Origin of the sequence: Trichocoleus sp. DQ-A2 (assembly GCF_039961915.1) — a bacterium.
Taxonomy (GTDB): Bacteria; Cyanobacteriota; Cyanobacteriia; order Cyanobacteriales; family FACHB-T130; genus FACHB-T130.
Genome location: NZ_JAMPKD010000012.1, coordinates 172,415 through 224,202, shown reverse-complemented (window position 1 = coordinate 224,202; position 51,788 = coordinate 172,415). Strand labels below are relative to the sequence as shown.

Genomic DNA, 51,788 nt, shown 5'->3' with positions numbered 1-51,788 from the left:
AATCGGTAAATCAGGCTGTCGCTGTTGAGTTTCTTGAATAATCTGCTGCCATTTCTTGACCGGATAGATTTTATCAATCCCTTTCGCCTGAGCCAAGGCGCTAGAACCGCCATGAATCAGAATGTAGCCAGTTTGCTGAACACCCAGTTGTTTTTGTTCTTTTTCTGCCCACTCAATATCTGGTTTAGGTACATTGACCGCCAGCGGTGGACAAGGAGAATTTATTCCTAAACCTTGCAGCAAATCGTGATACATATCAGCGGCATACTGCTCGGTTTTTAGCGGAACTGGGTTGGTGAGAAACCAGTTTCCTGGCCCGTTATAGCTAATTCGAGTGGGAATGCCGGTCAGCCACAGCAGCAGCCCTACACTCCACCTGCGCCCCAGAGATAGGGCGATATCATACTCGCGATCGCGGATTATACCCAGTAAATTTCCCCAGTCTGCTGGTCCGGTACGGTCTTTGAAGTCATAGGTGAGGATTTCATTAACCGACTTGCAAACCCGGTAGGCACCCTTTGCCCTGGGTTCTACAATGACATCAATCTGAGCTTCCGGGTAATACCGCTTCAGGTCATCCAGGGTAGGGAAGAACAGAATTTGGTCGCCAATCCCGCCGGGGACAAGGGCAAGTATTCGCATTACTGTTGATTGAGGTTACTTATCAGCTTCATTTTAGGGGAAGATATACTTAGCGCAACAAGGATTAACAAAGCGGTCAGCAAAAGAGGAAGCGTGTGCATTTATTGATTCCAGCAGCAGGGATGGGGCGTCGGATGGGGAGCGAGCGAAATAAACTCCTTTTGACGTTGCTCGGTAAACCCTTGATTCACTGGACTCTCCAGGCGGTTGAAGCTTCCCGTCACATCAGTTGGATCGGTTTAATTGCTCATCCAGATGACTTTTCTGACTTCAAGGAGATTCTCGCTGACCTCTCCCTCACTAAGCCCGTGCAATTGATCGTTGGTGGGTCAACCCGTCAAGAGTCGGTCTACAACGGCTTGCAGGCGCTCCCATCCGCCCACCACGTCTTAATTCATGATGGCGCTCGGTGTCTGGCGACGCCCCAATTACTGGATCGGTGTGCTGAGGAACTGATGAATTGTCCCGGCTTAATTGCAGCGGTGCCGGTGAAAGATACGATTAAAGTCGTGGATGCGGCTGGGTTCATTGAAAGTACACCCGATCGACAGCATCTATGGGCGGCTCAAACGCCCCAAGGTTTTAAAGTTGATTTGTTGCAACAGTGTCATACGGAAGCCCGACGCCAAAATTGGGAAGTTACCGACGATGCGGCTTTATTTGAAAAGTGCAATTTGAAAGTCCGGATTGTCCAGGGAGAAGAGACGAATCTGAAGGTGACTACGCCGGTGGATTTGAGCGTAGCAGAGTTTATCCTGCGCGATCGCTTACCAACAGGATGATATTAATAACGGCGTGACTCTGGTGCGCGATCGCTGTGAGCGCTCTCTTGCGGATCGGAGTTCAATTGGCTGCTGGGTTCATATTTCTTTTGAACTTCTTCCAGCTGCTTAGTAATTTGATTAATTCTTTGCTTAACCGTCTGAAAGTCAATATTGCGCCAATGAATAATCGTATTTTTTACTTTTTTCTGTTCTCTGTCAGCCACAGCTTGCATTCGCCCCCCTTCACAAATTTTTTTTAACCGGTCTTGTAAATTAATGTAACTTGTGATACAGAACAGTCCACTCCGTCTTGCGGAGGAAGCCAAAGTAAATATCTCCGTATCTTGTACCATTTTTAAGTCGGCGGTTTCAACCACGTCTAAAACTCTGAAACCCTTGCACAATCGGAGGTCGGGTAGAACGTAAACGTAGGTGCGTTCGTGCCGTAAGGCTTTAGCTTTCAAGGAAGAGTAACAGGGTAAACTGCCCTAGTGCTGGGTAACGCGCAACTCAAGCGCCACGCACCCCGCGCCCGGAGGTGGCTCCCCAGCCTACACATCCGCGATTTGGATTAGTTTTTCACGAGAGCTTAAGATCGTTGTTGTTTCTTGTTTGCAATCGATGGACTTCTTAACCCCCCAATAAATTGGGGGGTTGGGGGAATCAATAATGTAGCGCCTCACAACCCAAATGGTATTCGTTTGCGTAGTCGCGACTTTAGTTGTCAGGCGTTTTTATTGAACCCAAAAAGTGAATTGGATTGACGAGAAAACATCTATTAAGCCTTTTTATAGATGCGGATATAGTCAACATCCAAGTAAGTCGGAAATGGGGTGGTGGTGAGAGGACATCCCGCAAAGCTGTTGCAGCTACCCACGAGATTGCCCACCGCCAGAACCATTGGAAAAGCATCAAACTTTTGCGTGGTGGTAAACTTTTGCACGCCATCGACGAGCCATGTCAAGCGTCCGGGTTCCCAAATTACAGTGTATTCATGAAAGTCGTCGGTGTAGTTAGTTTCGTACAGCTTGGAAACTTCTGACTTCTTTTTACCATCCAGCAAATAGTGCTGCGTAAAAATATTTTCGTTAGGGATGTTTCCCCTAAGTTCAGCAAAGTCGATTTCCGGAGGCCATTTAAAGTCCTGTCGCCACAGCGAAATGTAACCTTGGGTACCTTCTCCCTTTTGAAAACGCGCCCGAACTACCCAACGCCCGTAAGTTTGAGCCGTAAGTTGGGTAAACCCGCCTGCGGTATAAGGAAACGTGACTCCATCCTTAGTTATGGTTTCCTTGGCAATCTTGAGGCGCAAGAGTCCGTTTTGTACAATCAATGCTGAGTTTCCATTCCACCAGGAAACTGCTCCTGCTGTACTCGGTTTACCCCAGTATCGAACGTAATTCGCTTTATCGAGAGAAGTTGAGTTGAACTCATCGGCGAAGGTAAGAGTCCAACCCGGAATATTTGGAGCGCTTCCGGTCGTGGCAGTGATTGCAGAACCTGTTTGGCTCAGGCTCAATATTGGCACGAGCGGTAGCACAAACAGGAACAAAAACACAAGAATTCTTTTCATTTCGATCGTAACGAATTGTTCATGGCTGTTCCTTGCAGGGGATCAGCCTATTTACTCTTCTGACTTGTTGCGATCGCACCGGACACTATCAGGAACCGCCTGCTTGTCTGGGTAATGCTAACTGTCAAGGAATATATTGTTGTTTACGAGTAGTAACTAGATTTCACTCTCAGGAAGCTTCCGTAAATACTTGATAGAAATGTAGTAATATTTCAAAAAATTAAGTAGAAATACTTCGATTAATCGCTCAATAATTTGTTGATTGAAGCAGCCCCAGAGAGCAGATGGAGTATCTAGCTAAGAAAATCAGCAAGATAAAGATCCAAATTAAATTTCATAGCTGCTAAATTTCAGTGGAAATGACGTTCTTTTTAATAGCAACGCAGCCATGTTGATAATTAAACTCAACTCAGAAGCGGTTATACAGCACCCTGCTTTGGCGTTCGCAGGCTTGCTATGGTGATTTCAGGTAAATATGAATTCCCACCCTATGACACAGCCCTTTCTGCCCAGGGTTTCCGTAATTGTCCCTATCTACAATGGTGAGGGGGACTTGCCAGACTTAATCGACTGCTTGCGATCGCAAACTTACCCCGCTGAGTCTGTCGAATATTTGCTGGTCGATAATAATAGTAGCGATCGCACTGCCACCCTTCTCCAGTCAGCCGCCTCCTCAGCCGCCGCTGACGGCTTAACCATTCGCCCGATTGCGGAAAACCAAATCCAAAGCTCTTACGCGGCTCGAAACGCCGGAATTCGGGCATCAACGGCTGAAATTTTTGCCTTTACCGACGCCGATTGTCGTCCTCAACCGCACTGGTTGGCAGACCTGATTGAGCCGTTTGCCAATCCAACGATTGGCATCGTCGTCGGTGAAATTATGGCATTGCCAGGGAACACCCTGTTAGAACAGTACGCTGACCGAGAAAATGTTTTGTCTCAAAAGCATTCTTTAGCAAATCCGTTCTGTCCTTATGGTCAAACGGCTAACTTGGCAATTCGGCGGAAAGCTTTGGAACAGGTAGGTTTGTTTCGCCCTTATCTAACCACTGGCGGCGATGCTGACATCTGTTGGCGTATCCAACGCGAAAGTGACTGGCAATTGCATTTTGCGCCAACTGCTATTGTCCGCCACCGTCACCGCTCCACGTTCCAGGAACTTCAAAGTCAATTGCGTCGGTATGGTCGCTCAAATCGATACTTGCACGAACTGCATGGTGTCAAGCTGACAGCAAACTTGAGTGCAAAGGAATATCTATATCGATTCAGCCGGTGGTTGGTCAAGGAAGTGCCGGTGACAGGTGTGAAAGCGATCGCGGGGAAAGCCGCGCTTGTAGACTTGTTAAGGACCCCGATTAATTTGATCAATGTCCGCGCGAGAGCCGCAGGGCAAAATGAAGCTAGGCTTCCAGAAGCAGCCAAAGTAATTGAGTGGCTGGAAAAACCCCAGGATGTGGAAGTAAATCCATGAAAATCCACCAACGTCACGCATGGCCTGATACCGCTGAGGAAGCGATCGCTATTCAGCAACAACTGAGCAAAGAAGTGATTACTTCAGACCAGTTGGAATCGGTGCAGTATGTCGCCGGGGTCGATATGGGTTTTGAGGAGTCAGGTACCATTAGCAGAGCAGCCGTTGCTGTTCTGAGTTTTCCAGATTTACAGTTACAAGAGCAAGCGATCGCCTTCCGTCCCACTACGTTTCCCTACATTCCCGGATTCCTCTCCTTCCGAGAAATTCCAGCCGTGCTAGACGCCTTAGAAAAAGTCAGCATCACGCCTGACTTAATCCTCTGTGATGGTCAGGGGATCGCCCATCCCCGCCGATTTGGCATCGCCTCCCATCTCGGAGTTCTAATCGACCTTCCCACAATTGGCGTTGCCAAATCTTTGCTCGTTGGTAAGCATGATGAGTTGCCAGTTGAAAAAGGCGCATGGCAACCGTTGCGGTATCGCCGCGAAATCATTGGTGCAGTATTGCGGACGCGCACGGGTGTAAAACCCGTTTATGTTTCTAGCGGACATCGGGTAAGTCTAGAAACGGCGATTGATTATGTGATGCGTTGCACTACGAAATATCGCTTACCAGAGACAACTCGCATTGCTGATAAATTGGCGTCAAATCGATAATGCAAGCTTGAGAGGGATGCGATCGCCGTACAGATTGGTTGCCAAGGGCGATCGCTTCATAGAGCGTCTCAATATAAGCCTTGAATTCAATTCCTAACTTAAACCAATTCTTCTTTTACTTTGATGCCATTCTTCTTCACAATATAAGCGGGAACGCCGACGACCACACAGTTATCAGGAACATTTTTAACGACAACTGCGTTAGCTCCAACCGTAACATTGTTCCCTATCGTTACTCCGCCAATTACTTTAGCACCGGCAGTAATGCGGACATTATCCCCGATTTTTGGACGACTGGTTTTATCTCTATAACCAATTGTCACCTGTTGATTAATCCAGCAATTTTCGCCCATGTCTGCCATAATGATTGTGCTGAAGCCATGCTGGATAAACAGTCCAGGACCAAAATTAGAAGATGTATCTATGAAAAGGTAAGGACAAGATTTATAAAAATAACTGAATAAATACATAAATATCCTGGCGGATAAGTTCCCTTTAAATAATCGATGATAATACAAGTTCCTAAATTCTTTTTGACGATCCAGCAAAGAGAGTAAATTTCCCAAACGTGATTCACCTTTCCAGCCAAATACGTTCACCCAACGCTTTACATCTGCATCAATAATTCCTTTTTCACTGGTTAAAAAGAAAGGAATTAACAAAGGAGAAACCAAAATTATTCCTAGGTTATATAAAGCTTTTCTAAAAAAATCTTTCATGGTTGTTAGAGAGGAAATCTTAGTTAGCGTAAATCATAGCAAAGGTTTTTACGACATACCATAGTTTATTAAGAGGTGTTTCCAATCCGGGGATAATGCTGACTCCAACTAGAATGCAGTCATATTATCAACAATGCAACTACTTTTTTTAGGTTTAATCTAGGCGGTGAGGAGTCAGAAATCATCAACAGGGCAGGAGTTGCCGTTTTCAGTTTCCCAACCTTGCAACTAAAAGAGCAAGCGATCGCTAATTGGTATCAACGCCAGCTATAATTTTATATTTTGCTTCCGTTGACAAAATTATTAAACTGTGCAAGCGAGGTGGTTGGTGCCACCATGAATGCCCAAAGTTAAACAAATTATACGAGAACGACATCGGGAACATAGACAAAGTTTGCCCATAAGTAACGCCTTCTCCTGAAGTAAAGTTGAGCAAAGATAGCGGCTCATCGTCATTTCCCGTAGATTTTCGTTTTTTTAAACTTCCTACACAATTTCAGATTTTTCTTCCAGGTCATGTTAGAAATCAGGACATTAAGACTTGAAGCAGTTTATAGAAAGAAACAATATATAAAGGCTAAGCAATATGAATGAATTAACTTTAGAGTGGCAAGAAGCCGGTCGGGGACAAACCCAAACAATTCACGATCGACAAATCGCTAAACATCCCGGTACTATCCGGATCGGTCGTGACCCAGCTCGATGCGATATCGTTTTGACAGATCCCACGGTATCTGGGCTGCACGTCGAAATATTTTTTAACCCACAGCAGCAAAGCTTTTACTTGCGGAACCTGCGAGAAAGTAATCCGCCGCTAGTGGATGGTCACACCCTCATCCAAGGCGAAGTGCCTCTGAGTCAGGGTAGCACGATCTGTTTAGGACAGATAGAAATCCAGGTGACAAAGGTTTCCTTGGCAGTGGTGAGCGTTCCTCCGACGGTTTTGTTGTCACCGCTGTCACCCGCAGCAGGCAAACCCGCCCCCACCGCCCCTAACCCAGCGGCTGTAACCTATGGTTTGGAATGTTCCAGTTGCCATCGCGTCTCACCGTATAACTTAATGAATTTGGGGTGTCCGTGGTGTGGCACATCCCTAGCAGCAGCATTGAGCGTTTTAGTCACTCCTAGCAGCAACTAATCAACCATGAATCCAGCACCCATGCGCCTTCGCCTCAGCTGGGACGATCCAGGAACGGGAGAACGGAAAGAACCGACGCTGGCAGTTCCAATCGCACTGGGACGGGAATTTAATCAGATGCCAGGGGAAATGAAGGGGCATCGCGTCTCCCGATTAACCCTCAATAGTCTTGAGGTTTCCCGCTTCCACGCCCTGATTGATATGGACGCTGGCGGGTTGGTGGTTATTGACCAAAACAGCAGCAACGGCACCTTGATTAATGGACAACGTCAGACGCGCAGTGTTCTGGGGAATGGCGACTCGCTGCAAATTGGCCCTTATTACATCAGCGTTACCTTCGCTGCCAATCCACCTGCGTCGCCCCCCTCTGGCAATTCTCAGATTTTCTTTCACCCAGACACGGATCTCCCTGACCCCAGGATTAGTCATCCGGCACCCCTGCCTCCGCTTGCTTCCCCCGCGCAACCAGGGGGAACGGCAGCGTTTCCTCCACCGGCTTTTCAGGCGCAGCAAGTCGTCGTACAAGACCTCCATGCCACCGGGTTGCGAGTCGATGAAGTGGACTATGCCGCCGTTGGGGGCGGTTTGGGCAGCTTTGTCTGGGTAGATTTATTAAGAATTTACGGGGTGAAAAGCAGCCAGATTGCAGCTTTGGGAATGGAACCCCAACCGTATGCCCGTTACAAGCGGTTGTGCATGAATTCGCAAATACCTCTGCACGAACGCTTGCGGTCAAATTCAGATTCTTGTCCCGATAATATTTGGGGTTGGCCTAGTTATGCCCTGCGGGAAGCTGGGCATGATTTGCTCAAGGGAAGCATAGGAACAGCATTCGGGTATTTGTGGCAGGTATTTGCCGAACCGGCTTTTGCCCAAACTTATACCCCTCGCGCCGGTAATGTCTTTGACGCCCTTGATAGGGAAGCAAAACGGATTGGTTGGGAACAGATATTTCGCTACGCCAGCGTCCGTTCGATTCGGAAAACTGAGGATGGACGATATGCGATCGCTTATTCTCGCACCAGTGCCAACCAGCGCGACCATGCGTTCTTAATCGCCCGCAATGTCCAACTCGCTACCGGCTACCCGGCGATTCAGTTTCTCCCGGATTTGCAAGCTTACCGGGAAAAAACCAATGATTTTAAGTCCGTCGTTAATGCCTACGAAGAACATAACCACGTCTACGAGCATTTAGAGAAATTTGGCGGTACTGTGATGATTCGGGGACGGGGGATTGTCGCTTCGCGGATCGTACAGCGAATTTATGAAGCCAGGGCAAAAAACCCCAATATCTCGCTGCTACACTTGATGCGATCGCCCAAACCCCAAGGTAACAAATTTGGGCGATCGCAACGGTCTGTTGAAAATCACTACGAATTTCAACCCTTTAACTGGCCTAAAGCTACTTGGGGTGGTGAATTGCGGATAATGCTTGAAAAAGCAGCACCCGAACAGCGAAAGCGCCTACTCGCAGATTGGGGCGGCACCACCACAGCTGACCGTCAGGATTGGCGACGTATGGTTGAAGAAGGCATCCGTCAAGGCTGGTATCAAATTACCTTTGGGGAAGTGGAACGAGTCGAACGCAACCCTCACTCGTCAGGAATTGAGCGCACCGTTACCTATATTCAAGAAAAGGGATTAAAAGGACAAATTCGCCTCGAAGCTGACTTTATCATTGACGCCACCGGACTCGATGCCAAAGTCAAAGCGAATCCTCTCCTGAACGACCTTGTCACCCATTACAAACTCCCCCTCCATGAAAATGGGCGGATAGCTGTTGCCAACAATTTTGAACTTGTCGAAATGCGATCGCCGCAGGGTCGGATGTATGCTGCTGGTGCCATGACCCTCGGTGGGCCTTACGCCGCTGTTGATAGCTTCTTAGGGTTGCAATATGCAGCACTTTGTGCAGTTGATAGTCTGTCGGCAGCTCGTGCCCCCGGAATCCATCGATTGAACTTTTTGAGTTCTTTTGGGCAATGGATAAAATGGGTCGCGAACCAAGCACCGTAAATTTACTAAACTTGCTCTGGGCACTCAACGGATTGTCAGAGTAGATTTCAGCAATATTGCTGATTCATCTAGAAGCGGGCAAGCAGAAAATATAGATAGATACTGAAAGAAAGTTGACTCCATCAATAACTGCTGTCATCGCCCTGAGCGAGCCAAAAATATGCGAGTCCATTGCACTTATCGGAATGGAGGCCATAAAGTGCGAAAACTCAAAATTTTTAACGAAGTTTTACCTGAAGTCAGGCTGTTCAAGTGTAAAGAAGCCGAGATGAGCAGCAGCTACCTTCTAGAAGATTTAACGATGAAGGAAATCGCTGACTACATGGGTTTTGGCTGTATTTCCGACCCCGAAGAAGCAAATGTCATGTCTGAAACGACAGGGTTGCCAATTGTTGGAAATTCTGTGTGGGTGAAATGCCCATCTAAGCTAGAAGTCGGAACAGTCTATGAAGGTCATTTACGCAAGAAAGAAACGTCCGGACTGCCCGAACTGAAGCTTGAAAACTGATGCGGTAAGTGGATTAAAAATTTACCATGACTCCGACACTCTTTGGTCGTTGGCAAACCCGATTATTTCTACTAGCAACAGTGGGCGCGTTGGTAACGTTGCCCTTTGCTTTGGGCGTTATTAGTCCCGGTGCCAACTTGCTTTTTTTCTGGATACTAGGGTATGTTGCGGTCTTTGGACTCGGCTGGGATCTCCTATATGACTATATCCAGAAATTCCGTTGGGATCGAGATTGGCCTGGAGCTTTACAGTTGCTTGCCGGTATTTGGGAAGCAGTATTTATCGGGTTGCTGGTGAAAATATTTAGCTTACCAGGTGTAGGACGGGATCTGCCGTTGCAATGGTTTGTGCTGCACTACAGTCTCGTGTGGCTGAGCGTCTATCTGGCGTCGCATACCATCATGCGAATTTTATTTCCGCGTTGGCGTTTCCACGGGGGTCAGTTAATCTGACGAACGTTGCAGCGGATCGAATCCGGTTTATTAAAAAATCTAAAAATTAGCAGGGTTTATTCGGCGTTACACGCTCAAAGAATCATAATGATTCGTAGGGCGGACAACACCACCCTACAAAAAGCCCATGACTCAAGCGATATCGGGGGGCAGATTTCTGGGATTAGAGTTGAAGGAAGGCCAGTGTTGTTGCCGGTGTTCTTTAATCCGGTTCAGCAAATTTTCCCGAAAAATTTCAGCCCCGGTGGTACGATTACCGGGAGTTTCAAAGAAAATCGTGCTATTAACAATATCTCTGCCAACCATTTCAAACAAAATGTGAGTTACAGGTTCGGGCAAGGCAATAATTTCCGGATCTGGCACGGAAGAGAAAAGGTTGGCGTCTTCTAAAGTTGAAAAGGCGTGTATCACATTTTTTTCGAGATTGACTTGAGCGCGATTGCTAAGGGTCGTCAACAGCCAACCATCTTCCTGACTTTGGAGAATGTAATACTCGGAATGTTGCAGCTCAGTCGCATAGTCTACGAGAACGGGTGCAATTTCCGTAATCCACTTAGGTGGGATGCGATAGAGGGACGCTTTGTCAATCAGAGCTTGAATTTGTTGGTCTAAGTTCATAAGGACTATATGGGGTCTTCTGCCGTTAACGTGTCGTAGTTGGGTATGCTAGGGTCTTGACAACAATCAGCCATTGTGGGGAAATCTACCAGAGAGTGGTGGATGCAATCTTTCAACTACTATTTAACGAACTCCGACAGTCATCCAAGGCGTCGGAGCAGAACTGTCGTGAGGTTGCGGCGCGCATCTCTAGCGAAGTCGCCCGGATTTGCACTGAGAGTAAGCGCATCCAGGACTCAGGAGACATCGAAACCTGGGCAACAACACTGGCTCGTCTTCGCCTGAAACAATGTCTTCATTATTACCAAATGGGGGCACACCGGGGACGAGTAGAATTACACAGCACCCTCAGTGCGATTATCTATCGCTACATTACACCGTCGCAGGTGCCTACGAGCTACCAGGCGCGGCTGACTCTGATAGAAGATTTCTTACAGGGATTTTATGCTGAGTCCTTAAATGCATTTCGACGAGAAAGCGGAATGGGTCCGGCGTATCGTCCTCATACTTTGTTAGAACTGGCAGAGTATATGGCTTTTGCTGAGCGCTACGGCAAGCGGCGCATTCCTTTGCCCGGTCATCGCACTCAGCAATTAATCATCCTGCGGGCGCAAACTTTTTCGCAACAACAACCCCCGGAAACTTCCGTAGATATGGAGCAAGCGGCAGAGGGATCTGCCACTGATTCCGACTCGGTTTGGAATGAAGCGACGGTGCAGCAGGTGCGGGAGGCGATGGTCGCTCACGAATCCGAACCCCTGGAAAAAAGCCTGCGCCAGACGGTGATTAAGGAGTTGCTGGCTTATCTGAAAGAGCGCCAGCAAACTGAATGCGCCGATTATTTTACTTTGCGTCTGAAAGATTTATCCGCCGGGGAAATTGAAGCAATTTTAGGTTTGACGCCGCGCCAAAGGGATTATTTGCAGCAACGCTTCAAATATCATTTGATTCGATTTGCTCTTTCCCAGCGCTGGGAACTGGTGCATCAGTGGTTGGAAGCAGATTTAGAACGGAATTTGGGTTTGACGCCGCAACAGTGGCAAACATTTCAGGGAATGCTGAGCCAAGAGCAGGCGGAATTACTACGATTAAAGCAACAGGGATTCCCAAATGCAGCGATCGCTCAAACTTTGGGTTGCACAGTCTCCCAGGTCGAGAAACGGTGGTTCAAGCTGCTAGAGATTGCCTGGGAAATTCGCAATCGTTCAGTATCCGGAGCAAGTGCATCTCAAGATGAATAGTGACCTAGACAACAATTCCGAAGCGATAGACAACCGCTTTCTGGCGAGGCTGCTAGAGGATTGCGATCCTTTAGCAGCGCCACCACCCCAAGAGTCGCCTGCTCCTACAGACGACTTGGTGGCGGCAGAGCTGGAATTGGATGCGTTAGACCCACTGGATTCAGAAGACTTGAGCGTAGTGACCGACCACTTCGGTGAAGCGACCCAAGGCTGTCAACCACTCAACTTGGGAGGAGAAATACCGACTGTGCAAAATCGTTTCCATGCGCTTTTGAAGCGCAAACTCCAAACAGAAATTGAACGTAATCCACCCCTGTTTCCCTGGGAGACGGAGATTCGTAATTATGAACCTGACTATTGTGACAGCGAAGTAAATAGCTGGGTTCCCCTATGGGCACCGCAGCTCTCTAACTTTAGTCTGCCAGTCACCTTACCCGAAACGGTTTTAACACAACTGCTAAACTCTTGCCAGGAGGCCATGCAGTCGCAGCTGCAACAGGGAGCAAAAATGGTGCGTGCCGCCAGTGCTTTATTTCCAGGGCAACCCCAAGCACTGAACCAGTTAGCAGGATTGGTGCTGCTCTATCCGACCCGTTCTCCTCAAGAGCAGCAACTGTTTACAAATCGTTATGAAGAGGCGACGGACAGCCAACAAATGGCGCTGTCCTTATTGGCCGCTAGAGAGATCATCAACGCGCTGACGCTGCCTGTATCGCCGGATCGGCAGCCGGTGGAGCGGCAGTGGCAGACGACAGTTGGACTGATGACTCTCAGAGCGGAATATCAGGTAGAGGGGCGGGTTCCCAGATGCCGAATTGAGACGCGCTTGCCTCGCGGCGGCAGGTTAACCTTACGAACCCCGCAAGGCTTGGCAACGGCACAGCGCACTTATCCTGGCTATCTGAGTGTAGAATCCTTTGATTTGGAACCCAACCAGACTTATCCTCTGGAAATTCAGTTTCAGGAACTGGATCGGCAACCGCTGATTTTTGCGATCGCGGTCGGCAATTAAATGGCTAATGGCTAATGGCTAACTGTGATAGAACAATTAGCAATGAGCAATTAGCGATTGACTAATCACCAGTATGCGGCGTCTACCAGTTTTTAATCAGTTTAGGCAGCGGCTAGCAGCAATGCCGATGCCCGAAACGGAAGAATCAATTCTGTTACGGGTGCTGGTGCAGGCGCTCGTAGTGGTAGGAATCATTGCGACGGATGTAGCAGCCGAGACGCAGATTAGCTTGTGGGCTGTGCCGCTCAGCATTGCCGGTGCGACGTGGAGTTGGTATCGACGACGCGATCGCAATGTGCCAGTGAAGTTCTTACTGGCGATTGGAATGTTGGTGGCACTGGCAGTTTTCTTGAGAAATCTGTTCGGTCAATTGAACGATACCCGGCTGGTGCTGGCAGAGTTGTTAATTCATCTGCAAGTGCTGCACAGCTTCGATCTACCTCGTCGCAAGGACTTGGGGTATTCGATGGTGATCGGGCTGATTTTGTTGGGTGTTGCTGGGACGGTGAGCCAGACGTTTGCTTTTGCACCCATATTGCTGTTGTTCTTAGGCATCGGGCTGCCGGTATTGGTGCTAGATTACCGTTCGCGGCTCGGTTTGGAACACTTAAAAATGAAAAATGAAAAATTAAAAAAGGGGAATTCCCCAATTTTTAATTGGAAATTTTTCAGTATAAATTTTTTAGCGATTGTAGGACTGGGGCTGACCATTTTTGCCCTGATGCCTCGGTTTCCTAGCTATCAGCTACAGACATTTCCCGTCAGTGCCCCCAGCAATCTCGCCCAAAAGGATTTTCCCGACAATAACCGTGGCATTGTTAACCCTGGTAAACAGGGCAAGGAAGGTTCTGGTGGTGGGTCAAACCAAGACACTGGCCCTGGCAAAGTAGATGATACCTTTTACTACGGCTTTAACAGCAAGATTAACCAGAACCTACGGGGAGGGATGAAGCCCAAGGTGTTAATGCGGGTACGCTCCCAGTCAGAGGGATTTTGGCGGGTGCTGGGGTTCGACCGCTACACGGGTCAAGGGTGGGAGATTTCCCGCGACAATCAAACGCAGACGGTAGAGCGTCCACCTTGGTCATACCGATTTTTTATCCCCAGACAGTTCATTACTGGGAAAACCAGGGAGGTGATTCAGACCTATACAGTGGTGTCTGAGATGGCGAATCTGCTGCCAGCCCTGGCGTTTCCCAAGGAACTCTACTACCCCACGCCGAGAGTGGCACTGGATACAGAAGGCAGCGTGCGATCGCCTGCACTGTTGCAGGAGGGACTCACCTACACGGTAGTTTCAGAAGTCCCTTACCGCGATCGCACTCGCTTGGGGCAGGCGTCAACAGACTATTCCAAACCCATCCGAAATTACTATCTGCAAGTTCCTCCGCAAATTGCTGACAAAGTGCGGCAGCTAACGGAAGAAATCTTAGCGAAGTCGAGAAAACCCATCACCTCGCCTTACGAAAAAGCCCTCTACTTGGCTCAATATCTCAAACAAAACTACACAATTCCACCAGATCCCCATAGCTTGCCATTTTTGGATGAAAACGAAGACTTAGTAGAAACGTTTCTTTTCAAGTACAAAGGCGGCTATCCAGACCACTTTTCCAGCGTCCTCACGATCATGCTGCGTTCGATTGGTATCCCAGCGCGACTGGTGGGGGGCTTTTCCCCTGGCGAGTTCAACCCTTTCACTGGCTTATACATCGTCCGCAACACCGATGCCTATATGATGACGGAGGTGTATTTTCCGAGTAACGGTTGGTTTGCTTTCGATCCGATTCCCACGCATCCACTCATTCCCCCTTCAATTGAAGAAGATCAAACTTTTAGCGTGTTGCGCCAATTCTGGAAGTGGGTTGCTGGTTGGTTGCCTTCGCCACTCACCAGTTGGCTGAATAACGTGTTCGGTGCGATCGCTACCTGGCTAATTGGGGGAATCATCTGGCTGTGGGCGCTATTATCCAGGGGGTGGGTGGGCTTGTTCGCCGGTCTCATCTTAGCGATTTGCCTGGGTTTCTTGGGCTGGCTAGCTTGGAATGGGGTGCGTGTATGGCTGTACCGTCGCTGGTTAGCGAAGCTGCCTCCGATGGAAAGTCTTTACCAGGAAATGTTGGCAAATTTACGCACTCAGGGATATGCCAAACATCCAGCCCAGACGCCCTCGGAGTACGCTTATCTGGCGTATAAACACCAGCCACCGGAATCTGCTAAGGCAATTGACGAGATTACCCAAGCTTATGTCAGTTGGCGCTATGGTAAACAGAATCCCAATGTGAATCAGTTGCGGCTGAGGCTGCGAGAGTTGAAAAAATCTCAGTTGAAGAAGCGTTGGCAGCAGCGCCAAGATTTAAAGCTGAAGGCTCAATAATATTTTTCGGGTTGAGATCGCGCTTTGGGTGTTGGGTGGAGAAATCGCGATGGCTTCGCCTCGGACTCTGTCCTACGCAACCCACTCAAAACAAAACCGAGGCTAAAAGCCTCGGTTAGTTACGGAGTTATCGATCGTCACTCATGCGGATGAAAGGACTTGAACCTTCACTTCTTGCGAAACTAGAACCTAAATCTAGCTGCAAAAAGCCTGAAACCCTTGATTTGCAAGGATAGTCAATAATAGTCAATCTAATATATAGTCATTTCATAGTCAAACGGGTCATTAAGCTAAAATCCGGAGGTGTTGGTGGACAAGCTCCGTCGTAAATCACAGCAGCTTTTCCTTGGCTACGTGCTGAATTGACAGCTTTTCGTGCTTCATTCCAATTGGGGTATGTACTATAAATCCATTCACCAGGTTTATCAGTAGCGATCGCTATTACAGTTTCCTGTAGCTTCCAGTCTTGCGCTTGATTCATTTTAATAAGTAAAACTACCTACCTCTTATTTGCGCCTCTAAAGCACTAAAACAACTTTTTCTTTCCCAGTGTACCTAATAAGCTTATATCGTGCCTTACAGACGATTCTAGAGGAAGTACAGATAGCTCTAACAGAACTATGGCTTATCTGTATCTATACTCCTGATCATCAGTTCTTGAGTGCTAATCATATATAAATCCAATAGCTCTATAACTACAAACACATAATTGCTGTATACACATAGCAGATGTAATTTTACAATTTCTGCTATAGAAAGACACATACAACTGATGTAAACAACAGAAATTCAAGCTTCTAACACAATATTATTGGGATTAAATACACACACAGTATCTACAATTAGCTTACAAAAGTAGAACATACTGTTATACATGAATATGTAATATATTAATGAATAATCACAATATGCCTATAAATTGTGTAATTATAGGGATACATTAACAATAAAAGAATCAGTAATATTATTTTCAAAGTTTTTATTAAACTATAATGATTTTTACTATTTCAATAATTGCTAGGAAATAAATAAGTTTGACTATAGTATTCTCATTGTTAAAACACTATTCACTAAGAGCCTTTAAAGCATACTCAATCTTTAGATTGTCTTTCTATATTTTAAATATTGACATACTGACATCGATTTAACTCCGTTAATTTTCAGTATGTACATTGAAAAATAGAGAGTTAATTAAAAGTAAAGTATCCCTCTAGATTGGTAGAATTTAGCTTTATTTGCGTGTTCTAGATGTCAGATGTGAAGTCTATAAAGATTGCTTTCTTCAACTCTGTATCAGCTAGACTACCCTCCAGATACTTAGATTGAGATCCAGAGTCTGTAATAAAGCCTCTAAGCACCTCTATTGCCTGTTCATCTTGCCCGAAGCAACTCTCTATAAGTTCTAAGCTTACGCCAGCTCGGTAGGCAATGATCAAAGCACCGTAGAAGTCCGATAAATTGAGCGGTTCGGCTTTTGGTAGTTGAAACTTTGGTCGTTGAAACTGAGTAAACAGGATAAAAGTTAACAGCGAATAAATCGGCGTATCCTCGTCGTTTACTGCCTGCGCTAGCCGTTTAAACGAATAGATTTTCTCCCTAGTTTCAGAATAAAACGATTGAGTAAACGTCAGCCAATCATTGACTATGTCCTCAATATGATTGACATCTTTAGGCTGTGGTTCTGAATAGAAAAAATGGGAATCTTCAAAGAACTGAATAGAGAAAGCTGTTTTTGGTCGCTGCTTTCCACCATATAACGCTTCTACTATAAAGCATAATTGTGGGCGGTCTTTGACTCTATTTTTAAATACAGTTTCAACCTTTGTGTTAAGTTGGTAAACTGTCGGACGTTTTTCGTGGGTGACGTGGGATAGAAAAAATACTGAGTTACCTGTAACCGTGAATGACTTGCGGAAAGGTTTAATCTTTTTTTTGTTATCATCAGTAACTTCTGCTATTCCTGTAGATTCTGGTACAACTTCAGTAACTTCTGCTATTCCTGTAGATTCTGGTACAACTCTTGATACTTTTCTTAGTATAGTGTGTGTAGTATCTTCTCTGATACCAAACGTTAATACAATAATTTCCAATAACTTGCTAATAACTTGAGATTTCAAAATATCTAAATTGTCACTGTTTATCCATTCTCTCAAGCTACTACTATTAGCTTCTTCTTTACACTTATAAATGCTGTAGTGAATCAATGCTGTGAGAAAATCAGAAGCGAATGTTTTATACAAAAAATTAATAACATTTTTTATTTTAGTAGATATTTTTTTAAAATTTTCTTCATTTTTACAATTATTCCTGCAATATTTTTCAATAGCTGCGATATTTGTAATGTTTTTGTTATTTAATAGTTTGACTTTTTTAACTTTATCAACTTGTTTTTCAAAATTGAGATTGCGCTTTTTTATAATATTCCAAAAAGCATCTTTAAATTTTTCTATACTTTGTCCTCTAAATATATTGTCGTTTCTTAAATAAGTTTGACATAGAGAGCTTTCTTCTCTTGGACAAGACTCTGGAAGATTAGGAAAATGTGCAAAATGTGCTGTAGCAGCATCTCTAAAATAAACAGGCAGATAACATTCTGGACAAATTAAGCCTAACTTTATATATTGTTCATATTCATCTTTCGTAATATCTTTTGCTTTAATAATATCTTCTTCAAAAGTTTCTCCCAAGATTGATATTGCCTTATCCATCGTTTATAATTCCCAAGTCTAGTACGTCTTTTAGCAGTATTCCCAAATTTAAAGTTACAGTTACTATTCGCTCTTGTGATTAATATCACAAATATTGATGATTGATATCATTTACTTTGTGTATATCGCCTTTTTATTTCTGGTTTATATAGAAATTGATGAAGCTTAAGTTTGTCAAACATATACATATACATAAACTTTAAAACTGAATTTAATCAGACAGGCATAGATAAAAATTAGTGTTTAAATACTCCTCAAAGTCTTACTTTGGCTACTCATAAAATCTATTAATCTATGTTTTTGCAAGATTTATTTTAACAAGCTGGATATAAAAAAGTGTATAGGATTGGTGAAAACATTAACTATATTTTTATATAAATGCTTATTCTAGAATAGAGCAAAGTGTATATTTGACAATTGAAAAACATTGTTGATGACGAACAGCAGAAATCAAAAATGTTTTCTATAAGGACTTACAGAATCTATAAATTCACAGTCTCCTAAAATATTAGCTGTGATTAAAATGGTTATTTACAAGCTATTTTTTATAGCTTTTTAATTTACTACTAATTACAGCATAATTAGCTTGATAAGTAATACGCTTCTCTTTAGCTATAGATTCTACAAATGTTCCTTGAGGAATAAGACTTAATAAATTAATTGACTGTTTCAACTTTGATTGAGCTTTTAACCATATTTCTATAGAATAAGGTTTTTGAACAATCACAGCAGCTTCATATGCTAACTCTTGAGCAGTTTTTAAGTTATCTGCTGCTTTCTGTTCGATTAAAATTCTTTGACTAATAATAGAATGATTTTGTTGATAAGCAGTAAGTTTATCTTTTACTTTAATATAGATAGGTGAATTTGGAGGAATTACTTCTAATAAATCGATCGCTTCCTGCCATTTAGATTCTACCTGTTGCCAAACCTCCAGTGAATGAGGTGGATTTTGAGCAATAATAGAAGCTTCCATAGCTTTCTTTTGTGCAGCTTCTAGTTTTAGGTTGTCAGAAAGTAATTCATCATTTACATTAGGATTTTCTGAAATTTTATTAGTAGTCTCTATATTAGATACTACCTGTTTTTGATTATCAAAACTTTGGGATAATATATTTGTATTTTCAATTGCTTCACTTTCATTGTTATTAGTGTCTATATTTTTAGTAGCAACTATTGGTTGATATTGAATTCGCCTTAATTCTGAAACAATAGCATTTAAACTTATAAAACTTGCAAATGTTAAAAGTATTATTAACGTTAAGTTTTTCTTCAAAAACTCTTTTCTTAGTTGTTTTTTCTCTAACTGCTTCCTTAACTTAGGGTTCTTGAGGCACTCTTCTGCTAAACTTTTTACCTTGCTATTTTCAGATATTAGTAGGTTGATTGTCTTAATAAGAAACAGTAGCACCGAAAGTTCTAAGCTTTTTTTACTTTCTTTTTTACTTTTATCGAATAAAGCATTTACCATGTTATCAACACCATCTCCAAGTAAGTTTTGACCTATTTCTGAGGCAACATTTGATATAACAGGGATTGGCATAGTAACTACTTTTAGTTTAAATCCTAATGCAAATTTACCAAGTCCAGTAGCAAATTTTCCAGTACGATCAACAGTATTACTAACATTGTCAACTACATTTACAACTACATTCTCAACTATATTTCTAGATTCAAGTTTTTTAATTTCAGCAATTACCTTATAGTTTATGTGCATCAACTGATTTTCAATATCAATTAGTTTATTAGCCTGTTCTTTCATCAACTCAACACTACCAAAAATTAACTTAGGACTCTCCTGTAGGTAAGTTCTATCAATTTGTAATCTTTCTATTATCTGATTTAAAATTAATTGTTTATCTTGAGAAAGTTCCAATAAGTTCTGTGGTTTAACGTCAGACATTTTAAAACTCTAAGTTAATAGTGGTAATAAAATACAACAGATAAAGAAATTAAAAAATTGTAAATTCTACTGAAAATTATTCTTTAGTATTTATGAAACACGTATTTTTACGGTTCACACTGTCTTTAAAAGCATAACCATTGATCCTAAGTAAAAGTACCTAGCCTCTATAAGCACTTTTAAGTGGCATGAAATTTGCTTTAGGTCATCTAGTACCTAAAATGTTTTTAATGTGGTTTTATGGCTTTCTGTTAGAATAGCCTGAAAGCTTTATTTTGTGAGGGTTTCAGCCGTTCAGTGGTTTAATCAATTAAATATTCAGCCTTCTACCTGAATAGGCGATCGCCCCAAAACCCTTGATTTTTCGTAAATCAGCTTTGCTTTTACCACTGCTATACCCAAATAAGGCTAAACCCGCTACATAATGAGTATTTATGCTTAGTGGGGATAAGTATTTATCCTTAAAAATTATTTTGAAAATTTTTGATCAAATTTTTTAGTAATTTTATTTGTTTGTGATGCATAGAATCTATTAGTCAAAATAAATTACTATAACCAAAGTATACAAGTAGAAAAATTCCTAAGTCATATTTATGTAGATAAAAATACAACTTGAGTTTTTTAATGATTAATACATACCCAGTCAAACTCAATTTATCTTATTGAGTTTATAACATTTCTCACATCTATGAAATATACTATGATTCGAGCCTATCAATTATAAAAATCAGCATAAAACCCTATTCAGTTGAATATCGACAGAAATCATTGAAGTTCAGGAAAAGGAAAGGTCAGTATAGAGATACGTATAGGTGATGTAAATTTAGGTTTAGACAAAGTTCACTTATAATTCTGTACTGATAAGCTTGATGACCCAAAATCACCTCTAGATGAAACTCAGGAGATGATTCAAAAGAATGAGTCATGGTGTTTGTGAATTTAGCTTTTATAAAATCGCTAGGAGAGAGCAGGATGAAACGCAATCCACCTTGGCAACGTGATGAATTAATTCTGGCTTTAGACTTTTATTTTCGTTATCCTCCATACAGCATTAGTCAAACACATCCTGAGCTAATTACATTAAGCGACATTCTTAATAGATTACCAATACATACTGAACGTCCCGATCAAGAAAGGTTTAGGAACCCTAATGGTGTCTACATGAAATTATGTAACTTTCTAAGACTTGATCCTAATTATCAAGGTAAAGGACTAAGTGCAGGAGGGAAGCTTGAAGAGATTATATGGGAAGAGTTCTCATCTGATAAAACCCAATTAAGGCAAATAGCTAAGTTAATTACTGAATCAGTTTTAGAGAATAAAGCTGAAATACATGATACATATAGGGTATTTACCGATGAAGATGAAGAAGAATTTCCTGAAGGTAAAGTATTATACCGTATACACAGAACAAGAGAAAGAAGTCAGAGCTTAGTAAAGAAAGCAAAAGAGAAACGCAAGAAAGAAGTAGGTACACTTAGATGTGATGTCTGTAACTTTGATTTCTCTTGTACCTATGGAGAATTAGGACAAGATTATATTGAGTGTCATCATATAAAGCCAGTATCAGAGCTTGAAGATAAGCATAAAGCTAGGATTGAAGATTTAGCTCTTGTTTGTTCTAACTGTCATAGGATGTTGCATAGGAAACGACCTTGGCTCTCTATTGAAGAGTTAAAAATACTTTGCCAAAACAGTAGCAGTCTTTATAAGACTTCCTAGAAGAGCTGAAGTATATACATATTTCTGTTTCATGGTGTAACTGATGTAACTGCGATGTAACTAGATAGTATTTTCTATAATCTAGTCCTAATAATAGTTTCAATCATTTATGTAACTGTAACTGGTGTAACTAATATTTTACTAACTTTATTTATTGAAAAAAGGTTCCATTTTTCAGTTACATGGTTACATAGTTACAAAAAAGCTGAAACCCTTTAATCATAGGAGTTCCAGCTTGTAACTGACTTGTAACTAAACAATTAGCTAGTTACACAAGAGCTAAGTTGCTAGGATGCCAATATTTCCCAGATTTACCATTGACTCTCGTAGCTTTATCAGGTTTGTCTAATCCTATAGATTCCAATATAGATGTAACACGAGTCTCATCGGAACGTTTCCAGCTTCTAGGTTCTTTACCGATAGCTTGAACTAAAATATCAGATAATGTAAATGGCTCTTTTTGTTGCGATATCCAATTAATTACTAAGTCCTTCCACATATCGGATTCTTGATGATTCATGTTCATAGCATTACTAATCTGCTGTTCAGTCTCATTTAGATAGACAGGATAATTATGGTTATATGCTTTAACTGCTGCTGCCCAAATTAAATCTCTATTTAGTTTAATCCAATCAATATCAATCTTTTGATTAATGTCAATAACCCAAAATCTTCTATTTCCTGTTGGATCTACTAAAAACTGATCTTTATTAGTAGTACCTACAAGAATAAATGAACGTTTTGCTGTAATAACATTTCTATCGTAAGGTTTTCTAAATGTATCTTCTTGTGTAGTAATGAAGTATTTTAATTTACTCATTAAATGAGGTTTAAGAGTTTCATCACATTCTCCTAATTCGATCATCCATTTGCTGTGACAAGTCATTAATTCATCTTTATTATAATTCTGAAGATTGGTAGAAGTAAACCATTCTTGACTAGCAAGTTCTCTGAAAAAAGATGTTTTGTAAAAACCTTGACCACCTTTAAGTATAAGCACAGTATCAAATTGACATCCTGGCTTAAATACTCTTTTAACTGCACCTACTACAGTTTTAAATAAATATTTTGCTTCGATTGAAGATGGATCTATATGTAATCCTTTTTCACTTAATTCATCAAAAACTTGCTGATGATTTACATCTAGATACTTTTGAATACAACTATCCAAATAATCTTTTAAAGGATTAAAAAGATTATTCTTTGCAGCTAAATAAGCATTTTCATAAATATACGTATCTTTGTCTAGAACGATGTTGTGATTTTTATATACTTCCGCTCTAAATTCAGCAATGTCAAAAATTTTATTGTCCAAATAAATATCTTTAGTTACGCTATGATATTTTAATCTAGAAGAGAAATGAGTGTCTATAACTTGTTTAGTTAGAATATATTCCTTGCTCATGATATAATTTGAATGTAATAATTAGTAATAAAAATATAAATTTTTATAAACGCCAGCAATATTAGTTGTCTGGCTTTTTTGAACTATGAAATTAGGATTTTTATAAAACTTGTTTTTCTAAGTATTGATCTAAAGCAGCACGAATAACAATTGATCTAGTTACTTTAAGTTTATCCGCTGTTTCATCTAATTTTTCGATAGTTTCAAATGGAATAGCTGCTGTAATTGGTTTCCAGTCAGTTAATAACCTTCTTTTCATATTTTTTGTTTTTAATAGGTTTTCTTATATTTTCATTATAATTATTTTTTCTAATATTTTCTACTTTATTAGTTAAGGATTTATATCTAAAAGTAAAGCCATTTATTTAGATGCAAATAGTTTTTATAGGAGAATCTATATAAAGATAATTAGATGTAGATTTCTTTTAAAAGGAAGCAATTAAATTGACTAAATAGAAGACATAGAAAAAGGAGAGTAGTTTTTTCTACGCTCCTCTATAGGTTATAGTTAGTGAATTTTAGAACTCTGGTACTTGCATCTGTAGAGTTGTACCTGCGTAATGCTTCATGATGATCTCAGGGGTATTTCCTACCCATTTAGCTACTTGTACTGGTGTAACCCCAGCTTCTAAGCAAAGTGTAATGAATGTATGACGAGTAGTATATTGAGTTCGGTAGCGGCTGATCTTCCCGTCTTGAGCAAGTTGCATTACGATTCCAACTCCTCTATCTCCGCGACCCTTCCAAGCACTATCAATAAAATGACCTGAACGTATTTCACCCCCGCGTTTGCTAGGAAATACTAATGATTCTGGATCGCAGTTCTCAGACTTAATACTCAGCAACAATGCTTGTAAAGACGGATTGCAAGGAAATTTACGTGTTTTGTGAGTTTTGCAATCTTTTCGGATTTTTAGCTGACTGCTAACGGATTCGCAGAATGTAATCAGTTTGCAGTCTTGACTAATATGCTTCCACTTTATACCAACGGCTTCACCAGTACGACATCCAGTCATAAACAGGAATTTGACAAATGCTGCGTAAAAGCAATAGTAAGGATGTTGTTCAAAAGCAGCAATAATTGTGTCGCGCTCTTCAGCAGTAAATGGGTCAATAGTATCTACTTCGTCCTTTACTACCTTTATTTTCTTAGCCATTCCGTGAAACGGATTATTGGTGATAAGAAAAGAGTCGCAAGCCCATTCACAACAGGCTGAAATCTGTGTTAGGGTACGTCGTGCAGCATCATTCGAGAGATTGGCAACTAAGAAATCTCGAATCTTAATCGAATCATTTAAATCTTTAGTAGGCAGTTTGGCAATGTGATTACGTACAGCAGCATACTGAATTCGTAGTGTTGTCTCAGCAATCAAAGGCTTTCTGTACTCTGTGTACTTATTCCACAAATCAGATAACGTTATTGCTTGCTTGGGTTTAATCGTTTCTATAAGAGTTAGATATGTCTGTGGTTTGTATTTAGCTAAGGTTGGGTCAAAGTTTCCGGAAATGATGTCTAGTTCAATCTGGCGTGCTTTGATTTCTGCTGACTTACGATTTTCTGAGGTATCTGATAGACCAAGTGTTAAGTATTTTTGCTTACCTCCAAAAAGCTGACGTGGGAGACGCAAGCGTAAGCGCTCTTGAAATGATTCGATACCTACAGACCCTTTAGAAGCTTTCTGTGTTGTGTTCATTTTTTGACTATGAATTCTAGTACCATTGACGCCAATCATAGTCACGCCATAGTCAAAAGTCAAGTAAAAATCGTCAATTCAGTACCAAAGTAAAAAGGGTTCCAGCCCTATTAACAAGCTGAAACCCTTATACTGTATGTAATGCGGATGAAAGGACTTGAACCTTCACTTCTTGCGAAACTAGAACCTAAATCTAGCGCGTCTGCCAATTCCGCCACATCCGCTCATGGCGTTTACTATCATAGCAGAAACTCCCGCCATTATCAGCATTTTAAGAAATTTGTTCTTGCCCACCTTCTCAAAAGGGGTTGGGTGTTTTAGCCAGCAAGTAAGGATTCGGCACCATCAATCCACATTTCCGTCCCACTAATGAGGCTAGAGGCGTCTGAGGCTAAAAATAGCACCAGCTCGGCAACTTGCTCAGAGGAGCCAGGTTTACCATCCGTTAGCGGGATTTTTCCTGCCGGATACTCCACGGGTTCACGAGCTTGTTCCAAGCTCCGTCGTTCGGTGCTTTGGTCAATATTGGTTTCTATGGCACCCGGACAAATCACATTGACGCGGATGCGGTGTTTGGCTAGTTCTAGCGCCACCATTTTGGTGAATGCAACTTGAGCCGCTTTGGTGCAAGAATAGGCTGTCGCACCGCTGTTGCTGAACATCCGCGTACCATTGACGGAGGAGGTGATGATCACAGAACCGCCTTGTTTCTTGAGATGAGGCACGGCGTATTTAACAGTGAGGAAGGTGCCTCTCAGATTGACTTTAATCGTTTTGTCCCACTCTTCAGGCTCTAGCTCTTCTATTGGTGCCCAAACGCCGTTAATTCCAGCATTCGCAAATACAATGTCGAGGCGTCCCCATTGATTTATGACTTGTTGCACCGCTTGTTGCATCTCCTCTGTTTCGGAGATGTCAGCGAGTACCGGGATGGCTTCTCCACCGGCTTGTTGGATTTGGGCAACGACTTCGTTGAGTTCGTCTTCAGTCCGTCCTAGGGCTGCGATTTTTGCACCTTCCTTCGCCAATAGCACTGCTGCTGCTTTGCCGATGCCCGAACCCGCACCTGTAATCAGTGCTACTTTGTCACCAAGTTGCATTGCCCCTCCTCTACTTTGACCTGTTTCCTATTGATGGTTGAACAAAGGAAGGGACACTACATCCGTCTTCTGGAAGACGTAGTTTGGAATCGTGCAAGGTGATAGGTAATTCCTTCCAGGCTTGGGGGCACGGCATTGCCGTGCCTCCACTGGCTTATGCTTCGACTTTGACGCCTTTCCAGAAGGCAATGTACCCTTCAATGTTCTTGGCGGCGTCCTTGGCTTGGGGATAGTACCAAGCTGCATCTTTGTTGACTTGCCCATCGACTTCGATGGAGTAATAGCTGGCTTTGCCCTTCCAAGGACAGCTGGTGTGAGTGTCGCTATCTTTGAAATATTGCTGGTTGATAGCATCAGCGGGGAAGTAGTGGTTGCCTTCCACGACTTCGGTGCGATCGCTTTGGGCTAAAACCGTACCATTCCAGATTGCTTTCGGCATGGGTTAATTTACTAATAGACTTTCCAAGTATCATTATGATTCGTAAAGCAGGCTCTCGTTAGCGCAACCAATTTCGGGCAGCAGTTTTGGATGCCCACAGCACTCTGAAACTCCCTTGCGGAGAATTCGGAATTTCTTCATTCATCCTTTTGATCCTGCGCGGATGCGCCGCTTTGCTAACATCCTTCATCCTTCGGAAGATGCCCCAGTTTCATTCTCTCGAACAGGCACTCAAACATTTCTTTGGTTACGACAGCTTTCGCCTAGGGCAACGTCAGATTATTGAAGAAGCGCTACAAAACCAGGATTTGCTGGTTGTGATGCCTACAGGCGGAGGAAAATCTTTGTGCTTTCAGCTACCTGCACTACTGAAATCTGGTTTAACCGTAGTAGTGTCGCCGTTGATTGCCTTGATGCAAGATCAAGTGGAAGCGTTGCGGGATAACGGCATTGGCGCGACGTTTCTCAATAGTAGTCTCAGTTGGGGACAAGTGCGATCGCGCGAACAAGATATCCTCAATCGCCGCATCAAACTACTCTACGTTGCCCCAGAAAGACTTTTGGGAGAAAAATTTTTGCCCTTTTTAGATTTGGTGCAACACCAAATTGGAATTCACTCGATTGCCATTGATGAAGCGCACTGCGTTTCTGAGTGGGGACATGATTTTCGCCCGGAATATCGGCAATTGCGACAATTACGCCAACGCTATCCGAATGTGCCCTTTTTAGCACTCACCGCCACTGCTACCGATCGCGTCCGTCAAGATATTATCCAACAGCTGGCGCTCAGGCAACCCAGTATTCACATTGCTAGTTTTAATCGCCCCAATCTTTACTACGAAGTTCAGCCAAAAGAAAAACAAGCTTACTCCCAACTCTTAAAGCAAATTCGCACAACTGAAGGTTCCGGGATTATTTATTGCCTCAGTCGTCGCCGTGTAGATGAAATTGCTTTTCGATTACAAAAAGATGGCATTTCAGCGCTACCTTATCATGCGGGGCTAGATGACGAAGAACGGACTTCCAATCAAACCCGCTTTATTCGAGATGACGTGCGAGTAATGGTAGCAACGATTGCGTTTGGTATGGGAATTAATAAGCCAGATGTGCGTTTTGTCATTCATTACGACTTGCCGCGCAATTTAGAAAGTTATTATCAAGAAGCCGGAAGGGCAGGAAGAGATGGAGAACCTGCGCGTTGTACTGTGTTTTTTGGCTATGGCGATTTGAAGACGATTGAGTATATTATCGACCAAAAAACTGACCCGCAAGAGCAAAGAATTGCCCGTCAACAATTACGACAGGTAATTGATTATGCGGAAGGAACAGACTGTCGCCGCACAATTCAATTGGGTTATTTTGGCGAACGTTTTGCGGGAAATTGTGGCAACTGCGATAACTGCCGTTTTCCTAAACCTGTGCAAGATTGGACAATTGAAGCGCAGAAATTTCTTTCTTGTGTCGCCAGATGCAAAGAAAGATACGGGATGAATTACATTATCGATGTGCTACGCGGCTCAAAAAATCAAAAGATTTCTCAGAATGGGCATCAGGAACTTTCTACCTATGGCATCGGCACTGATAAAAGTGTAGAGGATTGGAAGATGTTAGGGCGATCGCTCTTGCATCAAGGACTTGTCGATCAAACCACTGACGGTTATTCTGTCTTAAAGCTCAACGCTTTAAGCTGGGAAATCTTACGGCGTCAGCGTGAGGTGCAGATTGCCGTTCCGATTGTTACTGCAATTGATGAATCACCGCAAATGGCAGTAGAAGTAGAAATGCTCTATGAACAATTGCGCCAGCTTCGCAAACAACTCGCTGATGAGCAATCCGTGCCTCCCTACGTCGTCTTTGCGGATTCTACCCTAAAGCTGATGGCTCAGATGCAACCTCAAAGCTTACCGGAATTTGGCAAAATTTCCGGTGTTGGAGATTATAAATTAGCTCAATACGGTGAGCGATTTGTTGCTGAAATCCAAACTTATTGTAAAGAACAAGGAATTTTGAAGTCCACTTCTGTTGCGGCAATTCCTCAAAAAAATCACCCTAGCTACACCCAGTTAGCGACGCTGGATTTGTATATGCAAGGTTTGAGCATTGAGGAAATTGCTCTAAAACGTAACTTGCGGATAGGCACTATTTTAGATCATCTAGCGGAACTGATTTCGATGAATCAGCCTGTGGATTTAAACTCATTAGTGCCCCTAGAACGTCAAGAACCCATTTTAAAAGCAATTCAAGAGGTGGGTGCTACTTCACTCTCAAAGATTCGAGATTCTCTAGGGGAAATCTATACTTTTGATGAGATTCGACTGGTACGAGGGCTGTGGAAACGAGAGAACAAAGGTTAATTTTTTAACGCAAAGGTACGCAAGGTAAGGGCTTACCTCTCGTTTCCTGAAGTGGTTAGCAAGCAAAAAATACTACTTTTGGCGTATGGTGCAATAGTAAATAATCTGTATAAAGGGATGTTGGTGTCGCCATAACACAAGGTAGTCTGTTACTCCCTGAAGCTCGTTGGGTTCTTCGACAAGATGAAACAAGAAAAGCGCTTCACTAGGAATGTTTGGGGCGTGCAGTTGCACTTCAAGCAAGCCATCAAATCACGTAAATACTTTGAAGCCGAATGCTGGCTCAATCGGATGCAGCATTCGTCTGATAGTCAAGCATCGGTTAAGGAAGGCGACGCAACCGTTGAGCGTCTAAAATTTGTGGTTAAACGCTTTAGCTGAGGGAGTTCGGAGGCTTTGCCAACCTTTGAAATGGCAAGGGCAAGAGCTTTCTCACTCATCTAGTGTTAAAACCAATAATATTGCCCGAATCCTCAAGGACGGGTGTGAAGTTAAGTTTAAGCTACGCAATGACGGATTTTGCAAGCTCTTTAGGAGAAGTTAAGAGATGACCCATCACGTCAATCAGCTTGGCGAAACTATCCCCCAAACGCTCAATGGATATGACCCTAACGTGTTTCCAGCATTTCATGAAACGCTGCAAACTCACTTTCCAGGGGCACTTCCCATGAGCAAGTACATGAGAAAGACTTTCCAAAGCTTGAGCTCCTACGGTTTTTGTGACGAAAACACGATGGGAATGATAGCAATTTGTCGGGATGAAGTCGCCGAACCCCTATTCATTGAAGTAATTCGATACTGGGGGAAAACTTTTAATTGTTGCAGCTTAGCCGGGTTCGTCATGATGGGGAAAACGGGGTTAGCCGCTGCGACTGACCATACCCCTATCGTTGATGGTATCCGTCGTTTTACCTTCTATGCGATGCCCCATATCGCTATTTCTAGACATGGTGATATTGGTAAGGTTTATCGAGATGGTGTTCAAAAAGTTTCCCATGCTTGTGGAGCATTAGAAACAGTCGTCAAAGAATTGGCATCTGGTCATCTGAAACTAGAAATGGATATGCAGGATATTGAACAAACAATTATCCGGCAGAAAATTCTTTCAGCCCTTACCTATGGGGACAAACCCGATTTGATAGAGATTACAAAGTTGGCATCTAAAATTATTTCCGACGATGTCGAAGCCCTCTTAAATATTCTCGATCGCTCTGTGTTTAACTACGCCGTCATGACCGGAATTCAAATTCATGGGCCTCTAGGCACCCACTGGATTTATCCACAAGATTTTTATGTCGTCGGCTCTGATCTTCCTGCGGGCAAGGAAAAGATAGAAGCGTTTCAGCAGGCGCAAAATTAAAAAGGTAATGACAACGCGATCGCCCTAACAGAAAGTAATCTGTCACACCGCAAAGCCGTCAGTTTCTTCGACAAGATGAAGCAAGAAAAGCGCTTCACGAGCGATGTTTGGAGTGGAAATTTACACACAAGCGAGCCATGAAACACGTGCAAAAGAACAACTTCTCCAAAGCTGAACGATTACAGGAGCGCGTGCATCAATCAACAGAGACTCAAGCATAGGTTGAGGCGGTGTAGCCGTCGAGCGTCTGAGATTTAAATTGCAAGCTTTAGCTGAAGGAGTCAGGAGCCGAAAATCAAAATCCTTTTAGCTTTTGATTTTTATGCATAGACGACACACGAACCACCAGTAAATTACATTATGTCAAAAAATAATAAAAGTCAACGAGCAAAAGCAGTTCCACCAGCAAGAAGCCCCAAAAATGCAGATGATAAGATGCCAGAACTGCCTGATACAACAAAATGGCAACCGAGAGAAGATAGGGTTGAAACACTTCAAAAATCTTTCCTCAAGCGTTGTATTGGTCTAGAAAAAGCCATTCGTCTTAGAGTTCAGTTAGAGAAGGAGATGAACATCGACAATTACGACTCTGGACCAGGTGTAGAGGATATTTTGCGTGAAGAGTTGCGCTACCTTCTTCCTAATCGATACTCTGTGCATTCAGGAGTAATTAATGACGGGCAGGGTAGAACCGCGGGAGACTGTGACATCATCATATTCAATGACCTATGGTTTCCTGCAATTAAAGCAGGGGCAACACCAGAGTCAAGAAGAGTTCATTGTCCTATCGAGGGCGTTTACGCTATTTGCGAAGTCAAACAGTCTATTGACTATAAAGTGCTTGATGAAGCGATGGAGAAGCTTGTAGTCTGTAATAGACTTGATCGACCAAAGACAAATGCTAATCGTTTAGTAGAAAATTATGACCTTGACGGCTGCTTTCACGGATTAAAAAATCCTCTCTACTCAGCGATTATTGCAACATCTCTTAAAGAAGAAATTGAAATGAACAAAATTGTCGAGAGGTTCTTCGATATCAATAAAAAATTAAAAAGACTCGAAGTTGTTAGATGTTTGTGTATTTTAGGGCATGGTGCAGTGACTTGGCAGTTTGTAAATTCTGATGGTCATATAAAACCAGCTCTATTTATGAGGGAAGATATATTTGCTCCTATATTTCCTGCATACCATAAGGTTCCTAAAACGCCGTCCGCTCTCTATGCTTTATTATCAAATCTTCTTTTACACTTGTACCAGTCTGTGCTAGCCGCAGAAGAGATAGCAGTAACTTATGGTTCCAAAGAATTGACCGGGATGTTCCCAACTTCATCTGAGATAGCATTAGAACCCGACATTGAATGGATGGAAAAACTACAATGGGTGAAAAATGAAAATGGAAGTATCGCCTCTATTGAGAGAAAGCCTAAAAACCACAAGCGCAAACGAGGTTTCGGCTAGTAATTCAATGTCCTTTAAACCAAATAGGAATGTAGCGAAACACGTCAAAGATTGAGCGAGCGCACTCTTTAACTGTGCTTGGGAAAGAAGCGCACTCTTTAACTATGGTTGGGAAAGAATACGATCGTTTCTCGTATCTAAAGTGAAGTATTGCCTTTTAAAAAATTTATGGGTGTGCCTCTTTCAGTTTTTTTGGGCGCACGGATTCCCATTGTCTAAGAATATGCTATTAAATAGCAATAGTCAAGTATCAATTATTACAAATAATTAAATGCGATCGCTCTGCATAGATGGCATAGACACAATCAATTCTGTCCCTAAAACCTGTTATTGAAGCAACAGAGGAGTATTTTGGAAAAAGAGCTGATTAACGATTGCATCGATTAATAAAGATATGTCGAAAGCCCCTACTTCCTTCCAACTCAGCGAGCGAGACCGTGCTAACCTTAGCCGTATGGTAGATTACAGTTCGGTGGAATCTCTACCGGCTATCTGGCAGATAGCGCGATCGCACTTTGGTAATACCATTGCCCTCCACGACCCCCACGCTCAACCAGAAGTAGTCATAAATTACACCGAACTAGCTCAGCAAATTCAACAGTTTGCCGCTGGGTTGCAGGCATTAGGAGTACAGCCAGAATCTCGCCTCGCCCTGATTGCGGATAATAGCCCGCGCTGGTTTATTGCCGACCAAGGGGCGATGACCGCTGGGGCAGTTGATATCGTGCGTAGCTCTCAGGCAGAGCGGGAAGAGTTACTATTTATACTTGCAGATAGCGGCAGCACTACTTTAGTGGTAGAAGACCTGAAGACGCTAAAAAAACTCAGGGAACGCCTCAACGACCTCCCGATTCAGCTAGTCGTCTTGCTCTCCGATGAAGAACCACCCGAAGAATCCACCCTGAAAATGCTGAACTTCTCTGGAGTCATGGCAGCAGGGGAAAATCAATCCTTGCAGCCGGTGAAGCAAACCCGAGAAATGCTAGCGACGCTTATTTATACTTCTGGTACGACAGGCAAGCCCAAAGGCGTGATGCTGACGCATGGCAACCTGCTCCATCAGATTACCAACTTGGGAACCATCGTTCAGCCGCAACCAGGCGAACCTGTCCTGACGATTCTCCCCACTTGGCACAGCTTCGGGCGCACTGGCGAATACTTTTTCCTCTCCCACGGTTGCACCCAGATTTACACGAGCATTCGCCACATCAAAAAAGACTTTAAAGAATTCCAACCCCATTATTTAATTGCTGTCCCTCGACTGTGGGAATCTATCTACGAAGGCGTCCAGAAGCAGTTCCGCGAACAACCTGCAAACAAGCAGAAACTGGTTAAAAATCTGCTAAGCATTAGTCAGCGCTACATTGAAGCTCGCCGTACTTGGCAAAACTTGCGCTTACAACCTCAACCTCCCTCCCTGCAAGAACGGCTATTAGCTGGAAGCCAAATGGTTGCCTTGGCTCCTGCCCATGCGCTTGCCGAGAAATTAGTGTATGGAAAAGTCCGAGAAGCCACCGGAGGCAAATTAAAGTACGTCATCAGTGGCGGCGGCTCCCTTGCCATGCACCTGGAAAACTTTTTTGAAATTATTGGACTTGAGGTGCTGGTGGGCTATGGTCTTACAGAAACATCCCCCGTCTTAACAGCTCGTCAGTCTTGGTGTAATTTGCGGGGTTCATCTGGGCGATTTCTGCCAGGAACGGAAATTAAAATAGTTGACCCCGAAACCCGAAAACCCCTTCCGGCTGGGAGTCGCGGTCTGGTTTTAGCACGAGGGCCACAAGTGATGCAGGGATATTATCAAAATCCCCAAGCAACTGCCAAGGCAATTGACGCTGAAGGTTGGTTTGATAGCGGCGACTTGGGTTGGCTAACAGAGGCGAATGACTTAGTGCTGACAGGTCGGGCGAAGGATACGATAGTTTTAACTAACGGCGAAAACATCGAACCCCAGCCGATTGAAGATGCCTGTCTGCGGAGTCCTTATATTGACCAAATTGTGCTGGTAGGTCAAGATGAGCGATCGCTTGGTGCGTTAATTGTCCCCAATCTGGAAGCTTTGCAAAAGTGGGCAGCAGATAACAATCTGCACTTGCGTCTTCCAGAGGAAACTTCTTTACCCAGCAATATCCCTACTGCATCCACTCAAGAAATTGACCTGAATAGTAAGATTGTTCAGGAATTATTCAAGAAAGAATTAAACCGGGAGGTGCAAAATCGCCCTGGTTATCGCCCAGATGACCGGATAAGTCTCTTTAAGCTAATTCTGGAGCCGTTCTCCATTGAAAATGGCATGATGACCCAGACGTTGAAAATCCGCCGACCTGTCGTAATGGAACGCTACCGCGATATGATCGACGGGATGTTTGCCTGATTTGGTCGGAAAGTTGGAAAAAAGTCTGAAGGATGAAGTGTAGTGCGAACTACACACACCGCCTTCATCCTTTAGCTCTCACCCTGAGCGCCTTTCCTACAAACCTTTACTCTTTAATTTTTCCAAGCAAAACGGATATGGATGTTTCTCAATCACACCTGCTGCTGAAGCGACCCGTTACAATCAAGGCCGTTGTTACTCCTCGTTGGAAAGAGGAAGCACAGCAACAACTCCAGGCGCAAATTAACCAGCTTGACTCTCAGTTGCAACAGCTTGAAATGCAAGGACAGCGGGCAATCTCAGAAATTCAAAAGCAGAATCTGCAACCCCCTGGCCCTCAAGTGATGCAACAAATTGACAATATCCAAATCCAGGTTAATCAAAAGAAAAGCGAACTGCTTGAGCAGAAAAATCAACTTCTGCAACAGTTGCAACAAGTGCAGCTGATAGAACTCAACGACGAAGTGAATCACGGTCAGATTGAAGGCTTCTTTAAAGTAGAGCCGGGAGATAATCTGATTCAAAAAATGCAGGTAGAAATTCTCCTGCGCGATGGAATTGTAGAAGAAATTCGCGGGGAAATTTAATGCGAATGGTTAATGGCGAATGGCGAATGGGTAATTCGGAGATTGCCATTCGCCATTTGCCAATATTGGGGCATCTACTGACAATTTTGAGTTGACCAATCTTGATGACCTCGCCCCACATGACACTTGACTTGGGAACCAGCCCATGCCAATTTCCATTCCTTGGGTGTTTGAGCTGATGGGGAGGTCGGCACCAATTCAACGCGATGCCTGATAGCACCGACAGAATCATCTGCAACGCCGGTTTGGGTAATCGTTACAACCGCTAGATTTTGTTGCGGATACTCAAGCGTAACTTCCCGCGTCCCCCCCTCGGATTCAGTTTGACCGAAGTGAGCAATTGCGATCGCTTTGGGGTCAGTTCCCTTCAAAGAGTTAGCGGACTTAATCTCTTGTAGCGGTATCGGTTTATACTTAGTTCGCTCAGCTTCTGCTACAGGTGCATTTTGGCTTACCTGTTGGGAGGATGGCTCAACACTTGGACTGCTGGCAGGCGTGGGAGTTGATTGAGTGCTGTTGCTGATGCTGCAAGCACTCAAGCCCAGTGCCATACCGACTAACACCACGAGAGATTTAAACTTGCCAGACATCGTTATAATAGAGAGTTTGAATTAGTTTTCTCTATCCAATTCTATTCAGCAGCACCAACGTCCGGAGAATTCGGCGTTGAAGGATACAAACTCAATAGACTGTTGTAGAGTCGGATAGTTGTAATGACCATCGGTCAAGATACAATTCAATCTGGCTTTAATCTTGTTTATATAGACTGTCGATTCGGAAGACACCCCATGATTCACGAAGTTTTCATGCCCGCCCTTAGTTCCACCATGACCGAAGGCAAGATTGTCTCCTGGGTCAAATCTCCCGGCGACAAAGTGGAAAAAGGCGAAACCGTGGTGGTTGTCGAGTCGGACAAAGCTGATATGGACGTGGAGTCCTTCTACGAAGGATATCTTGCCACCATTATCGTACCTGCCGGTGAAGCAGCTCCGGTCGGGGCTGCGATCGCGCTCGTCGCCGAAACCGAAGCCGAAATCGAAACAGCCAAGCAACAGGCTCCTGGTTCTGCCCCCGCAACGCCATCGGTAAACGAATCCGCTCCCGCTCCTGCCCAACCTACCGCAGCCCCAGCCACCGCAGCCCCAGTCCCTGTAGAAACGACACCAGCCGCCGCCCGTCGCAATGGACGCAGCATTGTCTCCCCCCGTGCCCGGAAGTTAGCCAAAGAGCTGGGCGTCGATTTGAGTACCTTGCAAGGCAGTGGTCCCCACGGTCGGATTGTCGCAGAAGATGTGGAAGCATTGGCGAATAAAGGTAAACAACCCGTCGGTACAACTGCCACACCGACAATGACGCCCGTGGCTCCCCCTCCAGTAGCACCCGTCGCACCCGCGTCACCTGCACCCGCCGTCAAACCCGCCGCCGCAGCTACCGCACCCGCCGTTGCCGTTCCCGGTAGCGTCGTCCCCCTCAACACGCTGCAAAACGCCGTGGTGCGGAATATGGTAGCCAGTCTGCAAGTGCCTACCTTCCGCGTCGGTTACACTATCACCACGGATAATCTAGATAAGCTCTACAAGCAGATTAAATCCAAGGGCGTCACCATGACCGGGCTACTTGCGAAAGCAGTAGCCGTAACCTTGCAAAAACATCCCTTGGTGAATGCCAGCTTCTCAGACCAAGGAATTCATTATCACAGTGCGATTAACGTTGCTGTAGCTGTGGCAATGGATGGCGGCGGCTTAATTACCCCGGTTCTGCAAAATGCCGACCAACAGGATATTTACTCTTTATCTCGCACTTGGAAAGATTTAGTCGAACGCTCCAGAAGCAAGCAACTGCAACCCGCAGAATACAGTTCTGGCACATTTACCCTCTCGAATTTGGGAATGTATGGGGTAGACAAGTTTGATGCCATCTTGCCGCCGGGAACCGGGGCTATCTTAGCAATTGGAGCGTCCCGTCCTCAAGTCGTCGCCACGGAAGACGGGATGATGGGCGTGCGCCGACAGATGCAGGTAAATCTTACCGCCGACCACCGGATTATCTACGGTGCTGATGCCGCTGCTTTCCTGCAAGATTTGGCAAAATTGATTGAAACCAATGCCCAATCTTTAACCCTCTAATTTAACCTTCTAAAAAGGGTGGGCAGTGCCCACCCTTTTTGTTTTTTGACTTTTAAAAATTAAATAATCCACACCTCACCCCAATAATTCATCGACTGCCACGCTAAAGCCTTGTAGCACAACTTGAGTGCTAGCAATTTCGCCAGAAATAAATACAAGTCGTTGATTTTGAGTCACTACAATAATCCAAAGATTATCAGGAAACACTAGCCAAACTTCCTCAGCACCAGATTGTAAATATTCTTGAGATTTAGCAATTACATCTTCAGCAATATCCGTAGGCGAAACAATCTCAGCAATTAGCGGGAAACTCCTGGGAAATACAGCAGGTTCTCCAAACTGGTTAATTAGTTCTGCTGTCAGATAAGCAACATCCGGAGAACGTCCCTGCTGATTAGTGCGGCAAGGAACCTCTGTATAAACTTCTCCCCCTTGTCCGCTGGAGTCTTTGTAAATTCTCCAGTAAGAGCCTAGTTTTAACTGAATCCGACTATGCTTGAGTGTCACTCCGTTTTTCTCCACCAATTCTCCATCCACCCACTCTGTATTATCTGGGGGATTGAGCATCCAATCTTTTAGTGAGTATTCCTTTGAGATAATAGAAGTTACCATTGCTATCTACTCGCTGTTACAATACTTGCCTTTATTATTACTTAGCGGTTTCTTTTCTCACTCTGGGCAGCAAAAAAATGGTGTAGGGCAAAGTTTGGAGCTTTGGAGCTTTCGCGATCGCATCCCCCACATTACAAACGCGATCGCTTCGCCTTAGACACCGTTTTACGTACACTTCTGATGTCACAGAGCGATCGCCTAAGTTAGGCTGGTGTAGTCTCAACCCCCAGCTGTTGATTTTTCGCTGGAAACAAGAATGCAAACCTCCCCTCCTGCTTCATCCGCTTGGCAACGGCTGAAAAATCGTGAAATTAACTGTGAAGAAGCGCTAAAGCTCCTGGTAGACGAGCAAGGAACGCTCCACTTAGCTCTGTTGGATCGGGAAGTCAGTTACCGATTTTTTCGAGAATTTCCGGATAGAAAGTTTTTACCTCCAGTGGTTCCGCTGCTGCTGTGGCGAAACTGTTACTACCTGGGAAGTCCGATGGCTCTCTCTCTAGAGGCGATTAGAGAATTGAGCGATCGCACCTTTACCGACATCAAAATTATCCCGATTGCCGACAAGAGCTATCGCACCTGGTATCACACCCAAAACCTCGACCCCAAACGTATTTCCTCGACTCCCTTAGTGAATCCCCTCACGGGCGAGCAAGAGCAAGAAAACATCAGCGAAACGACTGAGCTATACCTCTCCAAAGCAGTTGACCAGATTGGACGGCTCAAAACCCTGATTTCCGGGGCATTGCGGAACCGCGCCAGCGATATCCACATGGAACCCGCGCCAGAAGGCTTGAGAGTCCGCTATCGCATTGATGGCGTCTTGCGGGACATTACCACTCTGCCCGTCGATGTCAGCCGCAAGGTCATCGTCGCCCTCAAAGTCATGTCTGAAATCGACATCGCCGAAAGCCGCCGCCCCCAGGATGGACGGATTGGAGAGAAATATGCTTCTGGCGAAGAATTAGAACTGGGAATGGATATGCGCGTCAGTACCCTTCCCTGTGTGGGTGGGGAAAAAGCGGTGATTCGCTTACTACCGCGCAAAAACCCCTTTTCTAAAATCCAAAACTTAGGATTCACTCCCACAACCCTCGAAACCTACAAAACCTGGTTGGAACAGCCCCAAGGGATGATTATCCTCACCGGACCGACAGGGAGCGGGAAAACCAGTACGCTGTACACCAGTCTGCAATCCGTCGCCAGGGAACACGTCAATGTGGTGACGGTAGAAGATCCGGTAGAGTACATTTTGCCCCGCATCACCCAAACCCAGGTAAATGAAGCGGCGGGAATGACCTTTGCGGCAGGCTTGAGATCAATTTTGCGCCAAGACCCGGATATCATCATGGTGGGAGAAATCCGCGACCACGAAACCGCAGAAACCGCAGTTCGAGCGGCGCTAACGGGTCACTTAGTTTTTACCACGCTGCACACGAACGATGCTCCTGGTGCGATTCCCAGAATCAAAGATATTGGCCCAGATCCTGGCTTAATTAGTGATGCTCTCTTGGGAATTGTGGCTCAGCGCTTGGTGCGCCGAGTCTGTCCTCACTGTGCAGCACCCTACAAGCCAACGGAGAAGGATTTGCAGGTACTGAGTTTGGAGCCAACTCAGGCAAATTTAACCACTTGGCGCAAGGGTAAGGGCTGCGCCAAGTGTTTCAATTCTGGTTATCTGGGGCGAGAGGCAATTGTCGAGTTGCTGGATATCGATGATACGGTGCGCGAAATTATCTATGACGGCACGATGACGCAGCTGAATCGCTACCTACGGGAAATCAAATTTTTCTCTTTCGGGATGGCAGCCGCAGAAAAGGTAACAAATGGGATCACAACGGTTGAGGAAGTGTTGCGCGTCCTACCCCGCAGTGCCTTCTCGCGCCGCAAGTCTATGGGCGGAAGCCGCACGGAACAGTTTACGCCGTTGGGGGTGAGATAGCGATCGCGCTCTTGCGGTAAGGCTACATAAGCTTGGCTCTCGCACTTCTCCAAAGGTACTATTTTACTGACTTTATGCGGCGCTTTCCTTTCCTGGTAAGCTGCCCAGATAGTCTCGGCGTTTTACCCAAAGTTGGCGGAGGTCTTGCATCATCTCTTGGTAGTAGTCGGAGAATTTCTGGCTGTCTTCTTTAATCTGAAGTCCGAGTTGTTGCAGTGCGGTAGGGGTGTGGCACGTTTGAAATAAAAGCGCGATCCCATCCCACCAGAGTTGCAATTGACGATAACTTACAAATTGTCCGCCGCGATCTGTGCGATGAACAAAAAGGACATTTTGCCAACACTCGAATCGCACAATTAAGGATTCTGGTATTTTCAGGTATTTCGCCAAGAGTGCAACAGTGAGGCGAAATGTCTTTGGCGGTTGAATCCGGCGAAACAACGTTGTCATAATCAATTCACTCCAGGTTTAACTCTTGAGTCGCTGGTTTCTGGGGTTGTGTTGAAAATGATGGAGTAGAGAACGTTTGGAGTATTCGCTTTGAGGATTTGCAACTGCGCTTCGGCATCGCTGCGACGACGAAAACGGGCGATAATCAGAGATCGCATATTCGGAAGCGATCGCACGATGCACCACGGATGTAGCTTGGAGTAATACGTCATAAGACTCTCCCAGTCATAGCTGCGAGTTACTTAGTTATGGGTTTTGAATGGATATTTACAAGGCTGTCGCTAACAAACCCAGCCAAAGATAGCGATCATGCGATCGCGTGACAGTTATGTAAGAAACTAAAGTTAGGGCAGGCATCTATGTGAAGCTCTGAAGACGACTGAGCCAGATGGTGGCTTTTCAGTCTCTTCGTTCGCTTCTGTATTTATCTTATATAAGCACTCTTAGAATTTATTTGTCAAGCATCATTATATAAGAATTTTTATAGTACATGACCAAAGACCAACAACAGCAAGAATACGATCGGGAGTCTCCCCTGAAGCGGCGGAGAGAAGAATTAGGCTTAACGCAGAGAGACGTTGCATTAGCTCTGGGGAAGACTGTCCAGACAGTTAGTAATTGGGAGACAGGGCTTTATGAACCAAAGCTTACTCCCCGCGATTTGAAAGCACTTTGTCGGCTGCTGAAATGGACTTTGGAAGAACTGCCCGATTACTTCGGTTCACCGCAACTACAGTAGCGATCGCGTTTTTGGTGCGAAGGATGCGATCTCGCTTTTGGTGCGTGGAATGCGATCTCGCTCAGAACATTATTAGGCAAAAAGCCTTAATCGTAACTAATTAACTTTGGTCTTCAAAGTACCTATCAATAATTTCGATTAATAAAGTATCTGGACTGACTTCATTTCGGATAGCCAGTTTCTTCACTCTTTGAATATCTGTTGACAACATTTTAATCGGAGAAAAACTTTCAGGAAATGCCCAAGGACACTGTAAACAGTTAAGCTGGCAGCCACGACAAGCAGTACTTTTAAAGTTATTGCACTCTGCACAAAGAGGTTGCCAGTTATCCTCTTCATTACCTCCGCCCCTAAGACGCGGAACTTTATGATCTTGATCGAGCCTTACAATTGGGGGTTTTCTAGCACAAACTGCACAACAATTTTGGTATTTGCTCAGAACTCTTTGCCAAACATCGTTACTAAGTTTTACTCTCTGTTCCCGTTTAGCACTGATTTCTAAGCTGACTAACTGATACCTGGTTGTCTTTCCACTACCAAATCTAACTATCCCCAAGAAGCCTTCTTCCCCTTGCAACTCTCGTATCCGTCTGGGTACATCTTGATAGGGTTCGCCTACTCCTCTGAAATCATCTATCACTCGACGTAAACGCGATAAAGGAACAACTGGCCCTGGTATGCCATGCCCAGGAGGCCATAATGTTTCTAGTACCAGTCTGTAGTAATTTCTATTGGCTGGCTTGGTGGTAACAAACCCAGTACAGGCATCTCTAAGCCATTCTTCACGCTCAACCTGTTGAAACGTTTGCTCTGGGTTTTGAGAGGGTAACTGAGGTAGTTGCGCTTCATTAGGAACTTCCCCTTCATTCATGAGATTTTTCCTCTCCACGCAGCAGCCATTCGGGAGTTACGCCCAATAAACGAGCGATCGCATCTAGCTCAAAGTCTTTGACTCCACGCTTTTGTCGCTCTATCTCAGAAATATCAGACTGATCGAGCTTTATCTGAAAATCCACAGACAGTGCAGCAGCCAACTCGCTTTGATCCCAATCCAGTCTTTCACGAGCCTGTTTAATTCTTAGGCCGCTAATATTTGCATTGCCCATTCCAGCCTAGGGAAAGCAACTCCGAATCAAGATGCTATCCTGAATCAGTCTGCTGTTGTAGACGAATATCGTCTAAAAAAGAGGTTGCCCTGAGCAGCATCAATGAAGCAATGTAGGTAAAGAAACCTTTGGGGATGAGTTAATGCTGAGGGTTGCCTCGTTCTTTGCGGGCATTGGAGGGTTCGATCTAGGCTTTGAAAGAGCCGGAATGAAAGCTGTTTTCCAATGCGAAATTGACCCGTTTTGCCAAAAAATCTTAAAACGCCACTGGCCTCAAGTACCGATTCATGAAGACATCACAACCCTCGTTCCTTCAACTATCCCTACCGCTGACTTATGGTGTGCCGGATGGCCCTGTCAAGACCTCAGCAATGCCAACACAGAGAGAAAAGGACTTACAGGCCAACGCAGCGGACTCTTCTACAAATTTATGGAACTTGTCGGAGAAGTTCACCCAGCGTGGTTGGTCTTGGAAAATGTGCCGGGTTTGCTCTCGGCAGAGCAAGGAACCGCTCTTGAGGCAGTTATCGACACGCTCGAAACGCATGGGTATTTGGGGGGATGGCTATCGTGTAACGCTCTCCATACGGGCATACCCCACGACAGAGACCGAGTCTTCTTTATCGCAAGTTTTAGATCGAAACGTGCCTATCGAATCTTTACTGACAGCCGCGAATTGTCTGGGGATTCTTCGTCGCGAAAATCGAGGGGGACGCAAACTGGATCGAGTGTTTGTGAAGGCACTATCCCAGACTCTCCGCTTGTGGTACAACGTCGCGGCGGCTTCGGGTACACCTTGGCAAAAAGCATCTGCCCCACGTTACGTGCCCAAACTGGAGGACATCAAGGAGGTCATTCAGACAGACCAATTCTCTGTGGCGAGAAACTTGACGTGGACAGAGTGGGAAAAGTTAATGGGGTTTCCTCCCGGATGGACGGTCGTAGAGGGAGACTCCTTGGCAACGCTATCGTCCCTGCGATCGCAGAATGGATTGGAAGAAAAATTATAGAGGTCGAAACCTAGGCTTATAAAAATCAAGCGCTGGGCAAAGAAGTTTCGCTATCGCCTCCCATACAAAATAAAACGCTGTGGCTATCGAGTTATAAGGGGTTTTCCAGCTCTAAGAAGCGATCGCTCTGTTGCCATCTAGTTTTCACAAGAGATCGCTTCTATAAAATAAAACCCCGTAGGTTGATACTTACGGGGTTTTAGTTGTGAAATGCACTCTAACTACTTTTTACCGACGGGGAATTTATCTTGTTCTGGGTTGGGAGTAGTGGGAAGCGATCGCTTCTCCTGTGACTTCGTCCGACGCACCTCCCCATTTTTGTGCCCCCGTTTTCTGCCAAATCCGCGCTTCGGCAGTTGCACAAGCCAGCGCTGCAAGTTGTCCACATAGGTGAATAGCACCGGCACTACCACCAGCGTTAGCAGCGTGGAAGTTGTGAAGCCGCCCATCAGCGCGATTCCCATTGGAGCGCGGACTTCAGCCCCCGCACCGATTCCCAAGGCAAGGGGAATCGTTCCCGCAATCGTAGCCAGAGAAGTCATCAAAATCGGTCGCAGACGATCCATCCCAGCGGCGATTAGCGCCTGATATTGCGACTTGCCTTCTTCCTGGTTAATCAAGGTATAGTCCACCAGTAGGATGGAGTTTTTCGTCACAATCCCCATCAGCAGCACAATCCCAATTAGCGCATATAACCCCAACGCTTCTTGGGCAATCATTAAACCCAACAGTGCTCCGCCTAAAGAAAGAGGCAACGCCACCATGATTGTCAGGGGATGGAGGAAATTGTTGTATAGCAGCACCAGGATGGCATAGATACACATAATTGCCAGTCCGATTGCCGAACCAAAGCGACCGAAAATCTCCTGCATAATCTCGGCATCCCCAGCCGATTCCTGCACGACTCCGGGAGGCAGATTTTTGAGGGCAGGTAGCTGTTGCACCGCTTGCACCGCATCTCCTAAAGCAAGACCCTGCAAGTTGGCTTGTACCGACACCTGACGAGCGCGATTAAACCGATCGATTTGCGCCGGACCGCTGCCAAAGCGGATATCTGCCACCGACAGTAAGGGAACCAGATTCCCGTTTTGGCTTGGCACCTGAAGATTTTTGAGCGTGTCAATATCCTGCCGCGCATCGGGATTTATCTGCACTCGAATCGGAATTTGCCGATCGGGGAGGTTAAACTTAGCCAGATTCGCTTCATTGTCGCCAATGGTGGCAAGGGATGCAGTACGCGCGATCGCCTGCACTGTCACGCCCAAATCTGCTGCTCGTGCCGCATCGGGAATAATCAGAATTTCTGGTTTCACCAAACTGGCAGTAGAGGTTGCTTCCACTAAACCGGGAACGCTTCTCATCTCCTTTTCCAGAGCATCTGCTGCCAGGTTCAAAGCTTCGGGGTTTTCACTTTTGAGGACAATTGATAAATCCTTGCTCGTTCCTCCGGCTCCCTGGCTTTGGAAACTAATCCGCGCTCCCGGCACTTGGGAGAACGCTTGGCGCATTTGTTTCTCAAACTCTTTCTGAGGAAGATCCTCGCGTTGTTCCTTCGGTTTCAGGTTGACAAAAAGATTGGCAGTATTAACTTCCGTCGTTGCCAAGACACTGTCAACGGCTGGGCTTTGCTGAATTAACTGAGTTGTCTGCTGTACAACTTTTTTAGTATCTTCCAGCGTCGAACCGGGAGGGAGTTGCACGGCAACTTCCGAGAAACCAATGTCACCGTTATCAAATAAACCTTTAGGAATAAACGGGACTAGCGCCAAACTGCCCAGGAAAAATGCCAGAGCGATCGCCATCGTTGTCAGGCGATGCCGCAAAGCCCACTTCAGCACAAAGCGATACGGTTGAAATCGATTTTTTTTCCGGCTGTTAGCGCCGTTCCCGTTCCCATTTCCGGGTGCGTGATTGGCGGGTGAGGTTTTCTTAGGTTTGAGCAAATAAGCGCCCATCATTGGGGTAATCGTCCGCGCCACCAGAGTAGAGAAGATTGTCGAGACAGCAACCGTCACCCCAAACGGCTGGAAAAACTGTCCCGGAATCCCACCCATAAACGCCACTGGCAAAAACACCGCGATAATCGTCGCCGCGCTCGCCAGCACTGCCAAACCCACTTCCGCTGAAGAATCCAAAGCCGCTTGGAAGGGCGTTTTGCCCATATCCATGTGGCGATCCATATTCTCAATTTCAACAACGGCATCATCCACCAAGTTCCCCACCGCCAGCGCCAATGCCAGCAAAGTCATGTTGTTGAGGGTGTAACCCAGCAAATATTGCACGGCAAAGGTAGGCAGCATGGACAACGGCAGCGCCACGGCAGTAATCAACGTGGCACGCCAGTTCCGCAAAAAGATCATAATCGTCAGCACTGCCAGCCCGGAGGCTTGGATCAAGTCATCAATCGTGCCTTCGTAGGATTCGCGGATAAAGTCAGCGCGAGTAAAGATGAGTTTTAGCTGGACATCCGTCCCCAGAGTTTTTTGCAGTTCTTCTACTTTCTGGCGTACCCCTTCTTCCACCGTCACCAGAGTGCTGCCAGTGCTACGCAAGACGGAAAAAGACACGACGGGTTGATTATTCAGTAGTGCCGCCTGCCGGGGGTCGGCAGAACCATCGCGGATCTCTCCCAGACTGGACAAGGGTACCGAACCCCCATTCGGAAGGATAATTTCATAGTTTTGCAACGCCTGGACGTTCGGCGCACTGCCTAAGGTACGAATGCTTTGTTCGCTCCCGCCTAACTCTGCTCGTCCGCCGGGTAAATTGACGTTGAGGGCGCGGATTTGGTCGTTGACTTGAGTGGCGGTAAGTCCCAGAGCTTTCAGACGATCGGGATCGAGATTGACGCGAATTTCGCGGTCAACACCGCCAACCCGCTTGATTTGAGCGACTCCCTCCACCGATAGCAGGGCGCGGCTAATCGTTTCGTCAACCAGATTACTTAATTCTTCTACCGATTTTTGCTTAGAAATGACGGCGTAGTTCATAATCGGCCCACCGGAGAACTCCAGCCGTTGCACGATCGGTTCGTTGATGTCTGCGGGTAAACTTTGGCGAATTTGGGCGACCGCATTGCGGACATCATTCGTCGCGCGATCGCTATCTGTCCCCAATACAAAATTAACGACGGTGGTAGAGACGCCGTCGTTAACTGTTGAATTTAATTGGTCTATATTTCCCAGACCCGCTACAGCATCTTCAATCGGTTTCGTCACCTGAGATTCCAGTTCCGCTGGTCCCGCCCCTGCCTGGGTGACGGTAATCGAAACCGTTGGTAGATCGATATTTGGGTTGATATCAATGCCCAAACCTGTAAAAGAAAACCAACCTACCACGGTCAAAATCAAAAATAAGACCAGGGTAGGGACGGGTTTGCGAATTGACCAGCCGGAAATGTTCATAAAAGGCGAATTGAAAGATTAAAAGATTGCTGATTGCTCGTGGCTAATCGCTGATTATCCTTCGCGATTAGCCATTGGCTATTGACTATCGACGACTCGAACTTTGTCGCCTTCTTTGAGATATCCGGCACCCGCGACGACGACGCGATCGCCTGGTTTTAACCCGCTCTTAATCTCCCTGGTGTCACCGCTCGCCACTTCTCCTAGTTCTACCTTCCGAGCTTGAACCGTGTCTTCACCCGATAGCAGGAATACAATTGCACTACCATCCGGCTGAGGGAGTATCGCCTTGGCAGGTACCGTTACCCCAGTTGTCGTAGTAGTCGTAATTGCGGCACGGGCAAACATCCCCGGTCGTAAAGACAAGCTTTCCCCACTTGAAGGTTGGGGCAGATCAATCGTGACGGTTGCTTCACGCCTTTGCGCGTTCACGAGGGGCGCAATTTCTCTGACTCGCCCCTGCAAGCGAACCCGGCTATCGTTATCCGAGGTAATCGTGGCGGGTGCCCCAATTTTTACTTGCGGCAGTTGGATCGCAGGAAGTTGTGCCTCTAGTTCCAGTTGTCCGTTACGGATGATGGAAAAAAGCGGTTTACTGCCAGAAGTGACATCTCCAATCCGGGCTATTTGCTGAATTTCATCATCTACTTTTGGTCTGGTAACAATGCCGCTAGCCGGAGCGCGAACCTGGGTTTGCCCTAGCTGAGTTTGCAGTTGTTGCAGATTTGCCGCACTGCTCCTGACCTCGGCTTCGGCACTATTGATATTCGCTTGGGCAAGCCGAACCTCTTCTCTAGCGGTTGCGGCAGTGGTGGCACGAGCATCTAGCTCTTGACGACTAATCGCGCCTGCCTGAGCCAGTTGCTGATAACGCTGGAGGTTCCGTTGGGCTTCTGCAAGGGTGGCGCGGCTTTGCGCTAAAGCGGCTTGTCTTTGCCGGACAGCGGCTTGGCTTGATTCTAGCTGTGCCTTCCCTCGATCGAGTTGCGCTTGTAGGACGGAATTATCCAGAACTGCCATTACCTGTCCGGCTTCCACGGTTTGCCCCTCGTCCACCAAAACTCTCTGGATTTGTAAGCCAGTTGTCTGGGACAAAACGGGGATGAGTTCGCGGGCTTCTACTGTGCCGCTGGTTGTCAGCGTGCGGGCAACCACGGCGGATTGGGCGACAGTTGCGGTGACACTTTGGCTGGGTGGTGCTGCCTGTTGCGTGGCATCTGGCTTCTTCGCAGTCTTAGGCTGTGAAAGCAGTTTCATTCCGCCTGCGGTGAGGGCGATGCCTAGCCCTAAGCCAAGCGCCACACCCTTCCAACCAGACAGACCTCTTTTTTTGCGGCTCCGCTTCCAGCCATCGTCGGAGGATTCTTCGTCACCGTCCCAGGTTTCATCTAATTCATCTAATTCATTAACTTCTATCTTTTTTGGGGCTTCGTCCATCACCGCGCTCCCTCCACGCTTTCACCTTACTGGCGGCAACCTTTTGCAAAGAAATGTTGCAAGGGCTACTTTTACTATGATGCAAAATTTCCGGAAAAAGATGCGATCGCAATGTGACGCTAGGAACCCAGACTTGCGGTAGAGTTCTCAATAAAAGACCCTTGGCTTAGCAACAAGAACGACCTGATGAAAGCAGTTTTGATGACAGCAGCTGGCACACCGGAAGTCTTGCAACTTCAGGAAGTCCCAAACCCGACGATTGAACAAGACACAGAAATCCTCGTCCGTCTTCGGGCGGCGGGAATCAACCCGATTGACACTAAATTGCGGCAGCGGGGTACCTTCTACCCAGACCAAATGCCCGCTATTTTAGGCTGTGATGGGGCGGGAGTCGTGGAAGCAGTCGGTTCTGGCGTCCAGCGGTTTAAGGTTGGCGACGAAGTGTATTTCTGTGCGGGTGGATTGGGGGCAAAGCTGGGAAATTATGCTCAAATGGCGGTTGTCGATGAGCGATTTGTTGCCAAGAAACCCGCCTCTATAAGCTTTGCAGAAGCCGCCGCTGCCCCTCTGGTTCTGATTACCGCTTGGGAAGCTTTATTTGAAAGGGGGCGGCTAGAACCCAAGGAACGGGTGCTGATTCACGCGGGTGCTGGCGGTGTCGGTCACGTCGCCATTCAACTAGCTAAGCTAAAAGGTGCGGAAGTTTGTACCACCGTTAGTTCTCAGGACAAGGCTGATTTTGTCCGCGAATTAGGTGCCGATGAGGTAATTTTTTATCAGCAAACTGACTTTGTACAGGCGGTTCTAGATTGGACTGGAGGAGAGGGCGTAGACTTAGCCTTTGATACGGTGGGCGGGGAAACCTTCTATAAAACGTTCCCCGCCGTGCGGGTTTATAGCGATCTGGTGACGATTCTGGAGCCAGACCCCACTTACTCTAATTGGAAGATTGCGCGATCGCGCAATCTCCGGATTAGCTTTGAATTGATGCTAACCCCTGCATTGCAAGGACTTCTGGAAGCTCAACAGCATCACGCAGAAATTTTAGAACAGTGTGCAACCTGGATTGATGAAGGTTCGCTGAAAATTCACCTCGCCAAAACCTTCCCCCTCGAAGCCGCCGCCGCCGCCCACCAACTGTTAGAAGCCGGATCGATTACAGGTAAAATCGCCTTGGTGATGGAGGGTGAATAAAACTAACCCTCGTTGCGTGGCTTCATTAGCTGCAAAAGTGCTGTCAAAGCCTTGTCTTCCGAGGCATTGACCCGGCGATCTAGCAAGGCAATGCTGACCGCTTTGGGAAGTGCGATCGCTGCAATATCTGGATCGAGTCCTTCCAGCAATTGCTCAAGCGACTGGGGCACTTTCAATGCCGATCTGACACCCAGCAGCATGGGTTCTTCTAAACCGAGTGCCTGAAGCTGACGAGACCAAACCTCCCAGCTGATCCTGACTTCCGGTTCCGCCGCCTGAATCAAATAAGCCAGCAACCGCTGTAGTTTACTTTGTTGCTGGGGCGTTAGCTGAGGCTGGGAATCCTCCGCTGGCTTTGCATCGGTTTCTTGATTAAGGTTGTGGACAATTTGCTGCCAGTCTTGTTTGTCGCACCCTTCGGGTTGGTCTACCGTCAGCGAAATGCTAATTTTTTGGTCTGAACCGGCGTTGAGGTGCGTGACTTGGGCACGTACACCGAGAAAGCCCAGCCACTGGGCAATCGTCCCAATCAGTGTGGAACGAGTTGCCTGACAGCTAGCGAGTAACCGGATTTGAGTGCGAACCATTGGGCGCACGATTTGCGAAAGCATAGTTTACAAAATTGCCTGGATGGTTATCTGCTTATTAACGCTTCATCTGCATTGGGTGCTGTTACCAATCAGACTTTTCTCACCTTACATTTTGCACCGGGAAACTTCTTCCCTACAGGTGTAGGTTTTTGACGATTTGGGAGCGTTAAATATTCAAAACTTACCCTTATAAGGAGGAGTTGGGGGAGAGGTTCGTGGATTTCTGGCGAAACAGATGAGTATGTTCAGGATCGTACAGACGCGAACGACGTTTCGCTGTCGCCAAAGACTCTGGCGTATTTTCCACCGTCCCCAAGGCGGGACTAATCACATAAAGCGTCGTCCGAATCAAATTTTCCTGCTGCGTCACAGTTGCCATTTGATCCAAAGGAACCAGGAAGATTTTCTCATCAGGCCAACCGACTCGAAAGCAAATCGCCACAGGTGTATCGGCGGGGTAGTGCTGCATCAGTTTCGCTTGCGCGTCTTCGACGTGACGCGCCGCTAGATAAAGGCATAAACTTGCCTGATGCGCTGCTAGGGAGGCTAATTCTTCTCGTTCCGGCACCGCTGAAGCGCGTCCGCTAATCCGGGTGAGGATAATCGTCTGTACCAGTCCTGGCACCGTTAGCTCAACTTTGAGCTTGGCGGCGGCTGCCTGGAAAGCACTGATGCCGGGGACAATTTCAAAAGGAATGTCAGCCTCTGCCAAGGCTTGCATTTGCTCGAAGACAGCACCGTAGAGGCTGGGGTCGCCAGAGTGGAGGCGGATCACAGATTTATGCGATCGCACTCGTTCAATCATCACTGGCAGAATTTCTTCGAGGGTTTTATTCCCGGTGCGAATAATTTCCGCATCCGCACGCACCCCCTGCAAAATTTGCACCGGCACCAGAGAATCGGCAAATAAGATTACATCCGCAACCGCGAGTAGTTTCTGCGCCTTAACCGTCAATAAATCTGGATCTCCCGGCCCTGCACCGACAATGTAAACGGCTGGTGCCAGGGGAGACAATGATTCGCCAATAAATTTAGTCGCCAATTCAGACAAACCTCTTCTAGAGTGTGTAACTTATCAGTCATCTGTTGATCGTTCTGCAATTTTGTCAAAATTGCAGATTGCTTCTGATTCCCGTACAGCGGTAGCTATCTGCGCCTACCGAGTCAAAAAAATTAAATTGATTACGGACACTTTCCGGATTCGTTCCACTTCCCCGGTAATTAAGGAATGGTAGATGCACCCTGGTTTTGCTCTAGAGTTTGACTCTAGAGCATTTTTTTTGGGATTTTTTTGGGAATAATTTCTCCTGAAACCTGGCTTTTTCTACCAATTCACTTGATTAACGCGACACTTCAATTCTTAAAGCCCGATCGGAAAGACGGTTGAGGCATCTGAGGTGTAATCTCGCCCCCGTGAAATGGGAGGATTCATCGTTGGGTGTTCTCGCTGGTAGCATTGTCATTACTAAAAGCTGACACGACATCTGGCAGAGAACGACGCAACAAATAAACCCAAGCCAGACCCGCCAATCCCAACGCCATTCCCAGCAAACTGATCGCTTGTGCCATTCGCAACGGCCCCAGCATCAAGCTATCGGTGCGTAACCCCTCAATCCAAACGCGACCGGCGCTATAAGCCACCATGTAAACCAAAAACAGCGTACCTGCCTTGAGACGTGGTCTCTTCAAATCCCGAAAAAACAAGGTCATCAGCAACCCAAAAACCATTAAATTCCAAAGAGATTCATAGAGAAAGGTGGGATGGAAGTAGGCAAAATTTTGGTAATCGGGCGGACGGTTCTCGACCGGAATCAACAGTTTCCAAGGCAAATTTGTGGGTGCCCCGAAGGCTTCAGAATTGAAGAAATTGCCCCAACGCCCGATGGCTTGACCCAAAATGACAGAGGGCGCGACTAAATCGGCAAGTTGCCAAAAAGAGATTTTTTGGATTCGGGCAAAAATCAAAGCTGCCAAAGTGCCACCGATGATCGCCCCATGAATGGCAATGCCTCCTTTCCAGATGGCAATGATGTCACCCGGTCTTTGGGCGTATTGTTCCCACTCAAACAAAACATAGTAGAGTCGGGCACTGGGAATCGCCGCTACAACTAGCCAGAGTGCGAAATCGCCCGGTATATCTGGGTTGATGTGACGGCGGGACGCCAGATATCGAGAAAGGGTGACGCCAATTAATACGGCTGAGGCAATTAATAGACCGTACCAGCGAATGGTAAACGGTCCCAGCTCAATGAGGATTGGGCCTGGAGAGGTAAATTCAAATGCCAAAGGCAGAGAGGAAATATCAAGAAGCATCGGCTTTGATTGAGTTCCAGCGTAGCCCGGACAAGACTCGCTGCTAGCACTTCATAGTTTATCGAATGCTTGATTCAAGTCTTGCATAGCAGCAGCTAGATCGCGATCGCTCACACGCCTCTAGCCAATTCTCAGTCCCCTAGTCTCAGTCCCCTGGTCTCAGTTCCGTTGAAATCTGGACACGCTGACACCCCTTTCCAAGGGCAATCAACATTCAATCAATCAAATTACTGCTGACCCTTGCGAAAAATGTCAAATTGTGCAAGTAAACAAGTTTCACGATCGCAAGCAGCAAGATTAAGACAAATAGCGGTAGCGAGTACCGATCCGATAGATAGATATTGATATCGCAACTGTACTTATATACGACCGTGATGGCAGCACTCGCGGAACCATCACGCTGAGATCGAACAGAGATGACTGAAGACCGAATTACTCAAAATCTTATCGTTGAAAATCGTAATCTGCGCCTAAATCAGCGTTCATCTATGCACCTGCCGCGCAGCCTGAGTGCCTTAGAAACTTGGGGTTTTGGGTTCACAGGTCATCTAGCCTGGATTGGCACAGCCCCGCTAAT

The 51,788-nt window shown here is 45.4% G+C and carries 48 protein-coding genes and 1 tRNA gene (1 of these 49 cut by a window edge); 23 read left to right on the top strand and 26 right to left on the bottom strand.

Going from position 1 to position 51,788, the window contains the following annotated elements; all coding sequences use genetic code 11:
- The coding region (locus NC997_RS14610; RefSeq protein WP_190527676.1) for a glycosyltransferase family 9 protein at positions 1 to 642 on the bottom strand (642 nt) is incomplete at its 3' end.
- Positions 643 to 737: 95 nt separating this feature from the next.
- Between NC997_RS14610 and ispD the strand changes: the two genes are divergently transcribed.
- Positions 738 to 1,424: a 2-C-methyl-D-erythritol 4-phosphate cytidylyltransferase gene (gene ispD / locus NC997_RS14605; protein WP_190435307.1), complete on the top strand. Its 687-nt coding sequence runs from the start codon at positions 738 to 740 to the stop codon at positions 1,422 to 1,424.
- A 2-nt stretch (positions 1,425 to 1,426) separates the two neighbouring features.
- On the opposite strand, the gene NC997_RS14600 is transcribed toward ispD, so the two are convergent.
- Both NC997_RS14600 and NC997_RS14595 read right to left on the bottom strand, forming a co-directional pair.
- On the bottom strand, positions 1,427 to 1,870 hold the full coding sequence (locus tag NC997_RS14600; protein ID WP_348257800.1) for a hypothetical protein: 444 nt from the start codon (positions 1,868 to 1,870) through the stop codon (positions 1,427 to 1,429).
- A gap of 314 nt (positions 1,871 to 2,184) precedes the next feature.
- Positions 2,185 to 2,979, bottom strand: a complete 795-nt coding sequence (locus NC997_RS14595) for a glycoside hydrolase family 16 protein (RefSeq protein WP_190410294.1) — start codon at positions 2,977 to 2,979, stop codon at positions 2,185 to 2,187.
- 490 nt (positions 2,980 to 3,469) lie between these two features.
- Here NC997_RS14595 and NC997_RS14590 point away from each other — a divergent pair, with 490 nt between their 5' ends.
- Together NC997_RS14590 and nfi are read left to right on the top strand one after the other, a co-directional pair.
- On the top strand, positions 3,470 to 4,450 hold the full coding sequence (locus NC997_RS14590) for a glycosyltransferase (protein ID WP_242031380.1): 981 nt from the start codon (positions 3,470 to 3,472) through the stop codon (positions 4,448 to 4,450).
- Positions 4,447 to 5,109 carry a deoxyribonuclease V gene (gene nfi, locus NC997_RS14585; protein WP_190410292.1) on the top strand — a complete coding sequence of 221 codons (663 nt, stop codon included), beginning with the start codon at positions 4,447 to 4,449 and terminating at the stop codon, positions 5,107 to 5,109. Before NC997_RS14590 ends, nfi begins: the two co-directional genes overlap by 4 nt.
- Positions 5,110 to 5,207: 98 nt before the next feature.
- On the opposite strand, the gene NC997_RS14580 is transcribed toward nfi, so the two are convergent.
- Entirely contained in the window at positions 5,208 to 5,828 is a 621-nt protein-coding gene (locus NC997_RS14580; protein ID WP_190527679.1) for a serine acetyltransferase, read from the bottom strand.
- A 586-nt stretch (positions 5,829 to 6,414) separates the two neighbouring features.
- On the opposite strand from NC997_RS14580, the gene NC997_RS14575 reads away from it, so the two are divergent.
- The 4 genes from NC997_RS14575 to NC997_RS14560 all read left to right on the top strand — a co-directional run bounded on the left by NC997_RS14575 (position 6,415) and on the right by NC997_RS14560 (position 9,942).
- Positions 6,415 to 6,966: an FHA domain-containing protein gene (locus tag NC997_RS14575; RefSeq protein WP_190527680.1), complete on the top strand. Its 552-nt coding sequence runs from the start codon at positions 6,415 to 6,417 to the stop codon at positions 6,964 to 6,966.
- A 6-nt stretch (positions 6,967 to 6,972) separates the two neighbouring features.
- Positions 6,973 to 8,982 carry an FHA domain-containing protein gene (locus NC997_RS14570; protein WP_199306191.1) on the top strand — a complete coding sequence of 670 codons (2,010 nt, stop codon included), beginning with the start codon at positions 6,973 to 6,975 and terminating at the stop codon, positions 8,980 to 8,982.
- A 199-nt stretch (positions 8,983 to 9,181) separates the two neighbouring features.
- Positions 9,182 to 9,490, top strand: a complete 309-nt coding sequence (locus NC997_RS14565; RefSeq protein ID WP_190410289.1) for a hypothetical protein — start codon at positions 9,182 to 9,184, stop codon at positions 9,488 to 9,490.
- Between the two features lie 26 nt (positions 9,491 to 9,516).
- The gene (locus NC997_RS14560; RefSeq protein WP_190410288.1) at positions 9,517 to 9,942 is read left to right on the top strand and encodes a hypothetical protein; all 426 of its coding nucleotides are present in this window, start codon (positions 9,517 to 9,519) and stop codon (positions 9,940 to 9,942) included.
- 132 nt (positions 9,943 to 10,074) lie between these two features.
- Here NC997_RS14560 and NC997_RS14555 read toward each other — a convergent pair whose 3' ends face one another.
- Positions 10,075 to 10,560: a hypothetical protein gene (locus tag NC997_RS14555; RefSeq protein ID WP_190527681.1), complete on the bottom strand. Its 486-nt coding sequence runs from the start codon at positions 10,558 to 10,560 to the stop codon at positions 10,075 to 10,077.
- A 65-nt stretch (positions 10,561 to 10,625) separates the two neighbouring features.
- Here NC997_RS14555 and hetZ point away from each other — a divergent pair, with 65 nt between their 5' ends.
- The 3 genes from hetZ to NC997_RS14540 all read left to right on the top strand — a co-directional run bounded on the left by hetZ (position 10,626) and on the right by NC997_RS14540 (position 15,187).
- Positions 10,626 to 11,801, top strand: coding sequence for a heterocyst differentiation protein HetZ (gene hetZ, locus NC997_RS14550; protein ID WP_347276113.1), 1,176 nt, complete (start codon positions 10,626 to 10,628; stop codon positions 11,799 to 11,801).
- Positions 11,794 to 12,813, top strand: coding sequence for a hypothetical protein (locus tag NC997_RS14545; protein WP_190527683.1), 1,020 nt, complete (start codon positions 11,794 to 11,796; stop codon positions 12,811 to 12,813). The genes hetZ and NC997_RS14545 overlap by 8 nt, the downstream gene beginning before the upstream one ends.
- 73 nt (positions 12,814 to 12,886) lie before the next feature.
- Positions 12,887 to 15,187, top strand: a complete 2,301-nt coding sequence (locus NC997_RS14540) for a DUF3488 and DUF4129 domain-containing transglutaminase family protein (protein WP_199306193.1) — start codon at positions 12,887 to 12,889, stop codon at positions 15,185 to 15,187.
- 262 nt (positions 15,188 to 15,449) lie between these two features.
- Here the strand turns inward: NC997_RS14540 and NC997_RS14535 are convergent, their stop codons facing one another.
- The 3 genes from NC997_RS14535 to NC997_RS14525 all read right to left on the bottom strand — a co-directional run bounded on the left by NC997_RS14535 (position 15,450) and on the right by NC997_RS14525 (position 19,798).
- Entirely contained in the window at positions 15,450 to 15,668 is a 219-nt protein-coding gene (locus NC997_RS14535; protein ID WP_190410284.1) for a hypothetical protein, read from the bottom strand.
- Positions 15,669 to 16,431: 763 nt separating this feature from the next.
- Positions 16,432 to 17,895 carry a hypothetical protein gene (locus tag NC997_RS14530; RefSeq protein WP_190410283.1) on the bottom strand — a complete coding sequence of 488 codons (1,464 nt, stop codon included), beginning with the start codon at positions 17,893 to 17,895 and terminating at the stop codon, positions 16,432 to 16,434.
- 538 nt (positions 17,896 to 18,433) lie between these two features.
- Positions 18,434 to 19,798, bottom strand: coding sequence for a hypothetical protein (locus tag NC997_RS14525; RefSeq protein WP_190410282.1), 1,365 nt, complete (start codon positions 19,796 to 19,798; stop codon positions 18,434 to 18,436).
- Positions 19,799 to 20,770: 972 nt separating this feature from the next.
- Between NC997_RS14525 and NC997_RS14520 the strand changes: the two genes are divergently transcribed.
- Entirely contained in the window at positions 20,771 to 21,520 is a 750-nt protein-coding gene (locus tag NC997_RS14520) for an HNH endonuclease (RefSeq protein WP_190410281.1), read from the top strand.
- A 268-nt stretch (positions 21,521 to 21,788) separates the two neighbouring features.
- Here the strand turns inward: NC997_RS14520 and NC997_RS14515 are convergent, their stop codons facing one another.
- The 6 genes from NC997_RS14515 to NC997_RS14490 form a co-directional block, all read right to left on the bottom strand.
- Positions 21,789 to 22,925: a virulence-associated E family protein gene (locus NC997_RS14515; RefSeq protein WP_190410280.1), complete on the bottom strand. Its 1,137-nt coding sequence runs from the start codon at positions 22,923 to 22,925 to the stop codon at positions 21,789 to 21,791.
- 100 nt (positions 22,926 to 23,025) lie between these two features.
- Positions 23,026 to 23,184, bottom strand: a complete 159-nt coding sequence (locus NC997_RS14510; protein WP_190410279.1) for a ribbon-helix-helix domain-containing protein — start codon at positions 23,182 to 23,184, stop codon at positions 23,026 to 23,028.
- Between the two features lie 259 nt (positions 23,185 to 23,443).
- Positions 23,444 to 24,658, bottom strand: a complete 1,215-nt coding sequence (locus NC997_RS14505; RefSeq protein ID WP_242036938.1) for a tyrosine-type recombinase/integrase — start codon at positions 24,656 to 24,658, stop codon at positions 23,444 to 23,446.
- A 103-nt stretch (positions 24,659 to 24,761) separates the two neighbouring features.
- Positions 24,762 to 24,843: transfer RNA gene (locus NC997_RS14500), tRNA-Leu, on the bottom strand.
- 93 nt (positions 24,844 to 24,936) lie between these two features.
- Positions 24,937 to 25,719: an SDR family NAD(P)-dependent oxidoreductase gene (locus tag NC997_RS14495; protein WP_190527687.1), complete on the bottom strand. Its 783-nt coding sequence runs from the start codon at positions 25,717 to 25,719 to the stop codon at positions 24,937 to 24,939.
- Positions 25,720 to 25,873: 154 nt separating this feature from the next.
- Complete coding sequence (locus NC997_RS14490) at positions 25,874 to 26,158, bottom strand: DUF427 domain-containing protein (RefSeq protein ID WP_190410277.1); 285 nt, start codon at positions 26,156 to 26,158, stop codon at positions 25,874 to 25,876.
- A 200-nt stretch (positions 26,159 to 26,358) separates the two neighbouring features.
- Between NC997_RS14490 and recQ the strand changes: the two genes are divergently transcribed.
- The 6 genes from recQ (at position 26,359) to NC997_RS14460 (ending at position 34,291) form a co-directional block, all read left to right on the top strand.
- Positions 26,359 to 28,512 carry a DNA helicase RecQ gene (gene recQ, locus NC997_RS14485; RefSeq protein WP_190527689.1) on the top strand — a complete coding sequence of 718 codons (2,154 nt, stop codon included), beginning with the start codon at positions 26,359 to 26,361 and terminating at the stop codon, positions 28,510 to 28,512.
- A gap of 183 nt (positions 28,513 to 28,695) precedes the next feature.
- Complete coding sequence (locus NC997_RS14480; RefSeq protein ID WP_190429830.1) at positions 28,696 to 28,893, top strand: hypothetical protein; 198 nt, start codon at positions 28,696 to 28,698, stop codon at positions 28,891 to 28,893.
- Between the two features lie 166 nt (positions 28,894 to 29,059).
- Positions 29,060 to 29,872, top strand: a complete 813-nt coding sequence (locus tag NC997_RS14475; protein ID WP_190527691.1) for a hypothetical protein — start codon at positions 29,060 to 29,062, stop codon at positions 29,870 to 29,872.
- Positions 29,873 to 30,232: 360 nt separating this feature from the next.
- Positions 30,233 to 31,330: a DUF6602 domain-containing protein gene (locus NC997_RS14470; RefSeq protein ID WP_190527693.1), complete on the top strand. Its 1,098-nt coding sequence runs from the start codon at positions 30,233 to 30,235 to the stop codon at positions 31,328 to 31,330.
- A gap of 394 nt (positions 31,331 to 31,724) precedes the next feature.
- A complete protein-coding gene (locus tag NC997_RS14465; RefSeq protein WP_199306194.1) occupies positions 31,725 to 33,704 on the top strand; it encodes a long-chain fatty acid--CoA ligase in 1,980 nt (659 codons plus the stop codon).
- Between the two features lie 137 nt (positions 33,705 to 33,841).
- Positions 33,842 to 34,291: a YlqD family protein gene (locus NC997_RS14460; RefSeq protein WP_190414598.1), complete on the top strand. Its 450-nt coding sequence runs from the start codon at positions 33,842 to 33,844 to the stop codon at positions 34,289 to 34,291.
- A gap of 74 nt (positions 34,292 to 34,365) precedes the next feature.
- Here NC997_RS14460 and NC997_RS14455 read toward each other — a convergent pair whose 3' ends face one another.
- On the bottom strand, positions 34,366 to 34,881 hold the full coding sequence (locus NC997_RS14455; protein ID WP_190527695.1) for a hypothetical protein: 516 nt from the start codon (positions 34,879 to 34,881) through the stop codon (positions 34,366 to 34,368).
- 198 nt (positions 34,882 to 35,079) lie between these two features.
- Here NC997_RS14455 and NC997_RS14450 point away from each other — a divergent pair, with 198 nt between their 5' ends.
- On the top strand, positions 35,080 to 36,417 hold the full coding sequence (locus NC997_RS14450) for a dihydrolipoamide acetyltransferase family protein (protein WP_190435266.1): 1,338 nt from the start codon (positions 35,080 to 35,082) through the stop codon (positions 36,415 to 36,417).
- Between the two features lie 75 nt (positions 36,418 to 36,492).
- On the opposite strand, the gene NC997_RS14445 is transcribed toward NC997_RS14450, so the two are convergent.
- Both NC997_RS14445 and NC997_RS14440 read right to left on the bottom strand, forming a co-directional pair.
- Entirely contained in the window at positions 36,493 to 37,029 is a 537-nt protein-coding gene (locus NC997_RS14445; RefSeq protein WP_190435263.1) for a Uma2 family endonuclease, read from the bottom strand.
- Positions 37,030 to 37,066: 37 nt separating this feature from the next.
- Positions 37,067 to 37,252, bottom strand: coding sequence for a hypothetical protein (locus tag NC997_RS14440; protein WP_190527697.1), 186 nt, complete (start codon positions 37,250 to 37,252; stop codon positions 37,067 to 37,069).
- A 33-nt stretch (positions 37,253 to 37,285) separates the two neighbouring features.
- Here NC997_RS14440 and NC997_RS14435 point away from each other — a divergent pair, with 33 nt between their 5' ends.
- Complete coding sequence (locus NC997_RS14435; RefSeq protein WP_190527699.1) at positions 37,286 to 38,968, top strand: GspE/PulE family protein; 1,683 nt, start codon at positions 37,286 to 37,288, stop codon at positions 38,966 to 38,968.
- A 72-nt stretch (positions 38,969 to 39,040) separates the two neighbouring features.
- On the opposite strand, the gene NC997_RS14430 is transcribed toward NC997_RS14435, so the two are convergent.
- Together NC997_RS14430 and NC997_RS14425 are read right to left on the bottom strand one after the other, a co-directional pair.
- Positions 39,041 to 39,418 carry a hypothetical protein gene (locus tag NC997_RS14430; RefSeq protein WP_199306195.1) on the bottom strand — a complete coding sequence of 126 codons (378 nt, stop codon included), beginning with the start codon at positions 39,416 to 39,418 and terminating at the stop codon, positions 39,041 to 39,043.
- 2 nt (positions 39,419 to 39,420) lie between these two features.
- Positions 39,421 to 39,630, bottom strand: a complete 210-nt coding sequence (locus NC997_RS14425) for a hypothetical protein (protein WP_190527702.1) — start codon at positions 39,628 to 39,630, stop codon at positions 39,421 to 39,423.
- A gap of 278 nt (positions 39,631 to 39,908) precedes the next feature.
- On the opposite strand from NC997_RS14425, the gene NC997_RS14420 reads away from it, so the two are divergent.
- Positions 39,909 to 40,157 carry a helix-turn-helix transcriptional regulator gene (locus NC997_RS14420; RefSeq protein WP_190527704.1) on the top strand — a complete coding sequence of 83 codons (249 nt, stop codon included), beginning with the start codon at positions 39,909 to 39,911 and terminating at the stop codon, positions 40,155 to 40,157.
- Between the two features lie 100 nt (positions 40,158 to 40,257).
- Here NC997_RS14420 and NC997_RS14415 read toward each other — a convergent pair whose 3' ends face one another.
- The gene (locus NC997_RS14415; protein ID WP_190527706.1) at positions 40,258 to 41,028 is read right to left on the bottom strand and encodes an HNH endonuclease signature motif containing protein; all 771 of its coding nucleotides are present in this window, start codon (positions 41,026 to 41,028) and stop codon (positions 40,258 to 40,260) included.
- Positions 41,021 to 41,263 carry a helix-turn-helix transcriptional regulator gene (locus tag NC997_RS14410; RefSeq protein ID WP_190527708.1) on the bottom strand — a complete coding sequence of 81 codons (243 nt, stop codon included), beginning with the start codon at positions 41,261 to 41,263 and terminating at the stop codon, positions 41,021 to 41,023. The genes NC997_RS14415 and NC997_RS14410 overlap by 8 nt, the downstream gene beginning before the upstream one ends.
- 142 nt (positions 41,264 to 41,405) lie before the next feature.
- On the opposite strand from NC997_RS14410, the gene NC997_RS14405 reads away from it, so the two are divergent.
- The gene (locus NC997_RS14405) at positions 41,406 to 42,287 is read left to right on the top strand and encodes a DNA cytosine methyltransferase (RefSeq protein ID WP_277881812.1); all 882 of its coding nucleotides are present in this window, start codon (positions 41,406 to 41,408) and stop codon (positions 42,285 to 42,287) included.
- Positions 42,288 to 42,494: 207 nt separating this feature from the next.
- Here the strand turns inward: NC997_RS14405 and NC997_RS14400 are convergent, their stop codons facing one another.
- Positions 42,495 to 45,677 (bottom strand): efflux RND transporter permease subunit, encoded by a 3,183-nt coding sequence (locus NC997_RS14400; RefSeq protein WP_190527710.1) that lies wholly within the window; start codon positions 45,675 to 45,677, stop codon positions 42,495 to 42,497.
- A 78-nt stretch (positions 45,678 to 45,755) separates the two neighbouring features.
- The gene (locus NC997_RS14395) at positions 45,756 to 47,114 is read right to left on the bottom strand and encodes an efflux RND transporter periplasmic adaptor subunit (RefSeq protein WP_190527712.1); all 1,359 of its coding nucleotides are present in this window, start codon (positions 47,112 to 47,114) and stop codon (positions 45,756 to 45,758) included.
- Between the two features lie 186 nt (positions 47,115 to 47,300).
- On the opposite strand from NC997_RS14395, the gene NC997_RS14390 reads away from it, so the two are divergent.
- Positions 47,301 to 48,308: a zinc-dependent alcohol dehydrogenase family protein gene (locus NC997_RS14390; RefSeq protein ID WP_190527714.1), complete on the top strand. Its 1,008-nt coding sequence runs from the start codon at positions 47,301 to 47,303 to the stop codon at positions 48,306 to 48,308.
- A gap of 2 nt (positions 48,309 to 48,310) precedes the next feature.
- Here the strand turns inward: NC997_RS14390 and NC997_RS14385 are convergent, their stop codons facing one another.
- From NC997_RS14385 to lgt, 3 genes are all read right to left on the bottom strand, one after another.
- Positions 48,311 to 48,919: a hypothetical protein gene (locus NC997_RS14385; RefSeq protein ID WP_190426485.1), complete on the bottom strand. Its 609-nt coding sequence runs from the start codon at positions 48,917 to 48,919 to the stop codon at positions 48,311 to 48,313.
- A 166-nt stretch (positions 48,920 to 49,085) separates the two neighbouring features.
- Positions 49,086 to 49,940 (bottom strand): precorrin-4 C(11)-methyltransferase, encoded by an 855-nt coding sequence (cobM, locus tag NC997_RS14380; protein WP_242030366.1) that lies wholly within the window; start codon positions 49,938 to 49,940, stop codon positions 49,086 to 49,088.
- 386 nt (positions 49,941 to 50,326) lie between these two features.
- Positions 50,327 to 51,211 carry a prolipoprotein diacylglyceryl transferase gene (gene lgt, locus NC997_RS14375; protein ID WP_190527716.1) on the bottom strand — a complete coding sequence of 295 codons (885 nt, stop codon included), beginning with the start codon at positions 51,209 to 51,211 and terminating at the stop codon, positions 50,327 to 50,329.
- A 416-nt stretch (positions 51,212 to 51,627) separates the two neighbouring features.
- On the opposite strand from lgt, the gene NC997_RS14370 reads away from it, so the two are divergent.
- Positions 51,628 to 51,788: the start of an ATP-binding protein gene (locus tag NC997_RS14370; protein WP_190527718.1), read on the top strand. The gene runs 2,749 nt beyond the window's last position; 161 of the gene's 2,910 nt are visible here — the first part of the coding sequence; it begins with the start codon at positions 51,628 to 51,630; the stop codon falls past the right edge of the window.

What these genes read in the sequence shown, in the direction of transcription:
- NC997_RS14595 (WP_190410294.1), bottom strand. Translation starts at nt 2,979, where the DNA reads ATGAAAAGAATTCTTGTGTTTTTGTTCCTGTTTGTGCTACCGCTCGTG.
- NC997_RS14590 (WP_242031380.1), top strand. Translation starts at nt 3,470, where the DNA reads ATGACACAGCCCTTTCTGCCCAGGGTTTCCGTAATTGTCCCTATCTAC.
- nfi (WP_190410292.1), top strand. Translation starts at nt 4,447, where the DNA reads ATGAAAATCCACCAACGTCACGCATGGCCTGATACCGCTGAGGAAGCG.
- NC997_RS14580 (WP_190527679.1), bottom strand. Translation starts at nt 5,828, where the DNA reads ATGAAAGATTTTTTTAGAAAAGCTTTATATAACCTAGGAATAATTTTG.
- NC997_RS14575 (WP_190527680.1), top strand. Translation starts at nt 6,415, where the DNA reads ATGAATGAATTAACTTTAGAGTGGCAAGAAGCCGGTCGGGGACAAACC.
- NC997_RS14570 (WP_199306191.1), top strand. Translation starts at nt 6,973, where the DNA reads ATGAATCCAGCACCCATGCGCCTTCGCCTCAGCTGGGACGATCCAGGA.
- NC997_RS14560 (WP_190410288.1), top strand. Translation starts at nt 9,517, where the DNA reads ATGACTCCGACACTCTTTGGTCGTTGGCAAACCCGATTATTTCTACTA.
- NC997_RS14555 (WP_190527681.1), bottom strand. Translation starts at nt 10,560, where the DNA reads ATGAACTTAGACCAACAAATTCAAGCTCTGATTGACAAAGCGTCCCTC.
- NC997_RS14545 (WP_190527683.1), top strand. Translation starts at nt 11,794, where the DNA reads ATGAATAGTGACCTAGACAACAATTCCGAAGCGATAGACAACCGCTTT.
- NC997_RS14540 (WP_199306193.1), top strand. Translation starts at nt 12,887, where the DNA reads ATGCGGCGTCTACCAGTTTTTAATCAGTTTAGGCAGCGGCTAGCAGCA.
- NC997_RS14535 (WP_190410284.1), bottom strand. Translation starts at nt 15,668, where the DNA reads ATGAATCAAGCGCAAGACTGGAAGCTACAGGAAACTGTAATAGCGATC.
- NC997_RS14530 (WP_190410283.1), bottom strand. Translation starts at nt 17,895, where the DNA reads ATGGATAAGGCAATATCAATCTTGGGAGAAACTTTTGAAGAAGATATT.
- NC997_RS14525 (WP_190410282.1), bottom strand. Translation starts at nt 19,798, where the DNA reads ATGTCTGACGTTAAACCACAGAACTTATTGGAACTTTCTCAAGATAAA.
- NC997_RS14520 (WP_190410281.1), top strand. Translation starts at nt 20,771, where the DNA reads ATGAAACGCAATCCACCTTGGCAACGTGATGAATTAATTCTGGCTTTA.
- NC997_RS14515 (WP_190410280.1), bottom strand. Translation starts at nt 22,925, where the DNA reads ATGAGCAAGGAATATATTCTAACTAAACAAGTTATAGACACTCATTTC.
- NC997_RS14510 (WP_190410279.1), bottom strand. Translation starts at nt 23,184, where the DNA reads ATGAAAAGAAGGTTATTAACTGACTGGAAACCAATTACAGCAGCTATT.
- NC997_RS14505 (WP_242036938.1), bottom strand. Translation starts at nt 24,658, where the DNA reads ATGATTGGCGTCAATGGTACTAGAATTCATAGTCAAAAAATGAACACA.
- NC997_RS14495 (WP_190527687.1), bottom strand. Translation starts at nt 25,719, where the DNA reads ATGCAACTTGGTGACAAAGTAGCACTGATTACAGGTGCGGGTTCGGGC.
- NC997_RS14490 (WP_190410277.1), bottom strand. Translation starts at nt 26,158, where the DNA reads ATGCCGAAAGCAATCTGGAATGGTACGGTTTTAGCCCAAAGCGATCGC.
- recQ (WP_190527689.1), top strand. Translation starts at nt 26,359, where the DNA reads ATGCCCCAGTTTCATTCTCTCGAACAGGCACTCAAACATTTCTTTGGT.
- NC997_RS14480 (WP_190429830.1), top strand. Translation starts at nt 28,696, where the DNA reads ATGAAACAAGAAAAGCGCTTCACTAGGAATGTTTGGGGCGTGCAGTTG.
- NC997_RS14475 (WP_190527691.1), top strand. Translation starts at nt 29,060, where the DNA reads ATGACCCATCACGTCAATCAGCTTGGCGAAACTATCCCCCAAACGCTC.
- NC997_RS14470 (WP_190527693.1), top strand. Translation starts at nt 30,233, where the DNA reads ATGTCAAAAAATAATAAAAGTCAACGAGCAAAAGCAGTTCCACCAGCA.
- NC997_RS14465 (WP_199306194.1), top strand. Translation starts at nt 31,725, where the DNA reads ATGTCGAAAGCCCCTACTTCCTTCCAACTCAGCGAGCGAGACCGTGCT.
- NC997_RS14460 (WP_190414598.1), top strand. Translation starts at nt 33,842, where the DNA reads ATGGATGTTTCTCAATCACACCTGCTGCTGAAGCGACCCGTTACAATC.
- NC997_RS14455 (WP_190527695.1), bottom strand. Translation starts at nt 34,881, where the DNA reads ATGTCTGGCAAGTTTAAATCTCTCGTGGTGTTAGTCGGTATGGCACTG.
- NC997_RS14450 (WP_190435266.1), top strand. Translation starts at nt 35,080, where the DNA reads ATGATTCACGAAGTTTTCATGCCCGCCCTTAGTTCCACCATGACCGAA.
- NC997_RS14445 (WP_190435263.1), bottom strand. Translation starts at nt 37,029, where the DNA reads ATGGTAACTTCTATTATCTCAAAGGAATACTCACTAAAAGATTGGATG.
- NC997_RS14435 (WP_190527699.1), top strand. Translation starts at nt 37,286, where the DNA reads ATGCAAACCTCCCCTCCTGCTTCATCCGCTTGGCAACGGCTGAAAAAT.
- NC997_RS14430 (WP_199306195.1), bottom strand. Translation starts at nt 39,418, where the DNA reads ATGACAACGTTGTTTCGCCGGATTCAACCGCCAAAGACATTTCGCCTC.
- NC997_RS14425 (WP_190527702.1), bottom strand. Translation starts at nt 39,630, where the DNA reads ATGACGTATTACTCCAAGCTACATCCGTGGTGCATCGTGCGATCGCTT.
- NC997_RS14420 (WP_190527704.1), top strand. Translation starts at nt 39,909, where the DNA reads ATGACCAAAGACCAACAACAGCAAGAATACGATCGGGAGTCTCCCCTG.
- NC997_RS14415 (WP_190527706.1), bottom strand. Translation starts at nt 41,028, where the DNA reads ATGAATGAAGGGGAAGTTCCTAATGAAGCGCAACTACCTCAGTTACCC.
- NC997_RS14410 (WP_190527708.1), bottom strand. Translation starts at nt 41,263, where the DNA reads ATGGGCAATGCAAATATTAGCGGCCTAAGAATTAAACAGGCTCGTGAA.
- NC997_RS14405 (WP_277881812.1), top strand. Translation starts at nt 41,406, where the DNA reads ATGCTGAGGGTTGCCTCGTTCTTTGCGGGCATTGGAGGGTTCGATCTA.
- NC997_RS14400 (WP_190527710.1), bottom strand. Translation starts at nt 45,677, where the DNA reads ATGAACATTTCCGGCTGGTCAATTCGCAAACCCGTCCCTACCCTGGTC.
- NC997_RS14395 (WP_190527712.1), bottom strand. Translation starts at nt 47,114, where the DNA reads ATGGACGAAGCCCCAAAAAAGATAGAAGTTAATGAATTAGATGAATTA.
- NC997_RS14390 (WP_190527714.1), top strand. Translation starts at nt 47,301, where the DNA reads ATGAAAGCAGTTTTGATGACAGCAGCTGGCACACCGGAAGTCTTGCAA.
- NC997_RS14385 (WP_190426485.1), bottom strand. Translation starts at nt 48,919, where the DNA reads ATGCTTTCGCAAATCGTGCGCCCAATGGTTCGCACTCAAATCCGGTTA.
- lgt (WP_190527716.1), bottom strand. Translation starts at nt 51,211, where the DNA reads ATGCTTCTTGATATTTCCTCTCTGCCTTTGGCATTTGAATTTACCTCT.